Source organism: Pseudomonas sp. NPDC087336, assembly GCF_044744285.1.
GTDB lineage: Bacteria > Pseudomonadota > Gammaproteobacteria > Pseudomonadales > Pseudomonadaceae > Aquipseudomonas.
In genome coordinates, this window is sequence record NZ_JBIUYA010000002.1 from 1 (window position 1) to 57,671 (window position 57,671).

Consider the following 57,671-nt stretch of genomic DNA (forward strand, 5'->3'; position numbering starts at 1 on the left):
GATGCGGTGTATTTAAACCCGGAGCGTCCTGAAATTAAGGGCGCAACGGGCTAACAACTGTAGGACCAAGGCGACAGGTACCTTGACACGTACCGAACGCCCCAAAAGGAACCAAAAGGTCTTGCCCCACCATTCGGCCCCTCGCCAAGGCTCGGGGTGCCCTCACTCCGGCATTGCTCCGTGGGCCCGCCGCCCTCGGCCATCCATGGCCGAGGGCGGCTAACCCGGCATCCATGCCGGGTTGCCCACTGCACAACGCCTGCGTTCGGCCTCTGGAAACGGGGCGGGCAGAGCAAGATCAAAAGCCAAAGCAACAGCGAGGCAGCCTACCGGCCGGCCTGATCGGGTGATTGTCCGCATTCCCCTGTAGGAGCGAGCTTGCCCGCGAAGGACGTCAACGATAACGCGGGAAACCTGTCTCACCCCGCTGCAGCCCGATCACCTGCACTCCGACAACACCACCTGGCAGGTACCGGGCGTACCACCCGAGCGGCCGGCATAACGGATGCAGTTATTCAGCGATTTCTGCCGCGCGATGCTCAAGGTGGAACCAAAGGCGAGGCCGCCCTCGCCGGCAGTGGGCAGCGCTTTGGCATAACAGCTTGAGCCCATGTTCGAGGCGGAGTAGCGAGCCGTGGCGTTCTTTCCTGCACATCCCGCTGTCAGCACCAGGTTGAGGGCTAGAAAGGAGGGCAGGACCCATGACGAGCATTGGCGCACGGTTATTGCGGTCATCCCGTTTCCCCTGGTTCAAGCGGCTGGCAACCGGTGGTGTGCCTGTTCAGTCTAGACGGCCCGGGGCCCGGGTGAGCGTGCTGCCGATCAACAGTCATGGCACCCTTGTCGCATAAATTTGAAATGCACGGCGTTACTCGACAGAATCGCCCCCCGACTGGGCCAAAGGTGTCGCAGATTCGGGGTGAAGAGGGGTTGCAGTTGAACGAACAGACATTGTCCATGCGCCTGGAGCGCGTGGCGGCGCATGTGCCAGCCGGGGCGCGCCTGGCCGATATCGGCTCCGATCACGGCTATCTGCCGGTGGCGTTGATGCGCCGTGGCGCGATCTGCGCGGCAGTGGCCGGCGAGGTGGCGTTGACGCCGTTTCGCGCGGCTGAACGCACCGTACGCGAGAGCGGCCAAGACATGCGGATCAAGGTACGCCTGGCCAATGGCCTGGCGGCGATCGAGCCGCAAGACCGGATCACGGCGATCAGCCTCTGCGGCATGGGCGGCGAGACCATTCGCGACATCCTCGACAGCGGCAAGACACGCCTGAGCGGCCAGGAGCGCCTGATACTGCAGCCCAACGGCGGCGAACAGCCACTGCGGCAATGGCTGATGGAAAATGGTTACCGCATCCTGGTTGAGGAAGTGCTGCGGGAAAATCGCTTCTTTTACGAAATCATCGTCGCCGAGCGCGCCGAGCCTGCGCAGTATTGCGCCCAGGAGCTGTACTTCGGCCCACTGCAGATGCAGGCCCGCAGCCCGGCGTTCCTGGCCAAGTGGCAGCGAATGCTGCGCCTCAAGCACAAGACCCTGAACCAGTTCGCCCGGGCGCGGCAGGCCGTTCCCGAAGATAAGGTCCAGGAGATCGCCCGCCAAGCCCGATGGATCACCGAGTTACTGGCTTAACCCCGGCCACCACGCAACTGTGCCGGACTCACGCCAAGACGTTGCCGGAAGGTAGTCGTCATGTGCGCCTGGGAGTTGAAACCGCAGGCGTGGGCGATGTCCGCCAGCCGCGCTGTCGAATCGCGCATCAGGGTACGGGCCTTGGCAAGGCGCCGGTCGATCAGGTAACTGTGCGGGCTTTGCCCGGTCGCGTGCTTGAATGCACGCAGGAAATAGCCTTCGGACAACCCGAGCAACTGCGCCATCGCCTGCACACCCAGCGGGCTGCCGAGGCCGGCGTCGATGAACTCATCAAGCAAGCGCATCCGGCTGGCGGTTATCGAGCCTTGCAGCGGTGCTGACACCCCTTCGTTCCCTTGGGTCCGTTCGGCCAATGCGAGTGCCCAGGCCTCCCAATCATCCGTCACGCCGGCCTGCAACAGCGCGCCGCGCATTCGCAGGGCGAGGGCGGTCGCCTGGCGATCGATCCGGTTGTTGAAGGCCCGATCCCCGGTCAGTAACTTACCGTCAGTGCGCATCAGTCGCAGGTATTCACCGCCCTTGGGCGATTCGGACAATACATCACACCCAGCAGGCACGAACGCCAGGCCGTTGGGCACGGCAATGAAGGGTTGCACCCGATCGCTGCCAATGGCGTGCACGCCGCGCTGGCTATCGAAGGCAAAGCCAATCGCCGCCTGGCTCGCGACATATCGGGTCGCGTAGGCGCTGCCGGGGAGCAGTTCGATCGCCCATGGCCCGGCTTCGATGCGGCGCACCGGTTCAGGCGGGAATGGCGGTTGCAGGCGGTGGGGATGGTTCATGAACAGCATAGTAGTCAAGAAGGGGCGCAAAAGTCAGGTCGGTTTTTTGAAAGCCGGCTAATGGCGAGCGTGTCTAGACTAGGCCAAACCCCTGGGAGCCTCCTCATGTACACACTGACTCGCGACGAGATCGAACAAGCTGCTCGCCTGGTTTACCAAGTGATGCCTGCCACCGCGCAGTACCCTTGGCCCTTGCTGGCCGAGCGCCTGGGTTGCACGGTGTGGGTCAAGCACGAAAACCACACGCCAACAGGCGCATTCAAGGTGCGTGGTGGCATTACCTTCATGCACTGGCTCAAACGCATGCATCCAGGCGCGCGGGGCATTGTCACCGCCACCCGCGGCAACCACGGTCAGAGCCTGGCGCTGGCGGCAAGCGCGCAGGGTTTGAAGGCGCTGATTGTCGTGCCGCAAGGAAATTCGCTGGAAAAGAACAATGCCATGCGCGGCTTTGGCGGCGAAGTGGTCGAGCATGGCTGCGATTTCGATGAAGCTCGTGAGGAGGCCGCACGCCTGGCGCAGGCCCATGACCTCTACCTGGTTGCGCCGTTCCACACCGAACTGGTCAAGGGCGTGGCCACCTATGCCCTCGAACTGTTCAAGGCGGCGCCGGACCTCGACACCGTCTACGTGCCGATTGGTTGTGGTTCGGGCATCTGCGCAGTGATCGCCGCCCGCGACGCGCTGGGCCTGAAAACCCAAGTGGTGGGCGTGGTGTCCACTGAGGCGGCGGCCGCGAAATTATCCTTTGAAGCAGGTGCAATCCACGAGACCGCCTCTGCCAACACCTTTGCCGACGGCCTGGCCGTGCGCAAGCCCATCGCCGAAGCCTTTGCCGTCTATGCGGCGGGTGCGCAGCGGATCGTGTCGGTCAGCGAGGCGCAAATCGCCGAGGCCATGTGCGTGTATTACACCGATACCCACAACCTCGCTGAAGGGGCAGGTGCGGCAGCCCTGGCGGCGCTGATTCAGGAGCGCGAAGTAATGCGGGGCAAAAAAGTGGGGGTGATTCTGTCCGGTGGCAATGTCGACAGATCGGTGTATGCACGCGTGATTGGGTGACGGGTTTGATCTCAGTGAGAAATCCGTGCGCTCGACTATCATCAAATCAACCCCAATGGGCAGTGGGCGTGGTTGGCCAGCATGGCCGGCGCGCCTATACCCGCGCCATTGTCGATGAACTTCAAGGCATTGGCCGCCCATGAACCTCAAAGAGTTGATCTGGCCCCGGTTGCAAACGCTCAACCAGCAAGCGCTCACACAGCAAGAGGCCGGGCATCAGCAAGACAACACCAGTATCATGGAGGCCAACTGGGACGTTGACACCGACGCGGCGCTGGAAGAAGCGCGACGCCTCGATGATGCCGACTCGGATCGCCGAAAAACCGCAGACGGCAAGGCCAGCCTCTATCTGGTAGCCGTCACGGCGCTTGCACCGGTTTTAGCCTCTTTACTTGCGGGCATCTGGAGCGACCCATCAACGGTCGGCTACAGCACTGTCGCCCTGGCCATCTTCTTTCTGGGCACCTTGTATCTGTTCCGGGCGGGCCTCTGGGCCTTCGAAACGCTCAAGGCGTCAACCTCAAGCCGGGTCGACGCCAGCGACCTGGCGAGCATCTGGTGCAAGACCGATCCCAAGCCCGAGCTGGTGGAGAAGCTGCTGCTTGCCGTGAGGTACAACCACACCGTGACCCAGCGCAAGATGTCCTGCATAAAGATGACCCACGCCTTTCTGCTCAGGGCATTCCTGTCCTTTATCCTGTTGCTGATCGTCCAGGTCGCCTGGTACCTGTTTGTCAGTTGATTGCGCTGGGGATCAGCACGATCCGTTGTAGCTGGTAGTTGGATAAGCGGCTGTTCTACCGATCGCTCATCATTCCATTGGAACTCCCCATCACGCTGCCCCGTCATCTGAAATAAGGGGGGCTGCGGGTATTTCGTGGCGAACCCTGATAACGCTTTTCTTCACTCAGAAGGCGAGGGACGACATGAATACTACAGACAGCACGACCGGTAACCCGTCAGACAGGCCCAATGCCGCAGGGCCAGGCCAGGACTTTCAACACCTCAAGGAAAGCGTCACAGAGACGCTTGGCGATGCAAGACAACAGGTGGATGAGCAGTTTGGCCAATACCGTGACACGGCAGCCGATCAGATCGAGGCACTGGCCCAAGGGGCAAAATCTTTCGTTTCGCAACTGGAGGACAAGGACAAGCTCGGCATGTCCGACTACCTCGCGGACATGGCGGAGTCCATGAGCGGGCTGGCGGGGAATTTGCGCGGCAAAAGCGCGGAGCAGCTGCTTCACGACGCCGCCGAACTGGCGCGCAATAATCCGGGATTGTTCATTGCCGGCAGCATTGCGCTGGGCTTCGGCCTGTCGCGCTTTCTCAAGGCTGGTGCCGCACCGGCGGCGACATTCGCCGATGCCGACGATCCGGCAGCAGGGCATTCAAGGCCGCCGTCTGGGGGCTTTGGTGCTCAACGACCCTTTGATACCGGCGTGCCAACGCGCACCGATCAAGGCCCTGGACTGGCCACCGGCATCACGCCGGCGGCGCCCAATGACCAGGATCATCCATCAGACTTTTCGGCGAATTCGACATCCGGGTCCACACCCTACAAAGGAGCGCTGTGATGAACAGAGAAGATCAAGATCTGCCGGGCGTAAGACCGATGCCAACACCTGAGCCTGACGCTTCGGTGGTCGGGTTGTTGCGCCAGTTGACGCGCGAGGTGCCCTCGCTGTTCACCAAGGAACTGGCATTGGCCAAGGCTGAGCTGCAGGCCAGCCTCACGACGCTCAAGGCAGGCATTGCCGGCGTCGCCGGTGGAGCGATTGTGCTGCTGGCGGGGTTCATCATCCTGTTGATGTCCGTGGTCTACGGTTTGAGCATGGTCATGGCGCCGTGGCTGGCCGCGTTGATTGTCGGTGTCGTGGTGATGATCGTCGGGTTCGCGATGCTGCAGTCCGGAAAAAAACAGTTCGAGCCGTCGCACTTCAAGCCTGATCGCACCTTGGACGCCTTGAACAAAGACCAGCAAGCGCTGCGCAGGAGAGTGTCATGAACAGTGAATTCGAAATCGAGTCGCAGAAAAGCCCCGAGACCATCGAGCGTGAAATCGATGCGCAGCGTGCAAGCATCGGAAACATCGTCGACGCGCTGGAAAGCAAATTCACTCCGGGACAGGTATTCGACCAGGCGTTGTCGCTCATGCAGAGCAACGGCACCACGTTCCTGAGCAACCTTGGAACCAGCGTTCGCAATAATCCCGTTCCCGCAGTGGTGACCTCGGTGGGCCTGTTGTGGCTGATGATGAGCCCGAACCGTCCGCCGATTCCTCGTCCCGTTTATCGGGCGGACCCGCAGCAGAACAAGGTAGGGGAGTGGACCGATGGCCTGGCGGATGGCCTCGACAGTGCGCGCGAGCATTTGCACCAGACTGCCGACACCCTGAAGGAGGGTTACCAGACGGTCAAAGGCAAGGCGGCGCACCTGGGCGACAACCTGGGCGCGACCAGTGAAAACATCAGCCATGCCATGCATGACGCCAGCGACCGCCTGGTGCGCAGTACCCAGCAGATGAGTCATCAAGTCAATCATTTGCTCAAGGAACAGCCGCTGATCGTTGCCGCCGCGGGCATCGCCCTGGGCGCCATGCTGGGGGCGGCATTACCCACGACAACGACCGAACAGCGCTACATGGGCAAGACCAGCGCAGGGCTGGCGGACAAGGTCAAACAGCAGGCACGGGAGGGCTTCGAAGCGGTGCGCGACACGGTGACCAAAACCACCGAGCATTCGGACGTGGAAAAGCCAGATGGGGACCGTCCCCCTGCAGCCGGTCAACCGGCGGATCTGTCTCGCGGACTGGGAACGTCGTAGGGCGTCGTACGAAAAACGGGAGGTCAAAGGCTGGCCTCCCAACGGCACTGGGCAAGCCAAGAGCACATCAATGAACAGTCACCTGAAGTTCGGCATTGAAGAGGAATACTTCATCACCGAGCTGGACACACGGCGGATGGCCGCACAGCCACCCGACGCTTCGATCGAGGCGTGCAAGGCGTTGATGGGCGCTTGTTTCGCCTATGAGATGTTCCAGTGCCAGATCGAAGTAGCTTCCCCCATCTTCACCGGCATGGCAGAAGCAGAGGACTACTTCGTGGCTGCTCGCGAAAACTTGCGGCGTACGCTCGAGCCCTTTGGCCTGGGACTGCTCTGCACGGGGAGCCATCCGCTGGCCGATTGGCGGATCCAGCAGCCCAACAGGCAAGATCATTTTCTCCAGCTGTTTGAAGACTATCAATGCGTCGCTCGGCGTAGCGTGCTATCCGGGCTGCATGTCCATGTTGAAGTACCCGGTCATCTCGACCGTGTCCAGGTGATGAACGAGGTCTTGCCCTGGACGCCGCTGTTGTTGGCATTGAGCTGCTCCTCGCCGTTTTGGGACGGTGCCGACAGCGGCTTCATGAGCTACCGGCAAACGGTCTGTGACGAATGGCCGAGGATGGGCATTCCCGAGTATTTCGAGGATGAGCCCGACTATGAGGCCTACCTCGCATTGCTGATGCGAACCGGCGCCCTCAGGCAGGCCAGCGAATGCTGGTGGGGAGTTCGCCCGGCGGCCCGGTATCCGACCCTGGAATTACGCATGACGGATGCCTGCCCGCGCCTGGAGGATGCCTTGTGCATTGCATCCTTGTTTCGCCTGCTGGTGGCCTGCGCCATTGACCAAGCCGGACCAGGATTGGCCTATTCGCCAGCGTCTCGCCGCATCCTCAACGAGAATCGTTGGCGAGCGGAACGCTATGGAATACACGCCTCATTCATCGTTGAAGGGTACGACCGACCCTTCTCGGCTGAGCAGTGGCTTTTCCTGGCACAACAGATCCTTGGCGATACGGCGAGCAAGCTGCGAGTGGACAGCGTTTTTCTCCGGGCTCGCAAGATTTTGCGCGACGGCGCCAGTGCAGACCGTCAGCGCAACCTCTACCGACAAGCCTTGCGCCGCTCTGAGGATGTTCATGCCGCCCTGACTCAAGTGGTGGATCAGTTGCTGATGGAAACCACGCAAGCGCCCTGTAAAAGTGAGGACCTGCAACGCTCGGTATGTCAATCGTGAGCAAAACCTGGGAGGCGCCATGCCTATTGCCGACGACACTGTGCACTATCTGCGCGAGCACACATTGCTGCTCACCACGGCGGAGTCGTGCACAGCCGGAAAAATCATCACCCTGCTTTCCGAGGTCGAAGGCAGCGGCGAGCTGATCGAGAGCGGTTACGTCGTGTATTCGCCGCAGGCGAAGCAGCGATTGTTGAGCGTCAGTCCCGACACCATCGCCACCTACAACCTGACCAGTTGTGAAGTCGCACGGGAAATGGCGTTGGGGGCGTTGCACGACAGCACCGCCAATGTTGCCGTGGCAACCACGGGCATCCTTGGCCCGGAGGACGTCGACGGAATCCCCGCCGGCACCGTTTGTTTTGCCTGGGCTTACCAGACCGGGCAGGGGCTGAGTGTGTTCTGCCGACAGCATCGATTCATCGGTTCGCGTTGTCAGGTGCAACAGTTGGCGGCAGACCATTCATTGAAGCTGCTGCCGCATTTTCACCAACGCGCGTTGGCTGGTGAGCGAGGATGAACACGTCCATGGCCAAGAAAACCCTGGAGATCAGCGGAATTTGCATTTGCCGGTCGACGCATGCGGGGTGAGCAGGTCAACACCCGATTTGCTTGTAGCCTGCCCCCGATTTTTTCGCTGCCCAAGGCGTCAGCGCAATAAAAGGCCCGCAGCCCTGGCGCGCAAAGCCATCACCAGATTGGCTGGCATTTTTTTGATTTCTTCAGGCCAGAGCGCCAGGTGCCCGCGAAATTCTCTCGACTCGTCGTCGTATCTTGAAATATCAGCGAGCACGAAGCTGTACCGGCTGAGGTACGCCGCAGACAAATCATCGGCCAACGCCCGCGCAGGCTCACCGGCTAACGCCAGGCACCATTGGGCGATTTCAACGATTCGTTCACTTGGCGTTCGCGGGGCCACACCGTGGAGGAAATTCAGGATGTATTGGTTATAGAGCAGAGCGCCTTGCTCGGGCTCTTCCGTGGGGTTTCCCGGGCAATGTCGTCGTTCCCAGGGAAGCATGTAGACCATTTTGTCCAGCGCAGTCTGAAGAACATAATCCGACGGTTTCACCAATCGATGCATCATCTTCTCCCGATAAAAAAACGGTTTAGCTATGGTAGCTCATTCTTGGAAGTCAATAGATTTCATGAAGAAAAAACCACAAGGGGATGTGTTTCTGAATCGACGAATCCCGGACTGCGTCCGTCAGGGCGTTGCCATATTTCGGATGGTCCCCAAGGGTGGTGAGAGGGCAGCATGGGGTTGTATTCAAGAGCTGGATTGGGGGGATATCCATTGCGCTCTATACCGAACCATCCCGCCGCTCGGCCACCAACAGCAACGACTGCGGCACAGGGCTTTGCGGGTGCTGCGGCTCCTGCAGGCCAACCAGCCGATAACCGGCCATGTCCAGCGCATTGAACCAACTGGACAAGGTTCGCAAGTACCACGGCATGGGTTGCCACTGCCCCACGAAACCGGCGAAGGTCTCTTCCCGCCAGCCGTCCTGATAATCACCCGCGGCCGCGGTCCACGGATGCAGGGTCTGGATCACCAGCGCGCCGCCGGGGGCGAGCAGGGCGTTCATGGCCGCGAGCAACGGGATGATGTCCTGGTGCAGCAAGGCGAAGTTGGCGCAGATCAGGTTGTAGTCATTGCCGATCTGCACTTTGGCCTCTGCCAACTCTTGATAGCTGGCCAGGTACACCGATGAGGCGCCCGCCGCCCGCGCCGCCTCGACCAGCGTCGCGTCGCCATCCACGCCTGCGGCCTCGATGCCACGATCCGTCAGTGCCCGCAACAGCCAGCCCTCGCCACAGCCGAGGTCGAGCACGCGTTCCGGCTGGCGGCCCAGTACCGCCAGCAGGATGGCCTGGTCGGTGACCTTGAGGCGGCTTTCGATGGCGCCGCTGCGCACGGCCTCGATCCAGGACTGGGCATTGTGGTGCCAGCTTTGCAGGAGAGTGAATTCGTCGGCGGGCATGGCGATGTCCGAAGTGATGGGCTGGGTAAAAGCATAGGACATGCAGACCATTAGCCTTGCTGCGCCGGATTGGGACATTGCGCCCCGTGTGTTGTCGAATGGAGTGACAAGCAATGGTGCATGCGCGGGTCGTTGTCGCACCCGCGTTTTTCAATCCTGTTCAGATTGAGAGGTGAACTGATGAACAGCATTATCTACATCGTCGGGCTGGTGGTGGTTATCGCGGTCGTCCTGTCGTTCCTTGGATTTGCGTAGCCTCCTGCCGGGCACAAGCGACGGTCTGAGCCAGCCCGTCGCTTGTGCCTGGGGTTATCGATTAAAACGCTCGGCCAGGCTGTGCAGATACTCGGCCATGACTTCAAGGTCCTGGCTGATCGCCGCGCCTTGCTTGGCCTGCCCGGCACTGTGATCGCACAGCTGGGCAATCCGCGTGATCTGTTGATTGATATCTTCAGCCACGTGGCTTTGCTCTTCTGACGCCGACGCCATCTGCTGGCTCATATCGGTGATCCGGCTGACGGCCTGGCTGATTCCGACCAGGGCAGCCTGCACCGCCTCGACACGCTGCATGCTGTCACGGGAAATCTGCTCACCCCGGGTCGCCGTTGCCACTGCGCGATCGGCACCGACGTGCAGGGAAGCGATGATGCCGTGGATCTGCTCGGTAGAGGTACGGGTGCGTTGGGCCAGGGATCGCACCTCGTCGGCTACCACGGCAAAACCACGACCTTGCTCACCGGCCCTGGCCGCTTCGATCGCCGCATTGAGCGCCAGCAGGTTGGTTTGTTCGGCAATTGAAGTGATCACATCCACGACACTGCCGATCGATTGCATCTCGCTCGCCAACGCGTTGACCGCCTGGCCGATTTCGTTGACGGCCGCGTTCATGGCTTCCATGGCGCGCAGACTTTGCCGGGCCAACTCACTGCCGTCCCGCGTCAACTGGTCAGCCTCAGAGGCTGCGTGCGCTGTAGTGATGACGTTTTGAGTCACTTGCTGGTTGGTTGCCGCCATCTGCGAAATGGCGGCGGCGGACTGATCCGTTTCGCTGCGCTGGCGATCCAGCGACTGCGCTTGGGAACCGGACAGTTCGGAAGACTGTGCCGCCTTGGCCTTTACACTGACTCCTGCATCCACGAGCCGGCTCAAGGCTGTCTGCAAGCGGGCTTCCTCACTGAGCATGGCCATATCCAGTTGCCCCTGGGGACCATGGTTGTCGCTGTAGGTGAGGGCTACCAAGCGGTCGGCAAAGGCTTTCGGATGTTCGGCCAGGGTGCGCTGGATGGCGCTGCGTTGATGGGACACGATCAGGAACCAGGCAACCCCCAGGCTCACCACCAGCACTCCCTGGGCCGCCGTTTTGGTCAGCCACTGATCCGCCAGCAGTGAAACCGTGGTTGCGATCAGTAAGGGCCAGCCCTGTTGCAGCGGCCGGAAAATCCGCGCACTCAGCGCGACGATCGGCTTGCCGGCGCGCATCCTTGCATACAGCGCGCTTGCCCTGCGGACCTGGTCGCGAGTGGGCACCGAGCGAACCGACTCGTAACCGCTCAGGCGGCCGTTTTCATAGATGGGCGTGACGTAGGCGCTGACCCAATAGAAATCCCCATTCTTCGCGCGATTTTTCACAATGCCCATCCAGGGCTTGCCTTGCTTGATGGTGTGCCACATATGAATGAACACCCCTGGCGGCATATCGGGGTGTCGGACCAGGTTATGGGTCTGGCCGACCAATTCGTCGTAGGTGAAACCGCTGATGTCGACAAACGCGTCGTTGCAGTAGGTAATGCGACTATCTAGATCGGTTGTGGAGATCAGGCGTTGTTCGGCGGGAAACAATCTTTCGTGGTCGGTTACGGGCAAATTCACACGCATAAAATGCGATCCCTATACGGATTATTATTATGGTCTGGGGCATGTAAATCAGAACAATGCGCGAGGTGTTCTACGCGCTTTCAGGGCTTGCCGACCGCGCATTCGACGACATCTTGTTTTCATTTCATGACAACCAACATGCGGCCAGGATGGTTAGCGTGCTCACGAGCTGGCCTGGTATTTGCTATCGAAATGCCATCCGAATGTCGCAGCGAGTAAAATGGATGTCGCTATCAAGTAATTTCATGCCGTTGTCCACCAGCGAAAAACGTTGGCTACCCTGGTTCGGCAAGACTGGAAAAATCATGATGGGTTGGTCGTGCTGGCTCAACCAATCGGCTTATCCGGTGATCGAACAAACCTTCGAAGCCATCGCTGAAACCCGGGCGCAGTTGCTGCAGAACTGGACGCGCGAGCAGTGGGAGCACCTGGCGGAACTGGCGGAAAACCTCGGTCGCGATTTCGCCAGCCTCGACAGCACTTCGTTGCTGGACAAGCTCAACCAGGCAGAAGATTTTTCGGAGTTGTTTGTCGTTGACCCCAGCGGCAGCGTCATCGTGTCGACCTGGAGTCGACGCGGCAAAACCCGGCTCGAGCAAACCCGGGCTTTGGCAGAAGGATTGAAGGCGCCGTTTCTCCATGGCCCTTACAGCGATCCACTGACCTTGCAGATCGGTCCCTCGTCTTCGCGCTTCTTTGATGAAGTCACGCTGATGTTCTATCAGCCCCTGAGCGTCGATGGAAAAGTCCTGGGATGCCTCTGCGGTCGCGTGCCCAACGATGTGTTGGGCGATCTCATCCAGCGTGAAGCCGGGCACATTTTTGCCGAGTCGGGCGATAACTATCTGTTCATGGCGCAATCACGTTTCGATCCGGCCATCGAGCCCGGTACCGCATTGTCGCGTTCACGTTTCGAAGACGGCACCTTCACCCACGGTGAGAATCTCAAAAGCGGTGTACACACACCCTGGAAGACCGTGCAGATCCAGCGACACACCGAGCTGGAGCTGCGCTTCACCGACCCGGCGACGCAACAACTGCACCCCGGGGTACGCGAGACGATCCGAAAGGGCTCCAACTTGTTCGTGACCTATCCCGGTTACTCGGACTACCGGCACATTCCAGTGGTCGGCAAGGGCGTTACCTTTCAGTTGCCAGGGTCACCTGACCGCTGGGGCATGATGTGTGAGGCTGATCTGGAGGAGGTCTACCGCCGGCGCTCGCTCAGCCATGGCTTGATGAAACCTTACATCGCGACCATGACCGGTCTCTTTGCCTGCAACTACATGGTCCAGCATTACAGCGGCCTGGCCCAGGGCGTGATTGATAGCGTCGAGGTTGTGAGCATGTTGTGTGCCGCATTCCTGTTCAGCCGGCTCGGGCCCAAGCGTCTTGCGGCAAGGTTGAACGAGATGACGAGTGTGATCAGGACCATCGCCGAAGGTGAGGGCAACCTGCGTCAGCGCCTGGACATCAAGCGCATGGCCAACGATGAGACCGGCGACATGGGGCGCTGGATCAACAGTTTCATCGACAACCTGGACTCGGTTGTCGGGCAAGTGGTGAAGGCCAGCAGCAACGTTGGCACCACCAACCAGATGATGCTGGGGCGCAGCCAGCAAGCCAGTATCACCTCCCACGAGGTGGCCGAAGCGGTGCATCGCATGATGATTATCGTCGAGGACCAACTGGGTGAGATCCAGCAGGCTTCTGCCAGTGCCGAACAAATGAAGCAGGCGATGGATGAAGTGGTCACCCGCGCCCGCGAGCAATTTCTCGCTGTGCAGCAAGGCACGCAATCGATTCGGGACGTGGTCGAGCGTTCGTCTTCGAGCGTGCAGTTGCTCGACAGCAGGATGACGCAGATCGGCAAGATCACCGGCCTGATCAGCGACATCACCAACCAGACCAACCTGCTGGCGCTCAATGCGGCCATCGAGGCTGCGCGCGCAGGTGAACATGGTCGAGGTTTTGCGGTGGTCGCCGACGAGGTACGCAGCCTCGCCTCACGCACATCACGCGCGGCCGACGACATTCGGCAGATGGTCGAAGGCCTGCAGAACGAAACGCAAAAAGCCGTCAGCTTCATGGAGGAGGGCGTCAAGGACGTCGATAACAGCCTGCGCCTGGCCGAAGACGCCTCCTCGGAAAACGTGCAGTTGCATCAAGCGGTAGAAAGCATGTTTGCGATCATCCAGCAGCTCAACACCCGTAGCCTCGACTATGGCAAGACGATCAACAAGGTCGATCACTGCTCCACGCAAATGCGTCAGACCGTGGCGGTGCTGCAAAACAGTGCCGAAACGGTCAGGCTCAATGCCAATAAACTGCAGAAGCTGGTGGGGCAGTTCGAGGTGAGCAGCACCCTCGAGCGAGTGGCGGTCGCTTGAGTCCGTTCCAAACCGCACCCGAGCGCTAAGCCTTAACGGATGGGGCAGGGGCGAATAGCGAAAGCATCCATGCCATCCGCTCCCATTGTGCCTGCCGTGTTTACTGGCTGGAGCGAACGGCCCCTCCGTCAATCAACAGGTTCTGCCCGGTCAGGTAGCCCGCATGACTGCTGCAGACGAAGGCGCAAAGTGCACCGAACTCCTCGGGTGAGCCGAAGCGTTTGGCAGGAATTTCGCTGCGGCATTCGCCGAGGAATGCCTCGCTGTCTTGCCCCAACTCTTCGGCTGCGGCGACCAGGTTGTCACGCAGTCGATCGGTGTCGAATGAGCCCGGTTGCAGGTTGTTGATCGTCACATTGCGACTGGCAATGTTTTCTTGCCGGGCAAGCCCTGCGATAAACCCCGTCAGGCCACTGCGGGCGCCGTTGGACAGGCCCAGGCTTTCGATAGGCGACTTCACGGCACTCGAGGTGATGTTGATGATTCGGCCAAATCCGTGTGTCGCCATGGCGTCGACCGTTGCCTTGATCAACTCGATCGGGGTGAGCATGTTGGCATCCAGCGCCTTGAGCCAGGCGTCGCGGTTCCATTCGCGGAAATCCCCGGGAGGAGGGCCGCCAGCGTTGTTGATCAGGATATCGAAATGCTCATGGGCCGCGAGGGCTGCTGCACGACCCTCAGGCGTTGAAATGTCTCCGGCGACGGCGATGACAGTCACTTCAGGATTCATCGCCCTGAGCTGACGTGTTGTTTCAATGAGCACCTGTTCGCCGCGGGCGGTGATCACCACGTTCACGCCTTCGCTGACGAGCGCCTGGGCGCAGGCTTTACCCAGGCCTTTGCTGGCAGCGCACACCAGCGCCCAGCGTCCTGCTATTCCAAGGTTCATGGGTGTTTTCCTGACAGTAAGAAGCTCAAGGCAAATGGTTGGCTGTTCACGCGTGATCCACCGTTGTAGACAGGTTTGGCGATCGGGCAGCGATCCCCATAAAGCGCCGCACTCTCTCTCCTTCGGCATCGCACAGGATGGTGTCAGGTGCGGCATCGAGTTGAATATTGCCGTTCTCCATGAAGATCACCCGATCGGAGATCGACATGGCGAAGTCCATTTCGTGGGTCACGATCAGCATGGTCATGCCTTCCCTGGCCAGGTCGCGGATCACGTTGAGTACGTCGTTGACCAGTTCCGGGTCGAGGGCCGAGGTCGGTTCGTCGAACAGCATGATCTGCGGCTCCATGGCCAGCGCCCGAGCGATCGCCACGCGCTGTTGCTGCCCACCGGAGAGCTGGTGCGGGTACTTGTGGGCGTGGGCCAGCAGGCCGACCTTGTCCAGCAGCGCATACGCACGATGTTCACTGAGCTCGCCCGGCTGGCCGTGGTAACGCGGTGCCAGGGTGACGTTGTCGAGGATGGTGCGGTGCGGGAACAGGTTAAAGTTCTGGAACACCATGCCGATGTGCCGCACGCCTTTGCGCAGGCGGGCGCTGTTGGGTTTGTCCGAGGCTTCGATGAATTTTTCGCCGAACAACGAAATGTCGCCGGTATCGATGCTTTCAAGGCCATTGACCGTGCGGATCAGCGACGTCTTGCCGGAACCCGATGGCCCGATGATCGAGACCACCTGGCCGTAGTCGACATTCAGGTCGATGCCCAGCAGCACTTTGTGCGTGCCGTAGCTTTTCTGGATGTTCTTCAATTGCAGGATGGGCGTCGTATTGTTGCCGGCCGCTTTGCGCGCACTGTCGGGCAAGGCTTCGGCGCAGGCCCTGAACCTGGCCACGGCGGCGTCATCGAGGGTGTGCGGCTTGCGGAAGTTCAGGTCCAGGTAGCGCTCCAGGCGCTGCAGGAAAAAGCCGAACACGGTGACGATCAACACGTAGTAGACGCCAACCGCCGCCAGGGTTTCCATGACCAGGAAGTTGGTGGCGTAGAGGCGTTGCCCGACCGTGAGGATTTCGGTCAGGGAGATGACCGAGACCAGCGACGTCAGCTTGACCACCGTGATGTATTCATTGATCAGGGTCGGCAGCGAGATACGGAACGCCTGGGGGATCACGATCAGGCGCTGCATGCCGAACAGGCCGACACCCAGGGCGCGTCCGGCCTCCTTTTGCCCCTTGGCCACGGAGATCAGGCCACCACGGTGGATTTCCGCCATGTACGCCGCTTCCGTGACCACCAGGGCCAGCAAGCCCGAGTAGAAGGGGTTGGACAGGATCGGCCCGCTACCGGGAAACAGCTGCGGCAAGTTGTAGACGAAGACCACCAGCACCAGCAGCGGGATGCTGCGGAAGAACCAGATATAGACCGCTGCAGGAATGCGCAGCAAAGGCGAGTGGGACAGCTTGGCGGTGGCCAGGACAAAGCCCAGCAGCATGCCGATGAACCAGGCCAGGGCACTGAGCTGGACCACCGTGACGCAGGCCTTCCAGAAGTCCGGCAGGGAAAACAGGGATAAGAAATACGACCAATCGAATTGCATGGGGCACCTCGATCTGCCGCCCCCGTGCAGGGGAGGCAGATGACCAGACTACAAGGACAGGTTCTTAGTTTGCGGTCGGTTCTTCCAGGCCATATTTGCTGAGGATGGCTGCGTACTCACCGCTCTTCTTGATTTCCTCGAAGGCCTTTTGCACGGCCTGGAACGTCTCGTCGTTGCCTTTCTTGACGAAGATGCCCAGGGTTTGTTGGTAAATCGGGTGCTCGGTGGTGATCACTACCCGGCCATTGGTCTTTTCCGCGATCATTTTTGCGGCACCGGCGATTTCAACCTGGGCCTGGATGTTTTTGGACAACAGGGCCTGGGTCACTTCGGGCGCCGAGGGGTATTCGCTGACGGTGATGGCGCCCTTGTTGTTGGGCACGCAGTATTCATCGGACAGCTTCCTGAATTCCTTGACCCAGGTAGTGCCCTGTTCCAGGCCCAGCTTCAAGCCGCACAGGTCTTCAGGCTTTTTCGCGTTGATCTCGCTGCCCTTGGGCACCATGACCGCGGCACCGGTGTTGGCATAGGCGATGGTCTGGGCCTGGGTCTGGCGCTCCGGCGTGATGTACATGCCGGAAATGATTGCGTCGTACTTGCCGGAGTTCAGGCCGAGAATCAGGCTCGGGAACTTGGTGTCGATGAACTCCACCTTGGCGCTCATGTGCTTGGCCAGCGCCGTTGCCACTTCAGGGTCCGAACCCACCACGTTCTTGTCCTTGTCATAGGACTCGAAAGGCGGGTAGGTGATTTCCATGCCGACCTTGAAGGTATCTGACGCGGCCATGCTCACTGAGGCAGCGAGCATACCGGCGGCCAATACAGCCAGGCCCAACAGGTTTTTCTTATTGTTTTTCATTTTTTACTGACTCCGGCGTAGGTAGGGGTGTAGCTGAAAACTTCAATCAGGACGCTTGCGCCTGATTTTTCAGGTGTCCGAAACTGGCGGGCTTGCGTGCCTTGCCTGGCAGTTGAACGTCCCCGTTGGCCACTCGCTGGCGCAGATATTGATAGGTCTGCAGGGCCTGGCCATACATGTGTTCGCCGATCGTGATCTCTTCGTAGTCATTGCCTGCCTGGGCGAATCCGGGCAGCGGCTTGATCTGGGTGTGATAGTCGCAGGCATAAAACAGCGGGAAGGAGTAACGCTCCTCCTTCACGCTGCGCACCCGGTGCGCGGTGGCAACGAAGGCGCCTGCGGTCATCACTTCCAGCATGTCGCCGATGTTGACCACGAAGGCATCGGCGATCGGTGGTGCATCGATCCACTGTCCGAGGTTGTTCATCACCTCAAGGCCCGGTTTGTCGGCCAGGAGGATGGTGAAGCACTCGTAATCAGTATGGGCGCCAAGTCCCGGTGCGTCATGGGCGGCACCGTCGAAGGGGTAGTGGATCAGGCGCAGTTTTGACGGCGGACGGGTGACCAGGCTGTCGAAGTAGTTTTCTTCCAGGCCCAGGGTCAGGGCAAAGCCTGCGAACAGGCGCCGACCCAAGGCGAAGATCGCTTCATAGTAGGCCGAAACCGCAGCCTTGAAACCTGCCAGCGGCGGCCAGTCGTTGGGCCCCAGCAGCGGGGTGTTGGCCAACACCAGCGGGTCATCGGCCGGGACTTCGAAGCCGACGTCGAAGGCCTCCTTGTGGTCCGGCTTGCCCTTGGAATACACCTCTTCGCCTTCGGGTACAAAGCCCTTATGGGATTGTGAGGTGCCGATGTAGTGCCGCATCTTGGCGTCCAGGGGCTGGTCGAAATAGTCCTTGGCTGCCTTGCGAAGATTGGCGATCAACTGCGGATCGATACCGTGATCGGTGATATAGAGGAACCCGACCTCACTGGCGGCACGCCCCAATTGTTCGGCCACGGCCAGGCGGTGTTCCAATTCAAAACTGAACAGGCCGGCGATGTTGACCACCGGGATGCTGTTGAAGTTGGCTTTGTGTGTGTCAGTGCTGATGCTTTTATTTTTATTGTCAGGCATGACGCGTGGGCTCCCTAAGGATGGTTTGAGAGGTGGAAACGCTCGAAGTGTTCGCGCTCGGTCTGGCCCATCCACACGTTCAATGACCACAGGTCGGCCACCGGGACATTGGTGAAGGGCAGATGATGCAGGTAGCCGTCGGCGCCGAATTCCGGGGTCAGGGTGCTGACCTGGTAACCGCGGGCTTGCTGCGAGCGCCAGATGCTTTCCCAGTGCTGCTGATGGAAAGCCAGTTCCTTGGCATATTCGGGGGCCGCCGGGTGCGGAACCTGTGGGCCCTGGTCATAGCCGACCCGCGCCTGGATATGGTGGACCCGCTCGACGAAGGCGCTGAGGTCATCGGCCGGGTCATTCAACAGGCGCTCGCAGGTCACGACCCAATGGCTGATGTCGCTGGTGAATAAAAGATCGGGCAGTTGCCGGATCAACTCCAGGGTCACCCAGGGGTTGAACAGCGAGCGCGAGCGGTGGGTTTCAAAACTGCAGACCTGGCCGTGCTTGCGCGCCAGTTCCAGTGCCTGGCCGAAGAACTCCACTTGTTGCGCCAAGGTCCAGCGATCATTGCCCGCCAGCACGTTGACAAACCGTGGGCCGAGTTCGGCGGCCCAGGCCAGTTTCCGGTCGAGGTCATGCAGATGAACGGCAGGGGACGCCGACTGGTCCGGCAGTACGTCGTAGGCGGTGAAGACCGTGCTGATATAGCTCAGGCGATTGGCCTGGAGAAACGCGCCAAACTCGGCTCGTTCACCGGCATCCAGTGGCAGGCGCGCTTCCATGCCATCAAAGCCCGCCCGCAGCAACTCATCAAGCGCCTGGGCCTTGCTGGCGGTGTAGCCCCACAGCGTGCGGAAAATTCCCAGCTTCATCGGTGATCCTCGGCTCGTTCGCTCTGGAGCCGATGTTAGGCATAGGCGACGGCGTCAAAGAATCGGAAAAATCAAATCGATACTTCATACTTTCATCAACAAATAGCTGGCTACTTATCCCGCTTTCCAGGCGGGATTCAAGAGGCGAATAGGCGTCTACGTTGAGGATTAGCGAGAGATGCCACTGTTACGGCATCATTTTGAAGAGTCCCAAGCTACACGGGGTGCTGATGGCCTGGTGTTCACGACTCCTCATCCCCGAGCAGCGATGTGGCTCGGCTGTTCAGCAGTGAGCCCGCCTGGAAGTAACCCATCACGGTGGTCACGCTGCGGTGTTCGGTCATGGCCATGACTTCGCCGAGCGGTACCCCCTGGCGACCGGCCTCGGTGACAAACCCCGAGCGCAGGCTGTGCGCCGCCCAATCACCCTCAAGACCCGCCAACTTGGCCCGGCGCTGGACAATGCGGGCCACCTGGTCAGCCGACAAGCCTGCGGTCCCGACCTTGCCGCCTTTATACATCCGCCGAAACAGCGGGCCCTCCTGCGCCGGCGCCGCCTTCAGCCAGGCCGCCAGCGCCTGCGCCGCAGGTCCGCGCAGTGGCTTGTCACGGCGTACGCCGCCGGTGTCGGTCTTGGTCGCGCCCAGGGCGTACAGCCAGGTGTCGGCATCCAGTTGGCGCACATCACCCACTTGCAGGCCCACCACTTCCGAGCGGCGCCGCCCGCCGCCGCTCCAGGCCAGCAGGAGCAGGGCGCGGTCGCGAATGCCGCGCACGCCATCGGTGCAGGTGGCGAGCAGGGCCTGCAACGGTTCCAGCACGATCGCGTTTTTCTTGCGCACCGAGATGCCCTGGCGTGACTGGGCCTTGCGTGCTTCGCGCAACAGGGTCTTCAACGCCGCTGCTTCGGTGGGGCTGTCCCAGCCATTGATCCGGTGCCATTTGCCCAGCACGGCCAGGCGGTGACTGACCGTGTTGTACGCCAGGGCGCCGGGTTTGCTTTTGACGCGTGCCTTGACCAGCGCCGCGTCGATGCCGGGCGGTAACAGGTGAGTCCAGCCGCCGTCGACCAGGGGGCGGGCCAAATGATCAACGACAAACTGCACCGCCACTGTGGTCGGCAGCGGCGCGTCACCCAATGCCTGGCCGTAACGCAATTGCAGCCACGCCGACCAGTAGGTCAAGGCGCTGCGGTAGCTGCGCACGGTATTGGCCGCGGTGCCGGCAGCGAGAAAGGCCGCCGCCGCTTCCTGGGCGTTGATCGCCAGGGAATGCGGGTTTAGCGGGGTTTCGTCTACCAACGGCAATTGATCTGTAATATTTAATACGTTCAACGTATGATAATTCCATTATTAAAAAAATAACGTCGGATAATCTATCATTATCAGACCTAATATAACCGGAGGTGGGCCATGGCAGTAGGGGTACCGGAAAACGACGTGTTTGCGGCGGCGGATGCGGTGCTGGCCCGCGGCGAACGCCCGACCGTCGAGCGCGTACGCCTGGAACTGGGGCGCGGCAGCCCGGCGCGGGTCGGTGGTTTGCTCGATCAATGGTGGGCGCGCCTGGCCGAGCGACTGAGCGGCGAGACCCGCCTGCCGGCGCTGCCCGGCGAGGTCTCACAAGCGTTTGTCGCGGTGTGGCAGCAGGCGATTCACCTGGCGCAGGGCGTCGCCGAACAGGGGTTGGTGGAACAACGCAAAATATTGATCGCAGAACGCGAGCGGGTCGCCGAAATCGAGGATCAGGCGCGCCAGGACGCGGCACAGTTTCGCCAGCAGGCGGCGGAGGCGTTGGCCGGGCGCCAGGCAGCGGAGTTGCGTCTGGCAGATCTGGAGCTGCTGTTGTCCCAGCGCCAAACGCAGATCGAGGATCTGCAACAGCAGCGTGAAGGTTTGCTGCACGAGCGCCGTGAAACTCAGCAGCACAACCAGGCATTACAGCAGGATCTACAAGCGCTGCGGGTAAAGGCCGAGCAGGAGCGCGTCGCACAAGAGCGCTACGTGCGCGGGGTCGAGGATCGTGCACACCGCGAGGTCGACCGTGCGCGGGAGGAGGGCAAGGCGATGGCGATCCAACTCAAGGCCGCCGGCCGGCAAGTCGAGCAGTTGCAACGCAGAATCGAGTCGGTCCAGACCGAGTCCAGTCAAATCCAGCAACGCGCCGCAGCGCAGCAGGCCCGTGCCGATACCCTGGAGCAGCAACTGATCCAGATGCGCGAAGCACCACCCGCCAAGCGAAAGGCGCGTGTACGCAAAACGCCGGCGGCGCAGGGCTCAGGCTGAGCCCTGCGCTGTCGTTTGCACCCTTGTTGTAGGACCGAGCATGCTCGCGAAAAACGCCCGGACACGCCGGGATTCAGACAGCCCGCGTCATCGTTGGCGATCATCGCGAGCAGGCTCGCTCCACAAGGCAAAAGGGGCAAGCCATACAAACCGGTTAGCGCGGCTAGCGCTCAAACGGCCAGGGCGGGCACTTCGACGAGATGAATTGACCTTGATCTGTAGCCACTCGATGACCGCTTGTACCGCTATGATCATTCTCTGCCGGTCATATCCCCGAATAGTGCTGGTGAAGTCCGATGCAAATGATTGGTCAAGCCGAATGCAAATGGGTGGGCAAGGCCGTGTAATTACCCATCTGAGCGATTTGCGGCATTACCTCACAGATTTCTACAGCCCAGTTAGGCATTTTTCGAATCTTCCTGAACTGATGATCCGTATGCTAATCATGGGCTGTGGCTACCGTATTAGATCCGAGCGGCGGCGGTACAAGGAGGCGCATTTGAACCTGGCGTATCGCTGGTACTGCCGGTTGAATCTTGAAGATGAAAGCCCTAATCACTCGACTTTTTTCATGAGTCGACACGGCCGTTTCCGGGACAGCGATCTGTTTCGCTGGTTGTTCAATGAAGTGCTGCGTCGCTGTATGGACGCAGGCCTAGTCAAAGGTGAAGGATTTAGTGATCGTTCGGGCCATACACGACACTTTACATCTTGAAAGATCCCACTCTGTGGCGCAGCAACTGACGTTGCTCATTGAGGAGTCGTGCGCCATTAGTCAGGTCATTGACATAAAGGGAGATGCCATCACTCAGGCGGTGAATGGTGATGATGTTTTCGTTTACCGTTTCTGCGACAGTGCTTTGCTCTTGAGCTGCCATAGCAATTTTATGGTTCATATCATTGATGCCCTGGATGCTTTGGCTGATTTGCGTCAGGAACTCGCCGACTTGACGCGAAGCACCCACCGCATCTTGCAGTGCATTCTGACAACTATCCATGGCATCTCGCGCCTCACGCGCTGTGCTCTGTAACTGGGTGACGATATTTTCAATGACTTCGGTCGAATGACGAGTCTTCAGCGCCAACGCCCGGACTTCGTCAGCGACCACGGCAAACCCTCGTCCTTGCTCGCCGGCTCGTGCGGCTTCGATGGCAGCGTTCAGGGCCAGGAGGTTGGTCTGCTCGGCGATCCCACGAATACTGACAACCATCGTACCGATCCCCTCGCTGTCTCGCATCAACTCACCCAGTTTCAGAGCTGTATGGGCGATCTGCGTCTCCAAGCGTCCGACCATTTGCTGGTTGGAGTCCATCAGAAAGTTTCCTTCGCAGACATGGGCGGCCGACTCACCTGTTTGTGCACTAGTGCTCGAGGCGTGTTTGGCAACTTGGCTGGCGGCTCGAGCGAGTTGCAGTACGGAAGCGGCTACGGATTCGACCTGTTGAACCTGCTGGGCTGTAGCGTGCGAGGTCTGAGCAGTGGTTTTGTCCATTTCGCTGACATGTCGATCGAGCGCCGTGGAGACGCGACCGACATCGGCGATCAGGTTCGCCAGCGGTTCAAGCACCCGGTTGAAGTTGCCAGCCAACTCACCAATTTCATCATGGCGACTGGCATCCAGGCGTTTGCTGAGGTCAGCTTCACCGCGTGCGATCTGCGCCAGACTCTGGCTGACCTCTTTGACCGGTCGCAGAATGTGATGCCGCGTCAGTAGCCATACCGTCACTAACGTAGCGAATAACAATATTCCGGTGACTACCAGGTTTTGCAGCAATACTGTTTTCAAGGTTGCTTTGAGTGCCTGGTTGTTGAATTCGACCTCCAAAGTAGCTAGAGAATGCCCTTGATGCATTACCTGTGTGTTGAGCGTTAATACGATATTTGCTGAGTGTTCTTGGTGGGCAGAGGTTGAAAGTTGCGTACGGGAATCACGTACCGTCAGTCGAGTAACGTCGGGTGCTCGTAACAGTTCATTGAGCAGATTATCTATCTGAGCCTGATTTCCCGTCGCGAGTGGCTCGCTGAGTGACTGGGCCGCGAGCTCAAGTAATGCAGTGGTTTGCTTCAGCTGTTGCCTGCTCAACTCACCAGAGGTGAATTGATAATTGAGCGTTGCAACAACGAATGAAATGCAAAGCATGACCAATGTGAGCGTCACCATCATTTTGCCTACGAGCGAATTCTTCATCGTTATTCTCTTTTTATTGAAGGGGCATTTTCATCAGAAACAAAATTATGTTGTGTCAATCTCATCCTGATGGAACTCCCGGTATTGCGGAGTCGGTGAGAAAACTGGCGAGACGTGCCCTGGGCCTTTCTGAGTATGAGAAATTGCCGCGCACCTGTTCTGCCGTGATGTGTAAACTGCTTCGTGCTGAAAACGATCAGCCGATCACTTGCTACCCGGGTAGCTTTGATTCACTTGTCGAAGTTTGCGAAGGCTTCGAGAGCGCTCCAAAACCCAAGCTTGAACGTCGCAACCTCATTATTACGGCGAACCATGAAAAGTTTTTCTTCCACGTCTTCCCGAAGATTTGCACTGGTTCGGCCATCAGTTACTGCGCGCCATGTCATTTGCCCACCACACTCGACACCATTCAGGTTGGCCGTCCTGCCCCGGCCGCTGTCCAGCGTTTGTCTACATTTTTGGCATGAGGAAGTTAATTCTTACAATCCGACTGAAGCCTATATCGAGGGCATATGAATATGACCAGTGAAGAGAAAGACGAAGTGCCCAAGGGCATTCAGGAGCTGGACGAGCAATTTCCGGGGCACTACATCGAAACGTACAAGAATAATGTTGGTTGCCCTTTCCAGGCGGCGTTGGGAGATGATGTTACTCCCCCCCAAATACTGTCGATAAACAAAGCATCATGTCTATAGAGGCTCAGGTAGCTGCCTTGGGCGGAGATGACGAACAATGCCAACTCGGCTTGTCGGCTTACATAACAATCAGCCCTGCAGGGGCTGATCGCGTTGTGCATTAAAAAGGGTATCGTTGACCACCTGGCTGCCAGGTAACCCAATGCGCTCGTGTAAATTCATCAACGGCATAGTGACCATTAAAACGTCCTAGCCCGGAGTTCTTTTCGCCTCCGAAGGGCGCGTTTGGCTGGTCATCGACGGTGATATCGTTGATGTGAGTCATACCGGCGACGATGCCACGAGCGAACTGTAACCCGCGTGCCATGTCCTTGGTGAAAACCGCACTGGACAACCCATACTCGCTGGCATTCGCAAGTATCAAGGCGTGCGCCTCATCGTCGGCTACGAGCATTGGTAACAGCGGGCCAAATGTTTCGTCTACTGCCAAGGCGTCATAGGCTTTGACGTTCCCAAAAACATGCGGGGGGAGTAACAGGCCGTTGGCTGAAGCGCCGTACAGTTGAGTCAGACCTGCACTGTGCGCCTGATCAATCTTGCGTAATAGGCCATTCAGCTGCGACTGATTGACTACAGGCCCAATCACGGTATCCGGATCGTTGGGATTACCCACCTTCAGTTTGCTGACCCTCTCCACCACAAGTTCTGCAAAGGCTGGGTACAGTGAGCGATCAACAATCACCCGGTTGACACTCATGCATATCTGTCCTTGGTGCAAGAAACGGCCGACCACGGCTGCGTGGGCCGCCACTTCAAAGTCGGCATCATTCAACACCACCAGTGGGGCGTTGCCACCGAGTTCAAGGGCAACGCGTTTGATGTACTTGCCGCCCGTGGCGATTCGCCCGACGTTACGCCCCACATCCGTAGAACCGGTGAACGAGATCAACCTCGGCACTCGATGCTCCACGAAGGCGTCACCAATCTCCGATCCGGCGCCCACTACAACGTTAATGGTACCCGCGGGGAAACCCGCCGCCTCGAGTAGGTAGGCGATCAACAATCCGCCGCTGACAGCGGTATCACTCGCAGGTTTTAGCACTACGGTGTTGCCTAATGCCAAGGCCGGAACAATAGAGCGCATGCTCAGGTAAAGCGGAAAATTCCATGGGCTGATCACCCCCACTACGCCAAGTGGGTCACGGAACACAAAGCTTTGTTCGCCTGGCTTGTAGCTAGTCAAGATTCGACCCTCTACTTGCATTGGCATGCTCGCGCATTCTCGGACCAGATTCAGCGTGCTTTGCCACTCGATACCAGCCTTGATTCGAGTACTACCTGACTCCTTGATGAGCCAGTCGATGATTTCTTCACTGCGCTGCGCAACGATAACTGCAAGCTTTTCCAGCAACAAAACCCTCTGGCCTGCGTGTAGAGCAGCCCACTCAAGCTGCGCCTTTTCGGCCGCCAGGTAGGCTTCATCCAGATCGCCGACTGAGGCGAGCGGCATTTCCAACAGGAGTTCGTCGTTAAAGGGATTACGATTGTCCAAGCGTTTCATTGAACGCCCTGGTTGCCAGCGGCCGTTAATGTATTGGTGGCCTTGAATGGCAAATGGGGCGGGTGCGGTCTGGTTATTCATTTAGGCAACTCGATAAATTGAATGGTGGTGAATGCAGTGCAATGTCAGGTTCGCATCCAGGCGCGGCCCCAGGAGTTCAGTGTATGTTCACTTTGCGGCCATTCGCCGGCTTCTCGATCTGCCGGCGCCAGTTCAAGTTCGGCCGAGAATTCCAGTCGGTTTCGATCGGCATCGACCACCATGAAAAACAGATTGTTACCCGGGCCATGGCGGCCGGGGCCGAAGAAAATGCTGATGCGTTCCTTGGCAAACCGGTCGCCCCAATCACGAATGTCATTCCACTCATTGGTTTCGTAGCAATGATGGTCCCATTCATTCTTCGAGCCGCGGAAAAAGGCGAGGGAGTGATGCTCGTCGTCGGAGCGTAAGAAGCACACCATGAGCTGACCGGTCTCTTGGTCGACCACGTTGTCGGAAATGGTGAAACCAACGGTGTTGACGTAAAAGTCGACGATCGCCTCAAGCTCGGTTGTCTGGAATACAACGTGCTGCAATCTCGACGGCATGCCCTGCGGTTCAGCACGTTTATCGGGAAGTGCTACGCCAAATATTGTCTGGCGACCCTGTGGATCCCGAATGGCAAACGCGCCCGACTCAAGCAACGGTGAGGTCACGGGGTCGACCTGACAGCCACGCTCAGCGAGGCTCTGACGCAGCGTGTCCAGTTTGGCGCTGGAGTGAAGATTGTAGGCAGCGGCCAGCAAGCCGCTGTGATCGGCTGGAGAAATGATTACCGCGCGTTTAGGTCCGCGCATCACCTGGCTGCCGTCTGCCTGTGGCAAGGCGCTCATGTCCATCATTCGCGTATAGAAATCTACCTGGCGTTGAGGTTCTTTACTTGCCAGATGCAGATAGCAAAGTTGGGCAGGGGTCGAAGTCTGAAGGGTCATCATGGAGAACTCCGCGATCAAAGAGTAACTAGGGAATGAGGGGTATTGGCAGCAGCGACGGCGACCGTTGCAGTCTCTGCAATGCCCAACACGGACTGAAGGGCCTGAGCTGTTTCTGATTCCTGAGCCTGGTTGAATATGGCGGCAACATATCGGTCGGGACGTAGCAGCAGAAAGGTGCTGGCCTCTGCAAACACTGCACTTAACTCACCGTTGCGATCGTGCACGATCGTTAACCCCGGCAAGGGCGGCGGCATCACAGAATGCTTGGGAATGATCACGATGCGCTTGACATCCAGATGGTCCCAGAGCGGGTGCTGCAATTGATCCATGCGTTGGCTGTGAAGGTCGCCAAATTGAATCAAGGCAAAACCCGGGCCGACGTACTCATCCAGCAGTTGTCCGCCGCCTTGTGAGTCGAAGAGTGTCGGCTGCGGCAACATTATGCCGGCGCGCAGGTTGCCGGCCTTACCTTCGGATAACACCAAACCCTGGGTAAAACGAGGCTTGGGTTTAAACTTCATCTGCAAAAAGTAATCGCGCAGTGGCGGGATCAACCCGATCACGCGGAAAGTGCTGGTAATGAGTTTGGCACGCAAGGTCGAAGCAGGCGCCATGACGAACCCTAGATTCAATGCCAGCTTGATCAGTGCCCAGGCATGGTCGCGGCGCTCGCTTTCATAGCTGTCGAGGGCACTTGGCGCCATTTGCCCGCGCAGCACCGCCACGAGCTTCCATGCGATGTTATGCGCATCGCGCACGCCGCTGTTCATGCCTTGACCCGCATAGGGTGGGGTCAGGTGTGCAGCGTCACCGGCGAGAAATACGCGACCGGCCTGCCAGCGTGAGGCGACCCTGGCATGAAAGGTGTAGACCACTTTCCGTACCAGCGAATAAGCTTTTTCACCCCGGAACGGCCGCAACAAGTTGCTGAGGCTGGCGTCGCTGAGCATGTGCTCATCAGTCTCGTCATTCTTGAGCATGAATTCGAAGCGACGTGTCTGATGAGGGCCGGGCACTTCGACGACGGGGCGTTGAGCATCGCAATACACACGAGTCTGCCAGAACGGGTCATCGTCCTGATCCAGATCCACGACCAGCCAGCGGGACTTGAAGCTGGAGCCCACCATATCGATACCCAGTTGTTTGCGAACCGGGCTTCTGCCGCCATCACAGGCAACCATGTACTGGGCGTGCACCTCAACCGTTTCACCGGCCTTGTTTTGTACTCGAGCGAGAACGCCCGAGGCGTCTTGGGTAAAGTCGATCAGTTCATGGCAGAAAAGCTGAGTCAGGCTTGGGAAGCGCTCCATCCCATGCATCAGGGTACGTTCAAACAGTGGTTGGCGGAACGCGTTGCGTTTGGGATAGCCGTACTGCTTGCCGACGGGCTCGACCTTGCCAAAGCATCGTCCACCGGGTTTGTCGAAATAGTGGACGCCATAGCCTTTGACAACATCCGCTAATACAGCTTCATCCAGTCCCGCTGCCTGCATGGTTCGTAGTGACTCATCGTCGATCGAGACGGCGCGCGGTTCAGTCACAGTGCCGGCTTTGCGATCAATGATGGTGGTGTGCACGCCAGCCTGCCCGAGGAGGTTGGCCAACGTGAGCCCTGTCGGGCCGGCACCGATAATCAGTACGTCAGTATTCACTGTAAGGGTTGTCATTTTTGTTCCCTCGTTGACCGCAACGCGGATCAGTCCAGTAGTTCTGGCCTATGCGCCAGCGCAGTCATGAGTTGTGAAAGGTTATCGGCAAGGGTGAGAATCTGCTGGCCCTGCGCTTCATCCTGTTCGCTTTCGCGTTGTGAAATGGGGCGCACGCAGCTAATGCTTCCCACCACTTTGCCGTCGCCATCGAATATGGGGGCCGCTAAGCCGAAGACGTCAGCATCCACTTCGCTCGAGCTCAGTACATATCCCTGGCGGCGTAAGCGCTGGAGCGAGCGTCGGAACTGCTCCCAAGTCTTTCCAAGGTTGCTGGACTCGACGTCACTCGGGTTTTCCAGAAACAGTTGGCTCTGGTGTCGCGAGCCCATATTGGCCAGGATCGCTTTTGAGGTGGCCCCCATGAATAACGGTCTTGGGGAGCCTCGCGAATAGCTCACCTGATTGGACAGATTGCCGGTTTGATGGACGCAGACCACTTGATCCTTGAACAGCCGACAAACCAACCAGGCTTGCTCGGCACTCCATTGCGGAAAGGTCGACTCAAGTGAGTGTGCGGCACGAACCAGCGGATCACTGACGCGCAGTTGGCGATCCCAGGTGATGATTCTGGCGCCAAGTGCATAGCGTCCGGCCTCTACCTGAAACAGCAAGTTGGCCTCGGCCAGTTCGCGTACATAACGGTAGGCAGTGGAGCGTGTGAACCCCAGCGCATTTCCCATCCCATCGACCGTCCAGATGGGATGGTGCTCGGTGAACAGGTCGAGGATTCGCAGCATCCGCTCCAGACTGGAACTTTTGCTGTCCGTCAATTGGTCGGAGGTGTCTTCGGAATCAAACGGTCTTTGCATGTCAGCGCTCGTCTACAATACTGTTGCGCAGGATGCCGATGCGCTCGATTTCGATTTCGACGATATCGCCCGGCTTCATCCAGACCGGTGGCTCACGGAATGCGCCAACACCTCCTGTAGTGCCGCTGACGATGACGTCTCCAGGGGCCAGCTCAGTGAACGCGGAGCAGTACTCGATCAACTTGCGCACATCGAAAATCATGTCGCTGGTGCGCGTGTGTTGCATCACTTCGCCGTTCAATCGAGTAGTCAGCTCCAGGTCCTGCGGATCGACGATTTCATCGCTCGTGACCATCCATGGGCCGAACCCCCCGGTGGCCGGGAAGTTCTTCCCTGGAACAAACTGGATGGTGTGCTTCTGCCAATCACGTACGCTGCCGTCGTTGTAGCAGGCGTAGCCGGCAACATAGTCGAGGGCATCTTCCGGTTTGACGTGGCGAGCGGTCTTGCCAATCACCACGGCCAGCTCACCTTCGAAGTCGAGCTTGTGGGAAACGGTTGGGCGAACGATGGGCTGCAGATGTGCGGTCTGGCTGTCGGCAAAGCGGGTGAAAATCATCGGGTAGGTAGGCATGTCCCGGCCAGTCTCGCGCACGTGGGTGGCATAGTTGATCCCGATGCAGAGCACTTTGCCAGGGTTGGCAATAACCGGCAGAAAGGTGATTTCACTCAATGCCAGTCGGGGCAGGTATTTCAGCGCATCAGCATCCAGCTCGCTCAGTCGATTGCGCGCGATAGCTTCTTTGAGGTCTGCGCCCAGGTGAGACTTCAGCGATTCCAAGTCAATGACGTAGTCACCTTCAACAACGCCGTACGTGTAACGATTCTGGTAAACGAAGCTTGCGATTTTCATGGGTATGCCTTTTGTTGCATCAATGATGAGGAACAGACTGTGATGTCGTAGGTTGTTGCTTGCTTGCGTGGTCAAGTCGTAACAAGGTAATCGCCGCCAGCGCGATGAGTCCCGGGATCAACGCTGCGCTGAGGATTTCGGTTAAAACCCAGCCGGCTGCCAGCATCATGCCGCCGCAGACGGGGCCTGTAATTGAACCCACTCGCCCGACGCCTAGTGCCCAACCAATGCCGGTGGAGCGTATTTCCTGCGGGTACAACTCGGCGGCCAAAGCGTTGAGACCTGCCTGTGCACCCTGCACCAAAATGCCCAGTACCAACATTGCGGGGAAAAGCGAATAAAGCGAAACAGGTAATTGGCTGAGCGCCAGCACGATCGCCAGGTAGCCCATAAACTCGATGGTCAGCACGTTGATCGAACCCCAACGGTTCATCAGCCAGCCTTGTATGACAGAGCCGATCACACCTCCCAGGCTGAACAGAACGATGGCGCGAATTCCCATGCTTAGCGGTGCCTGGGCAGCCACCAGCAGCGTCGGGATCCAGCTCATGATGAAGTACAAAATCAGCAAGTTCATGGCATACGGCAGCCAAAGCAGCAGCGTACGGCGCCACATGCCGGCTGTGAAAAGACGGCTCAGGGAAGTAGAGGCGGTTGCCTGTTGGCGTAGGTGGCCAACGTTGGCGGGCAGTTCTGCGAGGTCGGGTGCGAGCCGCTTGATGATAGCGCTCAGGGCAGGGCGACTACCGGGCTTGCGACTGAGAAACTCAACCGACTCTGGAAGGCGCCATACCACGACGCCGGCGACCAACAAGGGGAGTGCGCCACCGATCAGGAATAGGTTTTCCCATCCCCAGGTGGCGAGGAATTGGTCAGCCGTCAAGCCTGCCAGCATCGCACCCAGTGGCATGCCACAGAACAACAGGGTGACTGCACTGCGCGAATAACGCCGAGGGCTGTATTCAGAGATCAGCGCCACCAGGTTTGGGATCGCTCCGCCGAGACCTATACCGGTCAGGAAGCGCACGACGAGCAATTGCGAAACGCTGTTAACAAAAGCGGTCAGTAAAGCGAATGTGCCGAACAGCAAGATCGACAACACCAGGATTTTCTTACGCCCCAATCGGTCCGCCATAGGGGCCAGCAGTAGCGCGCCGAGCATCAAACCAAATAGACCTGCCGCAAACACCGGGGCCAAGGCTTGTGGCGCCACGTTCAAGGTTGACGACATGGCAGTCACCAGAAACCCGACGATCTGGGTGTCGAATCCGTCAAGCACTGCAACCAATGTGCAGAGGGCGAGCACCTCCCATTGCAACCGACTGACAGGGCGGGTGTCCACGATGTCGCAGAGGATATTGCTAGGTGTAGGCGTGTGCATGAACGTACCTCTTATTGTTTTTATTGTCTGGGCACGCACGTGCCCTTGACTGAGGCCAAATCTATTATGGATAAAAAATCCTGTAAAGAGAAAAATAACCAAAATCCCAAAATGCAGGAAATATGCTATTTTGCATTTGTCTGACTCATCTGGTCCTAGGTGTCATAGGTGAGATATCAGGGGAGTCACCCTGTAAAACCGTGAGCAGGCAGATGCGATTTTCGGGATGTAGAGCAGGGCGGCGACTGCTCTAGAGCGTTTTCCCTCAGCAGACTGCGGATGCCAGCTCATCAAATGAATAAGTGGATCACTGAATGATGCGGTCGGTGACTCGCCGCTACGGGTTGGTGCTGCGGGCGATCCCTGAGCGATCGTCGAGCTATTTGGGGTGGGAAGATTGTGGGAACTAGTCCTGGTTATCGCTCCTTTTGTTTAGATCGGAGCATTGCTGAAGCTTTGCCTCGTTCGAATGCGCGGCCGGTTGCCCAGCTCCTAGCCAACCTCCGTACCGTCCAGCATCCACCCTTGGACTGCACCACCCTTTGGCGAGACTCGCGACTTCCAGACTGGCAGGCGAGACGAAAACTGGCGCTGACCTACTTTGAATCAACCGGAGAATACGTATGTTTGACCGCCCATTACCGTGGCAAAATTTTACTGGCCAATACATCGCCGGCGCCTGGCGTGACGGAAGTACACGTAAGGTCCTTGAGAACCGCAACCCGTATGACAACGCGTTGCTCACCGAGGTATCGCTGGGTAATGCCGGCGACCTCGACGACGCCTACCAAGCGGCAGCGACCGCGCAGAAAGGATGGGCACAGACGTTACCGAATGAGCGTGCTGCGTTGTTCATGCGAGCCGTTAACGTGCTGGAAGCCAGGCACGAAGAAATTGTCGACTGGTTGATTCGTGAGTCAGGCAGTACCCGTACTAAAGCCGAGATTGAGTGGTCGGCGGTACGTTCGACCATGATCACTGCTGCGTCCATGCCTTCGAGAGTTGTTGGCCGCATTCTGCCGATTGACACCCCTGATAAAGAAAGCCGCGTTTACCGCAAACCCCTGGGTGTGGTTGGGGTTATCAGCCCCTGGAACTGGCCGATGCATCTTTCAAATCGGTCTATCGCACCAGCACTTGCACTTGGTAACGCCGTCGTCGTGAAGCCTGCTGACGATACGCCGGTGACCGGCGGCTTGCTGTTGGCGAAAATATACGAGGAGGCCGGCTTTCCGCCGGGAGTTTTGAATGTTGTCGTGGGCGATGTGTCCGATTTGGGAGATGCCTTTACCCTGCATCCGATTCCCAAATTCATCTCGTTCACGGGATCGACTCGGGTCGGGCGGCACATTGGCGCGTTGGCAGTGACGGGGCCGACACTCAAGCGAGTCGGATTGGAGTTGGGTGGAAATGCTCCCTGCGTAGTGCTCGATGACGCGGATCTGGATCTGGCGGTGCACGCTGCTGTAGTGGGGCGCTTCCTGCACCAAGGGCAAATCTGCATGAGCAGTAACCGAATTATCGTCGACGCCTCACTGCAAAAAGACTTTGTCGAAGCATTTGTTGAACGCGTCCGTCAGCTGAAAGTCGGCGACCCTGACCTTGCGGATACAGTCATTGGTCCGTTGATCAACCGTCGCCAGTTGGAGGGCGCAGTTGCACGGATCGAAGCGGCTAAAGCTGAGGGCATCGAGATGCTGTTGGGTGGCGCGGCAAACGGACAGGTGTTGCCACCGCACGTCTTCGTAAACGTGGACAACATGAGCGATCTGGCTCAAGCCGAGCAGTTTTGCCCGGTGGCACCGATCATCACTGCCCGCGACGAAGCTCACGCACTGGAGTTGGCGAACCAGACTGAGTTTGGGCTCTCGTCTGCGGTATTCACCCAAGATGAAGGTCGAGGCTTACGCTTTGCTCAGCAAATCGAGGCCGGCATGACGCACATCAATGACATCTCGGTGAACGATGACCCGAACAATATGTTTGGCGGCGAGAAGAACAGTGGTATCGGACGATTCAACAGTGATTGGATCATTGCTGAGTTGACCAGTGATCACTGGGTTTCGACGCAGCACAAGCGTCGAACTTATCCGTTCTAACTTCGGCAGCAGAATCCTTTTGTGATAAATGCCCTGAGTTTTCGGGGAATTTTTTGATTAACCAATGATGGCGGGAAGACGCTCCTGGACCTTATGAGAGGAATGCTGGCGAGCACATAGTGCAGGCAGCGACCATGGACTGATGTTTAACGATCAGCCGCCTGATTCAATACCTATGCCAGGCCTACAAAAAGAACTGGCGTAGGTCTTGAATTGATATCAACGTCATAGCTTGGTCATCCCACATCAGTCCCAGCTCCATGTCGGATAAGACAGTCACTCCAAAATCGTAAGCGACCAATCCGCGAAGCGCTCCATTTGCCTTATCCGGAACGCTATCTCGGGTGAGATCCCGACCAGTTTCCAATAGTGCGTTGTCAATGCTAAACCTTCGTCCGCCATCGGCATTAGGCAGAGAGGTTTCACGCCATTTTTCAGGCCCAGTCAGTTCGATCTCTGCTCCGCACCACAGCTTTAAAGTGGTCAGTGAAACGTCTGTAGTGATAGTTCCGCAAAGTTGTCGCTTTCAGGCAAGGTTGTCTCGCTGGTGAAAGATCCGTACCAACCAAATGCATACAGTTGAATGGCATCGGAGCTGCCCGCTCCATCGCTCATAATTCAAACAATAGAGCTCATCATGAAAACACCCTTTGCAACCAAGTGCATTGCGCTAGCGCTACTCGCCGCTTCAACCCCGTCGGTTTTCGCTGTGACGCCGTCAGTCAACGAGCCAGCAGGTATCAACCTGGGTGGAACCAGCTTTTACGATGGCTTTGCCGGCCCACCTGGTTTAAGCCATCTGGTATATCTGAAGTACGATTCCGCCCAGTCATTCATCGGGGCCAACGGCAATCAAAACCCTGCCCTTGACGATCCGAAACTGACGGTTACTACTCTGCTAAACCAGCTCAGCTATTACTCACCGAACACTATCGGAATGGGCGCTCATCTGGGCTGGAGTCTGATTGTCCCCATTGTTTCGCTTGATGCTGACCTGGGGCCGGCAGGTGCGCAGCTCAAGGATAATAGTTCCGGGGTGGGGGATGTCGTTGCCGGGCCTCAGGTTCAATTTGACCCGATAGTCGATCAGCACGGCCGCCCGGTGTATGTCCAAAGATTTGCCATGGACATGATCTTGCCTACCGGGAAATACGACGAACATAAAGATTTCAACCCGGGCTCCAATTTTTACTCCATCAATCCCTACTGGGCTGCCACGTTAATGCCCGCACCCCGTTGGGAGGTGAGCTGGCGCCTTCACTATCTCTACAACTTCCGAAACGACAAGCCTGCCAGCAGTGCACCTCTCGATTACCTAGGGCAGTCAGTAGATGACACCCAAGCGGGGCAAGCGGCGTGGGCGAATTTTACCGCATCCTACGAAGTATTCCCCAAAGTCTCTGTGGGACTTAATGGCTATTACTTCAAACAAATCTCTGATGACCGTGTGAATGGTCACCGCCTGGAAGACTCGCGTGAACGGGTTCTTGGCCTCGGCCCAGGCGTATTCTGGAAGATCAGCGAAGGGCAGGGTTTTTGGTTCAACATTTATCACGAATCCGATGTTGAAAATCGAGCCAAGAACGAGTTCTCCGTGCAAGCACGTTTTGCTCACGCCCTTTGAAGTGTCTGAGGTATCGCGACCATGCAAGCAATCGAACAAGTGGACAGCAAGGGCACATTATTCTCGCTGTGTCTGATTATGGTGGTTTCACTGGGTACATTGCAGGTTCAGCCGATGCTTGGGGGGGCCTTTGTTGATCAACTCGGCCTCTCTTTGAATGAAATCGGGCCTGTCTTTGCCGCCGAGTTAATCGCTATGGCATTCGCCTGTGGCGCAAGCGCTATGCTGATGCCCCGCATCAATCGACAGCGTTACGCCCTCATAGCACTTGCGCTTCTAATCATTAGTAATATCGCGAGTTGCTATGCCAACCGCTTTGCTGAACTGGTGGCGCTGCGCCTTTGCGCGGGCCTCGGCGGAGGTGCGGCGATGGCTGTGGTATATGCCAGTGCGGCACTCAGGTCATCTAAGGATGCAACCTTCGCGGTCATTAATATCGGTAATCTGATTTGGGGTGTGATGCTGGTGTCCAGCATGCCGCTAGTCTTGGGGCATGGCGGGGTTTCTTCATGCTTTCTGTTGTTGGGTGTCGCAAGTGTCATTGCTGCTTTTGGTATTCGTCGAATCCCTGCGAGGTTCGTCGGGTCAGTGGAATGTAACCAGCAGCAGGTAGCCCGCTTAGGGCTGACTTCCATACTGCTTATCAGCCTGTTCGCGCTGCTGTTCTTTGGTCACTCTGCGCTGTGGGTCTATCAGGAACGCATTGGGAAAAGTATCGGGCTGGTACAGGAACAAATCGGCGCAATTTTGGGTGCCAGCGTGCTGGCAGGCGCCGTGGGCGCCGGGTTGGCGGGGCTGATCAAGCGGCGACTAGGCCTGTTGTTTCCTCAGCTGTTTGGATTTGGTACTGCACTCATCGCGACGCTGATGATGGTCTACGGTACGAGCGCCTTGTCTTTCGCCTTGACTGCAGGGCTGATCCACCTGGTCTGGTTCTTTTGCCTGCCTTATCTGTTGTCGATGGCCGCCGAACTAGACCCGAGTGGCCGATTGGCCGGCCTAGGCAATGCTGCAATTTTCGTCGGACAGGGATTGGGGCCGTTCGCTGCGGCTTTGGTGGTGGGCACTGGGGATTTTCGTGCTGTGGGGTGGCTGGCGGCGGGAGCGTATGTAGTTGCGCTGATCACGGCAATCACTGTGGTGGCGTCCTTCAATCGAGGACAAAGGCACCTGACACCCGCGGTGCCGGAAGGTGACTGCGCGTAGCAATCACCCGTGTGGCTGCACTTGAGCACTTTCAAGTGGACGCCTTACGTCAAAAACCGAATCGAAAAGCAAATTCATTTTTTATCTGGTTCAGCCTGCACGCTTTATCTGGACCGCGAAGTACATAATTAGAGGTATGTGATGACCACTCAATTTCCGCAAACTCCTGAATTCTCTGGTTCGCTTTATTACCCGAGTCGCGTCGAAGTAGACATTTTCGATCTGGAAATCGAGGGCACGCTGCCCGCGGTCATTAATGGGGCGTTTTATCAAGTTTCCCCGGACCCGCAATATCCACCAATGCTTGGTGAGGATATTTTTTTCAATGGCGATGGCGTGGTCAGTGCGTTCTTCTTTGAAAACGGACGTGTTTCGCTGCGCCGCCGATATGTAAAAACCGACCGTTTAATGGCGCAGCGGCGCGAAGGGCGTTCGCTCAACGGTATCTATCGCAACGTGCACACCAATGATCCTAAAGCGGCGAAGAACAACACTACAGCCAATACCACTGTGCTCATGTACAACGGCGTGCTTTTGGCCATGAAGGAGGACGCGCTTCCCTACGCCATGGACCCGACAACACTGGAGACTCTCGGTGTTCATGACTTTGATGGACAAATCAAAGCGCAGACATTCACGGCACACCCTAAGTTAGACCCGGTGACTGGCAACCTGTTGGCATTCAGCTATGAAGCCAAGGGCGATGGCTCGCCCGATCTGGCTTACTTTGAACTCGCCCCAGACGGCACGTTGCTACACGAAATATGGTTCCAGGCACCTTACGCCGCCATGGTTCATGACTTTGCCGTGACCGAGCACTATGTGGTGTTTCCCCTTATCCCGCTGACAGTTGACGTTGAGCGGATGAAGCGCGGTGGGCAGCACTTTGAATGGCAACCCGATCTTCCTCAACTTTTCGCGATCGTTCCGCGCGGGGGGGCCAGCAGTGAGGTTCGCTGGTTCAAGGGGCCGGCCAATGGTTTCCAGGGCCATACCCTCAATGCCTTTGAAGAGAACGGGTTGATTCAAGTCGATATGCCGGTTACCAGCGGCAATATCTTCTATTTTTTCCCCCAAGCAGACGGGTTCGTTCCGTCACCGGAAACACTGAACTCGCAGATGATGCGGTGGAGCTTCGACCTGAGCTCGCGCTCTGAAGAGGTAGAGCCCTATGCGCTGAGTGAATTTCGATGCGAATTCCCCCGTTGCGATGACCGTTATGTCGGTCGTCCCTATGAGCATGGCTTTGTGATTGCCTTCGATCCGCAAAGGCCTTACAACGAAGCAAGTGGCCCGATGCCCTTTCAGTTCTTTAACCTGCTGACTCATATCAACGTCCGTACCGGAGAGAGCGAGAGCTGGTTTGCTGGAGACAGCGAGTGCTTCCAAGAGCCCATTTTCGTGCCACGTTCTACCGATGCGCCCGAAGGCGATGGCTATGTTATGGCGTTGTTAAACCACATTGCGGAGCAGTCTACGGAGCTGGTAGTACTCGACAGCTTGAACATTGCAGATGGGCCCGTCGCACGGATCAAGCTCCCGCTGCGCATGCGCATGTCCTTGCATGGCTGCTGGTCCGCGACACGGTAGTAAGGCCAATCAACTACCGCTGCACAGGTACTGTGGATAGGGTGGGCAGTTCGTTTTGGAGTCCTACATTTCACTGAGGTTAAGATGAGGGAATAACCAATTTTTTCCGGTATAAACGGCCACCCATACATTAATGACAAGTGGCAGACGGGGCGGTCCAGTCTCCGACTGGACAACCGCGATCCATTCAGCGGGCTTCCACTACTTGAGTGACGCCAGTTTTGACGACAGCCCAACGCGCAGGGCGAAAAAACTCGACTCAGGGTCTTTCTCTATGGCCATTACGCCATGGGCTAGTACAGACACGTGCAATGTGTAACGTAGAGGATGGGAGGGCAGCAATACCCGTTGTAACAGTGGTAGGCTTGGGGGTAGGAAGCCCTCGGCTTCCCTACAAGAAGAGAAGGTCGCGTGATGAGTGCATTGTCCTGTGTAAGTACCGATCAGTTTGGAAGATCAGATCGACTGACGAAGTGGCAGGAGTTCATGAGTGTTCATGTAGGACGAACGCCGGAGTCCGTACGCCGCCTTGAGTCAACCAGCTTTCAGCCCTTGGATGGTGCTCCCTTTGCCGGACGTTTGGAGTACGGCGATCTGGGCGATTTGCACTTCTGCCGAATGGTGAGTACACCTCATCGATTTTCCCGTCGCCTCAACGCAGCAGTAACACCCAGTGAAGCTCCCTGGCTACTCATACTTCAGACACGAGGCATCAGCCATTTCAGCCAGGGAACTCGCTCCCATAGTGTGTCTGCAGACGAGCTCATGCTGATTGACAGCGGCAAGCCGTTTGAGGTGACAAGTCCCAATGGCTGTGAATACCTAATGCTGTTGTGTAATGGCCTAGTAGGGAATATTGCGATGCCGTCTGATCTTCACCTGAACAATCGGGCAGGTCTTGGAAAAATGTTGCATCATCTGATCACGGATGCTTATAACCATTACGCATTACTCAACGCCCGTTCATCCCATTCTATAGGGCAAAGTATTACGGCACTGGTCGAAAATCTGATAGAAAAAAGCGTCGCGGCCCCGAAGCTCGAACATGACTTCCGATACTTCAAGAAGCATCGGATCAAAAGCTTCATCGAAGACCGTTTGGCTGAGCCGGAATTGACTCTCGAGCAAATAGCCGCATCTGAAGGATGCTCGACGCGCACGCTCCATCGCCTTTTTGAAGATGAGCTGGGTTGCAGTCTGAGCGAATACATCTGGCAACGAAGGCTCACGCGCTGCGCGGAGGATCTTCGCAATCCTGACCGGTCTGATCAGTCGATTACTGATGTGGCATTGTCATGGGGATTTGTCAGCAGCTCTCATTTCAGTCGAGCGTTCAAGGCCTCGTTTGGAATGACTCCACGGTTGTTCCGTGAAACCAGTTGAACAGCGCTATCCAATACGCCCGACGAAAAGCTATTACTGCAGCATTCGACGCGTTCGCGATTGTTTCGCCATTCGTCTTTGGCTTGATCAATTGTAAGCGCTCCATGAACCCCGCACTCAAAGTTACCACCTGATCCCAGACGCGGTGCCCCGCATTTCTTTACCTGTGGTACATAAATAGCGCACCTACCATTTTGCTGGCATAAGAATGCCAATATCTGGCTATTTTAGGGGCACAAAAATGCCAAAGTTTGGCTTTTCAGTGGCACAAAAATGCCAAGGCCAAATATTTCAGGTGGCACAAAAGATGGGCCCTATTTCTATGGTATTTAAATGCCATTCAAATGCCACGAAAATGGAGAAGTACGCCTTATCTGTGCTCATGTGAGCCATTTTGGACCTGTACCGGGGGTAGGACTATTTTTGTACCGGGGGTTGTTGCCGCTGACCGAAAACTGACCCAGTAAAGGCTGTTGAGTCAGTTTTCAATCAGCGCCGACAGCTGAGCATTCTTCACGCTGATGATGTCGTCTACTTGCGCCAGCTCGAGTCATCGCCTGCCCATAGCTAAGCTGCGGTATGAAGTGGCGTGAACCGGTTCAATGATCGCTATGGTTCCAACCAGTCAGTATGAAGCTGCGGAAAACTCTCTTGCAGCCACTCAATAAAAACTTGAACTTGTGGCGCCAGATGCGTCCGGCTGGGGTACAGCAACGACACAGGGCGAGGGGCTGGCCGATAGGGTTTTAGAATTTCAACCAAACCGCGACTGTCTAAATGCTCGGCCACGGTAATCCCTGGCGCCTGGATTATTCCGAAGCCCGACACGCCGCACTGAACGTATGCATTCGATTCGGTGACGGTGATGCCGGCGTTACTCACAAACGCTCGATCCTGACCTTTTACCGAGAAATGCCAAGGCAATGTTCTGTTGCTCTGGCCGGACAAGAAGTTGACGCCTCGATGGGAGGCCAAGTCGTCGAGTGTCTCGGGTTCGCCATGCTTGTGCAGATACTCGGGCGCTGCACACGTCACCATGATTGCCATCGCGATAGGACGAGCGATCAAGGTCGAATCCGGTAGATCGCCGATACGCAACGCGCAATCGATGCCTTCACCAATCAGATCTACGGCCCGGTCAGTCACGCCCAGCGTCATGTTGATACCAGGGTAGGAGGTGGTGAATTCCTTAAGGCTTTTGATGAATTCCATTTGCGCGAAAGCGGTCGGGATATCGACGCGAAGTCGGCCTGTGAGCGTTGCTCCGGATCGGTCGAACATCGAGGTAGCAGCAGAAATATCCGCCAGGATTTCCTGTACTCGTTGATAGAACCTCTCGCCCTCGGCGGTGAGTGCCACCTTTCTCGTGGTGCGCTGGAACAGGCGCACGCCCAATGACGCCTCCAACTCCTGGATATACCGAGTGACCTGAGGTCGCCCGATGTCCAGCGATTCGGCGGCTTTGGTAAAGCTGCCGAGTTCGGCAAGCCTGGCGAACAGTCGCATTGATTGAAGCAATTCCATGACGCTTTCCTATGAACCCCGCCTGACTCACGAAGTTGAGCATGATTGTTGTCTGAGGATAGAACAATCATGTCTTTTTCCACGCATTTATTGCACACCATCAAAAGTGAAAAATGCACCCAAGGCAGAACCGGCTCTGGTTCGAGGCCATTGACGTGTATTTGGAGATTCGTAATGAAAGCCTGGTTATTGAAAGATTTTGGACTCGACAACCTGCAATTGGGAGAGATAGCGACCCCGCAACCCAAGGCTGGCGAGTTGCTGGTCAAGGTCGGTGCGGTCTCGCTCAACTTTCGCGACAAGGCCATCGTCGACGGCATCTACGAGCCGCACATGGTGCCCAAGCCACTGATCCCGGTAAGCGATGCCGCCGGCACAGTGGTCGCGGTCGGTGACAACGTCACGCGTTTCAAAGTGGGTGATCGCGTCAACTCGCATCTTTACTCACGTTGGCTGGATGGCGAGCCAGGGCCGAACGAACCCGATTACTGCTTCGGTTCGCCGTTGCCCGGCGGTTTGGCCGAATACATGATCATCCATGAAGACAGCGCCGTCGGTGCACCCGACAACATGAGCGACGAAGAGGCGGCAACACTCCCTATTGCTGCGCTCACGGCTTGGTATTCGCTGGTGGACTTTGGACAGATCCAGCCGGGACAGACCGTATTGGTTCAAGGCACCGGAGGTGTGTCGATATTTGCCGTGCAGATCGCGACTGCGCTTGGCGCGAAGGTAATCGCAACGTCGAGTAGCGACCAGAATCTGCAAACCGTGAAGGGGCTGGGGGCCGTGGCGGGCATCAACTACAGGACGACCCCGAACTGGGCAGATGAGGTGTTGAGGCTGACCGAAGGCAAAGGCGTGGATCTGCTGCTCGACGTAGCCGGTGGCAACGGAGTCAATCAATCGGTCGCAGCGACCAAGGCATCCGGGCGTATAGCGCAGATCGGCTTTTTGACGGGGCAAACCGTTGAACTCAACTTGATGCCACTCATTTTTCGCCAGACCACCATTCGCGGTATCGCCGTGGCGCCGCGCTCCTCGTTCGACCGGATGAATGCGTTCCTCAACCAACACAAGATCCGCCCTGTGGTCGATCAGGTGTTCCCGTTCGAAAAGCTCGAGAAGCTTATGAGCATCTTGCGAAAGGTGCGTTTGGAAAGGTTGTAATCAAAATCGCCTGAAACAGTTAAGGCGCCAATGTGGCGCCTTTTTTCCTGTCTCGGCAACGCCTCTACAGATCCCTAGCCCAAGTCTGGCTGACGAGGTCTTTTCCGAAACTGTGCACCTGTTCCTCTTCGACCAACTGAAAACCTGCCTTCTGATAAAGCTTTCGGGCTTCAGAAAGGACGCTGGTTGTCCAAAGGATCATGCTCTTGTATCCAGCGTGTCCTGCAAATCGGAGGCTCTCTTCGAGCAACCGATTACCGATGCCCATGCCCCGGGCACTTGCATCTACGTAGAGCATCCGCAATTTGGCGGTTGTCTCGTCATGCCTGACGACAAAGACCGAACCGATGACCTTGGCATCTTTTTCCGCGATCCAGCATCGCTCGCACGACTGATCGAATTCACGAAGGTATTTGGCGACTATTTCTGCCACCAGCGCTTCGAACTCCGAATTCCAGCCGTATTCGCGGGCATAGAGTTGAGCTTGCTGCTGAACGACAATCCCCATATCACCCGCTTTGGGATCGCGCAGGAGGTAGGAGGGATCTCTGTCGCCCAGTAGCGCCTGTATCCGCTTCATGGCGTGCGTCAGTTGCTTTTGCTGCGGCTCGGGCAGGACTTCAAGCATAGCCACGACTTCCTCACGAGCGGCTTGCTCAAGCGACGCCAGCACGTTACGACCAGGTTCGGTGAGCTGAATTTGAGAGGCGCGGGCATCGTTTGCCGCGTCGTGCGACAATCGGCGCCCAATTCCTAAAGCACGGCTCCGCGACCGTTGAGTCCTGGCTGACCAAGTGATTTTGGTTTGAGTACAAAAGGGCCCATTGAGGGCTCTTTTTTATAGGAAAAGATGGACTTAGGCTGTTAACACCTAAAGTTGTGTTTTTATGCGTAGACCTGCTGAAGTTCCATCGGCAGGCACGCCCACTTAAAGTCGGTTTGAGTTATTACTGAAATGCGAGGTTGAGGCGTGTTCGCGTCAGAGCTTGATCCACGTTGCTTTGATCTCGGTGTACTTGTCGAAGGCGTGGAGCGACTTGTCGCGACCGTTGCCTGACTGCTTGAAGCCCCCAAAAGGTGCGGTCATGTCGCCGCCGTCGTACTGGTTTATCCATACACTGCCCGAACGCAAAGCCTTAGCGACCCGGTGGGCCCTTGACAAGTTGCTAGTCCAAACCGCAGCTGCAAGTCCGTAGACAGTGTCGTTGGCGATGTGCACGGCCTCTTCGACGTCGTCGAAGGCGATGACCGAAAGCACCGGGCCGAAGATCTCTTCCCGCGCGATCTTCATCGTATTGTTAACTCCGTCGAAGATGGTCGGCTCGACATAAACGCCGCCCGTCTCTTCCAGAATGCGCTTGCCGCCTGCCACTAATTTGGCACCCTCGGATTGGCCAGCATGTATGTAGTCCAACACGGAGTTCAGATGCGAGGTATCCACCAAGGCGCCGACGTTGGTTGCAGGATCCAGAGGATTGCCCGGTTTCCATGCCTTGATCGCCTCGACCACCATGGGTACGAACTTATCCTTGATCGAACGCTCCACGAGCAGGCGAGAACCGGCGGTGCAGACCTCGCCCTGGTTGAAGGCAATGGCGCTGGCTGCAGCCTCGGCGGCAGCCAGCAGGTCAGGCGAGTCGGCGAAGACGATGTTCGGGCTCTTGCCACCGGCCTCCAGCCAGACGCGTTTCATATTCGATTCGCCGGCGTAGATCATCAGCTGCTTGGCGATCCGGGTGGAGCCAGTAAATACCAAAGTGTCGACGTCCATGTGCAGGGCCAAGGCCTTGCCGACGGTATGACCGAAGCCCGGCAGCACATTGAACACGCCGGCCGGAATGCCGGCCTCGATAGCCAATTGAGCCAGACGCAGTGCAGTCAGTGGCGACTTTTCAGACGGCTTGAGGATCACCGAGTTACCGGTGGCCAGCGCCGGGCCCAGCTTCCAACAGGACATCAGCAGCGGGAAGTTCCACGGCACGATGGCCGCGACCACGCCGATCGGTTCGCGGGTAATCAAGCCCAATTGGTCGTGGCTGGTGGCGGCCACTTCGTCGTAAATCTTGTCGATGGCTTCCCCGTTCCAACGGATCGCCCGCGAAGCGCCCGGAACATCGACGCTCAGCGAGTCGCCGATGGGCTTGCCCATGTCCAGAGTTTCCAGCAAGGCGAGTTCTTCACTGTGGGCTTCGATCAGGTCAGCGAAACGGATCATCACTTCCTTACGCTTGACCGGCGCCAAGCGCGACCACACGCCGGATTCGAAGGTGGCGCGAGCATTCTTCACTGCCAATTCGGCGTCGGCCAAGTCACAACTGGCCACCTTGCCCAGAAGGCGGCCATCGATCGGGCTGATGCAATCGAAGTTTTCACCGGACACAGCAGCGGTGTACTGACCGTTGATGAAGGCACGGGTTTCGATCTGCATGGTCTTGGCGCGTTGTTCCCAAACGGCAAGGGAAAGGGTCATGTTGCGTACTCCTGAAAATGGGCTGGATTGGCTTTAACGCTGCGCGGCGCGCTGGCGGCAGGCGGCGCCGAAGGCCTGGAAGATCGCCAGGTAGTTGGGGTGGCTGCGCACCTGCCATTCGGGATGAAATTGCACGCCGAGGGCAAAGGCTTGGGCATCGATCACCGACACTGCCTCGATCAGTCCGTCCGGCGCCAAGGCCTCGACGCGCAGTCGCTTGGCCAAGCGGTCGATGCCCTGGCCGTGGATCGAGTTGACCTGTATCCGGGCCGCCAGGCCCATGGCTTCAAGTAGCCCGCCGGGCTGTACCCGCAGCGCCTGACGCGCGGCGTATTGCACCTCCACCGGTTGGTCGGTGGGCTCGCGATGATCGACGTAGCGGCCGTCTTCGTGTACGCACTGATGCAGGGTGCCGCCCAGTGCTACATTGAGTTCCTGAAAACCACGACAGATCGCCAACAGCGGTACGCCGGCATGCAGTGCCGCGTGGATCAGCGGCAAGTTGCTGGCATCACGGGCCGGGTCGTGCAGGGTGCCAGTCGCACTGGGCTGGCCTTGGTAATGCTGTGGTTCGACGTTAGACGGAGAACCTGTGAGCAGGAGGCCGTCGATGCTCGCGAGTAGCGTCGGAATGTCGATTAGCTCGGCCAGAGCCGGTATTACCAACGGCAGGGCGCCTGCGCCCTGGACTACCGCCCTGACATACTTGTCGCCGACGATATGGAAGGAGTGCAGACCCAATTGTTTAGTGCATGCGCTGACAGCGACCAGGGGAATGCGGGACATCGTTGACCTCTTGAATCGGATGGCGGAACCGTACCAGGCCATTTGAGGCCGGCGGGTCGCACGGAGCAGGGGGCTTCAGCGGAGTTTTTCCAGCATCTGGTAGTACCACATGCCTGCCGCCAGCATCGGGTTGCCGAAGATGTCGCCGAGCGGCACCTTGATGTGTTTGCAGCTGGCGAAGGTATCGAAGCGACCAAGGCTACCGGTGATCGCTTCGGCCATGATCTCGCCCATGATATGGCTGGTGGCAATGCCGTGCCCCGAATAGCCCTGGCAGTACCAGACGTTGTCTGACAGCTTGCCGAGCTGGGGGATGCGATTGACCACGATGCCCATGGCGCAGCTCCACTGGTACTCGATTTCCACGCCCTTGAGCTGTGGGAAAGTACGTTCGATACAGGGGCGCAGTTCGCCGGCAATGTCTCGTGAGTCGCGTCCGGAGTAGTTGGCGCCGCCACCGAACAGCAGGCGGCCGTCGGCGGTCATTCGGTAGTAATCGAGGACAAAGCGACAGTCGTAGACTGCCAAATCTTGAGGGTTAAGTTGTCGGGCCAAGTCTCCCAAAGGCGCGGTGGTCACGATGCCGCCCATCGCCGGGAAGATCTTGCCCTTGAGCTGTTTGGGTTCCAGCGTGTGGTAGACATCACCGGCCAGCATCACCTGTTTGGCATTGACTCGACCCTGTGCTGTGATGACGGCTGGGCGGTCACCGTGGACAATCTCCAGCACTTCGGAGTGCTCAAAGATCTGCACACCGAGGCTCTCTGCGGCTCGTGCCTCGCCGATACATAGGTTGAGCGGGTGCAGGTGCAGGTTGCGATTGTTCTTTAGCGCGCCCAGATACTGATCGCTGGCTAGGTGGTTGCGCACTCCGGAGCGGTCTAGCAGGGTCACGCTGTCGCCCAGGCCGCGGCGTTGGGCCTCGTCATGGAAGCTACGTAGCTCGTCCATGTGGGCGGGTTTCATTGCCGCGTGCAGATGGCCGTGCTTGAGGTCGCAGTCGATGCCGTACTTGGCGACCCTGGACTCGATAATTTCCTGGCCGCGCCAGCGCAGACGCCAGATAAAATTGTCCACTTCCGTGCCGAGCGACTTGCGCATCTGCTTGCGCATCGCCTCGTCGCCGGACAGGCTGCTGGTGACTTGACCGCCATTGCGGCCGCTGGCCCCCCAACCGATCTTGTGGGTCTCGATTAGGGCAACTTTGAGGCCACGCTCGGCCAGTTCAATCGCACTGGCGACGCCTGTAAAACCGCCGCCGATGATGACAATGTCAACACTTACTTCACCCTGCAATGTGGGGTAATTGGTCTCATGCTTGAGGGTCGCGCTGTAGTACGTCTGCGTCCGCTCAGCGGCAGGGATGACGGCATTATTTCTGGCGGTCATGGCTTCGCTCCTATGTTGCGCCGCGACATGAGCCGCGGCGCTTTATCTGTGTGAACGGTCAATACAGGCTCAGACTTGGGCTAGGTACCAGCGCCAGTCTTGCTCGCCGACCTCAGCCATGAATTGACGGTATTCCGCCTGCTTGACCGCCAGGTACACCTTGAGGAAATCCTGACCCAAGGCATCGTGCGCCCAGCTGGAGCGTTCGAGGGCGCTGAGCGAGCTGAGCCAGTCGGTGGGCAGCAGAGTGGTGGCCTGGGCGTAGCCATTGCCTTCTACCGGTGCGCCGGGGTCGAGGCGTTGCTGGATACCGCGATGGCAGCCGGCAAGGATGGCCGCCGCCGCCAGATATGGGTTGGCATCGGCGCCACAGATGCGGTGTTCCACATGGCGGGTGTATGCCGGGCCACCTGGCACGCGCAGCGAGACGGTGCGGTTGTCTACACCCCAGGTAGGCGCCAGCGGTGCGTAGCTATTAGCCTGGAAGCGGCGATAGGAGTTGGCATTGGGGCAAAACAGTAAGAGCGAATCGAGCAGTGATTCGAGCATGCCACCCACCGCTTGGCGCAGAAGGGGCGTGCCGGCCTTGTCTTCGCTGGCGAACAAGTTGTTGCCTGCGGCATCGGCCAGGCTGACATGCATGTGCATTCCGGTTCCGGCAAGGTCATCAAAGGGCTTGGCCATAAAGCAGGCGCGCATACCATGGGCATGGGCAATGCCCTTGACCAGACGCTTATACCGCACAGCCTGATCCATGGCTTCCAGAGCAGGGCCGTGCTCCAGGGTGATCTCCACTTGGCCGGGGGCATATTCGGAAATCGCCGTGCGCACCGGAATACCCTGGGCCTTGCAGGCCGTATAGAGATCACCGAGGAACGGTTCGATTTGTTCCAGTTCGCGCAGTCCATAGACCTGCGTTTGCCGAGGTCGACCACCATCGGCGTCCAGGGCAGGTTGCGGGCGACCGTTGGTGTCGTTGCGGGCGTCGAGCAGGTAGAACTCCAGTTCGCACGCCATTACCGGGTGCAAACCGTCAGCCTCCAGTGCATCGATAATTCGCATCAGCAAATGCCGAGGATCCGCTACCGTGGCCGGCAGGCCTTCTTGCGGGTGCATGCTGACCTGCACGGCGGCGGTTGGCACCTTGCGCCACGGCAAGCGCACCAGGCTGCCAATCAGCGGGTAAGCGCGGCAGTCGATATCGCCCACATCCCAGACCAATCCGCTGTTCTCTACATCGTCGCCGCCCAAGGTCAGACCCAGGATGGTGCTGGGCAGCGGTCGACCGCTGCGGTACACGGCCAGCAGTTCTTCGCGATGCAACAGCTTTCCGCGAGGTACGCCATTGGCATCGAGGATGAACAGTTCGAAAAGCTCGATATCGGGGTTGTTTGCCAGAAATGCCTGGGCTTCAGTTTCGTGGGCGAATTGCATGGTGAGCCTCATTGGTGCTTTTTAACGCGCAGTGTATCCTGCGTGGTAATGCTTGATTGTTGTTTGCGTAAAAACTACCGGGTATTTATTGCGCAATCAACAAAATAATGCACTACAATTTGCTCATGCTGTGATCTGTTGCTTGTTTTTGTGCGCGCTATTGATTTTGTACGAGTGTGGTTCGCGCAAGAATCCCCTGGGATTCGCGGCCGGCCCCTAATAACCCGCACCTTAATCTGCTAGCCTTTGAGCCGTTTTCAACCTGGGGGATGTTCGTCGTGTTCAGAGCCGCGCACCCCTGCGTCAACCGATGGAAGCCTTGAACATGTCTATATCGACTCTCGATCCGCTGGACTTCGGAATCGTCCGTGAGCTTCAAGAAGATGGCCGTCGCGCCTACCGCGAAGTCGCGCGTAACCTCTCGGTGCCCGAAGCCACCATCCGTGTGCGGGTCAAGCGCTTGCAAGACCAGGGTATCCTGCAGATCCTGGCGTTCACCGACCCTTCCAAGCTGGGGCATGCCAAGCTGGCGTTGCTTTTCGTCAACGTGGAGCCGCAGGATCATGAGCGGGCGGTTGATACCTTGGGCCGCTGGCCGCAAGTCAGCTATCTGTCGACTACCATGGGTACCGCGGATATCTGTGTGCAGGTGCTCTGCAGTGACGACGATAGCCTGTGGGCGCTGCAGCAGCGCGTGCGCAGTCTCCCTGGTATTCGAGACGTACGTACCCTGCAGGAGGTGAAGGTGCACAAGATTCGGTTCACCCTGCCAGAGACTGAAAGAGATAGCTGATCGTTACCTCCCTGCGCCAGAGTCTTCCCCCTCCGTATCTCCCCCAAAACTCACCGACCAGACCGGTGAGTTAGCCTTAATGCGCAAAACACGGATTTTTTACGTTTTTTCTGCGCACCCCCCCCCTCAAATCTAGGCGCGCACAAGCGCCTTCTGCCGCTCGCCTTTCTCAAACATTCCTAGCGCCGCTCTAAACCGACGTTTTGACGGGAAGAGTCGCTTTTCATCAGATTTATGCTTTATGCGCAACGCGCGAAAAAAATAGATTTATGTTGCGCAATGCGCGGTTTGATGATTATTTATGTCTCACATGCGCACTGAAATGGCTTCGTGATCAGTATGCGCTGTGCTGAGCATCTATAAAAAAACAAGAGGTGACACGCCATGCAGCAATCCAATTCCGGCGCTAGGCTAGACGCGGTACTCGGTAGTACCGCAAAGGTGGCCCCCGTGTCTGACCAGAACCATGAGCTCAAGCGCAGCCTGACCTGGAAAGATGCGTTCTGGGTCACCAGCGGGGTTCCGGTGAGTGTGCTTTTCACTATCGGTGGGGTTGCCGCCTTTATCGGTCAGCCAGCCTGGTTTATATGGGTCATCGCGATGCTGATCGGCTTCGCGCAGTGCTTCACCTACGCGGAAATTTCCGGTCTCTACCCACACAAATCCGGCGGGGCCTCGGTCTACGGCGCGCTGGGCTGGGTGCGTTACAGCAAGTTTGTCGCGCCTGTTTCCGTGTGGTGCAACTGGCTCGCCTGGTCGCCGATGCTGGCGCTGGGCACCAGCCTGGCGGCGGGCTATATGCTCAGTTGCTTGTTCCCCGCCGACTCCGTGATCAATACCTGGCAGGTCACCTTGTTAGACCTTGGCTTTATCACTGCGGGCCTGACGCTACGGATCAACGCCACCTTTATCCTGGCGACGCTATTCCTGCTGATCACCTTCAAGATGCAACACAGTGGCGCTGCGGCTGCCGCGAAAATGCAGCGCATCCTCGGTATCGCCTCGCTCGCACCCTTGCTGGTGGTGTCGCTGGTGCCGATGATTACCGGCGATATGCCGTCGAGCAACTTCCTGCCATTACTGCCACTGAGCCACGATGCGTCCGGTGCTGCAGTCATGGGCAGTTGGAACGCGGCGGGCATCAGCTTGGCGATGGGTGCGATGTTCCTCGCTTGCTGGTCGACCTTCGCCTTCGAAACCGCCGTCTGCTACACCCGCGAGTTCAAGGATCCGCAGAAGGACACGTTCAAGGCAATTTTCGCTTCCGGTCTGTTGTGCCTGTTCATGTTTATTGCTGTGCCATTGGCCTTCCAAGGTGAGCTGGGTCTGTCCGGCATGCTCGCGCCGAGCATTGTCGATGGCTCCGGCGTAGGCGCGGCGATGGCCAAGTTTGTCGGTGGCGGCGCGGTGGTGTTCAACGTGATCATCGTGATGATGATGCTCTCGATCCTTCTGTTGGTGATGACCTCGATGATGGGTTCCTCGCGCACCCTTTATCAGGCTTCTGTGGACGGCTGGTTGCCCAAGTACCTGTCCCATGTCAACGAGCACGGTGCGCCGACGCGCGCAATGTGGACGGACTTGGTGTTCAACCTGGTGCTGCTGTTGATGTCGAACTACATGTCGGTGCTGGCGATCTCCAACGTCTGCTACATGATCTTCGTGTTTCTCAACCTGCAATCCGGCTGGATTCACCGGCTCGATCGCGCCGACTGGCCGCGCGCTTACAAGTGCTCCAGCTGGTTGCTGGGATTAGGTGCGCTGTGCGGTTTTGTCGACCTTGTATTCGTCGGTGCTGGTGCGAACTTCCTCGGCGAGAACACGTTGCGCAATGGCCTGATTGCTACGCTGCTGATCATCCCGGTGTTCATCTATCGCCACTACATTCAGGACAAGGGCCAGTTTCCTGAATCCATGCGTCGCGATATCGAACTCCCTCATGCCAGGGCCGGCATCCTGCCTTACCTGGCGCTAATCGCGGCGGTCGCGGTGGTGTGGATCTCCGCCAAGCTGACCGTTATCTAACACGCAAAAAACATTATCGGAGTTGTCGAGCTCTGGCTGTGCTACCCGCACAGTTCAAAGCCCACGGGCATCTGTGCGCCTGCGATAAGCAACAAGACGACTGATTTTAACCTTACTGCGAGTCAAATCGATGAACAGCCAAAACCCACTCAAGCTGCGGTGGCCAGCGACCAAATCCACCGGGGTTTCCCTGACGTTCGACGTCGATGCGGAGGCCGGTTTTCTCGGCGAAAGCCCGGCGTTTTCACGTCGTCTGACCAGTCTGTCCGAAGGGCGATTTGGGGTGACCCGTGGCGTACCGCGGATTCTTGAGCTGCTGCGCAGACACAAAATCCCTGCGACCTTCTTCGTGCCTGGCTACACCGCCGAACAGCATCCGCATCTGGTGGAAATGCTGCTCAGGGAAGGCCACGAGATTGGTCACCATGGCCATATGCACTTGCGCAGCGACAAGATCAGCGCCGAACAACAGGCCGAGGAAATTTACCAGGGCCTGGAAGCGCTAGCCCGGGCCGGCGCGCCAAAACCGGTCGGTTATCGCTCATCGTCCTGGGAGCTGACTCCGGAGACTTTCGAGCTGGTGCTGGCCAATGGGTTCATCTACGACTCCAGCTGCATGGGCGACGACCGTCCCTACTACGAAACCTGGAACGGCGCATCAATCCTCGAACTGCCGGTGCACTGGTCGCTGGATGACTACCCGATGTTTGGCTGGGGTATCGATAACGGCGGCAACTTCACCGCGCCACGCGCGCTGTTTGACAGCTGGCTGGCGGAGTACGAATCGGCCCGCCGCGATGGCCGCCATACCAGCTTCACCATGCATCCGGAAGTGATTGGCCGTGCCGCACGCTTCGAGCAACTGGAGCGTTTTGTCGAACGTATGGTCGACGACGGTGACGTCTGGTTCGCCCGTCTGGATGACGTCGCCCGTCAAGTGGCACCGCAACTGGAGTTGTTGAAATGACCTACGTTTTTCGCTCTATGCATACAGAGCCGACGGCCCGCGGCCGTGAGTTCGGCCAGCAACATGCACAGAAGATTCACGCATGCGTTGAGACCTATCAGGTCTTGTTCGACCGCGTCGCAACCCGCTCATTCGACTTGCGCGATCTCGGGGCTCGAGCCTTGGCGCAGATTGAGGCCTTCGCGCCGCCGCTGTACCAGGAGCTGCTCGGTATGGCCGAGGGCTCAGGCGTTGAAGTGGTCTATCTTGGCGCCATCAATGCACGCACCGAAATTCTCGCCTACCTGGGCGCGCAATTGCGTGGCGAGTGTTCCACCGTAGTCCGCATCGAACCGTTCAGCGGCAAACCAGTAGCGGTACAGACGTGGGATTGGTACGCCGAATTCGCCGACCTGTGGCTGACCTGGGAAATTCCGCATGCCGACGGGAGCCTGACCACCACGGTCACCGAGTTCGGCATTGTCGGCAAGGCCGGCGTCAACAGCCGTGGCCTGGGTGTGCACTTCAACATCTTGCACCACGAGCGCGACGGTAAAGAGATTGGCGTGCCGGTGCATGTGGCCTCGCGCTGGATGCTGGACAGCTGTAACGACATCAACCAGGCCCTGCAACTGCTGGGTTCGGCCAAGGTATCAGCTTCAAGCTCGCTCACCCTGATCGCTGTAGTGGACAACTCCAGCGCGGCAGTTTCAGTTGAGTTGCACCCCGGCGGCCCCGGACTGGTGTTCCCAGATGCCAACGGCCTGCTGGTGCATACCAACCACTTTCTCTCAAGCCCCGCCCGTGAAGGCGACACCGAGCCCCGCGGGTTCCCCGACACCCTGGTGCGCTACGACCTGCTGACCCGCCGCCTGGTTAACCGTCAGGGCTTGACCGCGCAACACGTGCTCGCGGCAATGAACAGCCATCTGGGCAGCATCAGTGCGGTTTGCTGCCATCCGATTCCTGGCCAGCCAATCGCCGGCCAGTACGCCACCTTGGTCAGCCTCGTTATCGACGTTGCCAGCGGCACCCTGACAGCTCTGCCGGGCGGCCCTTGTGGTCATCCCCAGTGGCTGGCTCACGACTGAACACCTTCTACCCCTAGAACAACAAAAGGAGACACCCCATGCTCAAGCTCAAACGCCTCGACAATATGGACATTCTCACCAACGACGTGCAGCGCTTGGTGGACTTCTACCACGGTACCCTCGGCCTTGGCTTCTTCCTGCCTTACGTGGCCGAAGAGCGTTGGGCCGCCATCGAAATGGGCAACGTCACCCTGTACCTCTTCCACACCACCGACTCGACGCCGGTTGAGCGCCGCACGGCTGTAAACCTGGAAGACAAGCAGGGCTTCGATTCCTTCGCCTTCGAGGTGGAGAACCTGGACGACGCCATCGCTTACCTCGACGGCAAAGTCCAGTGGGTGACGGCCAAGCCCATTGAGTGGCAGCACCCCAACGGCACCCACTACCGCTACCGCCCAATGTTCGACCCGGACGGCAACATGTTCTACATCACCCAGCCACACAAGACCGTCTGAGTCAGGAGCCCACCCATGTCCAATTCCCAGAAGAGCCTGGCTTGCCAGGCGCCCGACTCGGTTCTGAGTCTCTCGCCCGATGCGCAGAAATTGAGTGGCCGGGTCGCTCTGATCACCGGCGCAGGTCGTGGTGCCGGCCGTGCCCATGCGCGCCTGCTGGCGGCCCGTGGCGCAGCGGTGGCGATCATCGATATCGATGGCGACGTTGCTCGTGCTACGGCGGCGGATATTGTCGAGGAGGGTGGCCGAGCCATCGCCTTGGCAGCCGACATCACTGATCGTGTCCTGGCTGAGCGCTGCGTGGCGCAGGTCGCCGAACAACTGGGTGGCCTCGATATTCTGGTGCACAACGCCGGGCTGATCTATTCGATGACTGGTCTTGAGCAGACCGACGACGCCAACTTCGACCGTCTTCTGGCGATCAACGTGCACGCGCCGCTGTACCTGACCCGCGCGGCTCTGCCATACCTGCGTAAGAGCCACGCCCCACGAGTGATCTTCATCAACTCGCAGTGGGGTCAAGTTCCAGACGGCCATTCCTACGGCTACATGGTCAGCAAGGCCGCCCAGCTCGGTCTGATGAAAACCCTGTCCAAGGAGTTCGTCAGCGAAGGCATCCTGGTCAATGCCATTACCCCTGGCGCCATCCTTACCCGCATGTTGCCGGATGAGTACATCGAACCGGAGAAAGCCAACATCCCTCTGGGGCGCCTGGTGCATCCGGAAGAAATCGCCGCCGCCGTTGCGTTCCTGGCCTCCGACGAGGCTGCGTTTATTGCCGGCCAAGTGCTGCCGGTGAACGGTGGCGCGCTGTTGGTTGGCATTTAAACAATAAGAAATCCTGTGAGGAAAAATCCATGACTATCCAAATTACTCAACGTCAGCGCGCGGAACATGCCATGCGCCACCAATGGTTCCCGGTCGCCCGTTCGATGGATCTTGAAAAGCCGCAGTCGGCCACCCTGCTGGGCGAGAAGCTGGTGGTGTACCGCACTGAGTCCGGCCAGGCAGTTGTTCAAGCCGCACGTTGCCCGCACCGGGGCGCTGACCTTTCCTTGGGGGAAGTGCATGGCGAGAGCATTGCCTGCCCCTACCATGGCTGGCAGTACTCCGGGCAATCCGGAAAGTGCAGTCACATTCCATCACTGGAGGATCAGTGCAAGATCCCCAACGGGGCGTCCGTCCACACCTACGCTTGCCAGGAACGTTACGGGCATGTCTGGACGTCCCTGGAACAGCCGCTGTTCGATCTTTATGACCTGCCTGAATGGCGGGAGATGAACCTGGAATGGTTAGCCGCCGAACCGCTCGATTCTCCGACAGGCGTCGCGGTGGCTATCGAAAACTTTGGTGACGTGGCGCATTTCGCCTACATCCATCGCGGGATGATGGGCCATGTAAACCCTATCGTTGAACCGCTCAAAGTGCGCCGCGAAGGCTTGGACGTCTGGATGGATCGGCCTCTGCAGTCCTGCGAAGGCGAGTGGGCCAATGATGGTGATTGCATGATGGGCTACCACATCGTTGCACCGGGGCTGGTTGCAATCAACTACGACTATGAGCGACTAGGCAAGCGCGTGGTTGCCGGTTTCCCGTGCCCTGAAACCTATGAGCACGTGAAGATTTTCTGGGGGGTTGCCAACGACCGAGATTACAAGGGGGGCGACTTGCAGGAATGCTTGCGTGTCGAAGAGTTGCTCTATCTGGAGGATCTGCCGGTGGCGGCAACCATCACTCCGCGTGAAATCGACTGGGACGCGACGGTCGTCGAGCATTCGGTGCCTTCAGACCTGTACACCCTGAACTACCGCCGAGCCTTCCGCGAATTCATCGAGCGCGCTCACCAGATGCCGGTACGTCTGGTAGACGAGCAACGGGTGTCGTCGTGAGTGCCCAGGGAGCGCAGTTCGAGGTACAGATCACCTGCATGCGGCTGGAAGCCGAAGGTGTGATGTCTCTTGAACTGCAGGCTACCGATGGCGCGCCGTTGCCGGAATGGACACCGGGCGCGCATATCGACCTGTTGCTGCCCTCCGGCCTGGTGCGTCAGTACTCGCTGTGCGGCGATCCTCTGGATCGCCAGCGCCTGCGTATTGGCGTGCTGCTGGAAAGCAAAGGGCGCGGCGGCTCGCAGGAAGTCCACGGCCGACTGCAGGTTGGCCAGAAGCTGGCCATCCGTGGCCCGCGCAATGCCTTTGCCTTGCAGCCCGACCAGTCGTACCTGTTCGTTGCCGGTGGGATCGGCATTACGCCGATCCTGTCCATGGCTCGGGCGGCGCAACGCGCTGGCGCGCAATGGCAACTGCTTTACGGCGGTCGCACACGGCGCTCCATGGCCTTTGTCCAGGAGCTGCAAGCGCTAGGGCAGGGCAGGGTGGAGATCCTGCCGACCGACGAGGTCGGTCTGCTCGACCTGGACGCCATTGTCGCCGCTGCCGCTGCTGGCCAGCATATCTACAGCTGCGGCCCGGCAGTGCTGCTCGATGCCTTGAGCGCGCGCCTTGCCGAAGCCGGTCTGAGCGAGCGCTTGCACCTAGAGCGTTTCGCGCCGGTGGCACCGGCGCCGGGAGCGGCCACGGGGGAAACCCTGAAGGTGATCCTGGCACGCAGTGGCGCCGAGGTCGACGTACCGTCTGGCTGCTCGATCATGGGCGCTCTACGGGCCGCCGGGCATCAGATCGCCTCTTCCTGTGAGCAGGGGATCTGCGGCATGTGCGAGACCCGGGTGCTGGACGGCACACCGGATCACCGTGACTCGCTACTGACCGAGGGTGAACGTGCACGCGGCAACGTGATGATGCTCTGCGTTTCGCGTGCACTGACCCCCACCCTGACCCTCGACCTGTAACCGGCCGCGGCCGTGTGCACAACCCGCAATAGGAGCAAGTAAAAATGGCCACTGAACAAAGGGCCTTGCAGGTGACGATCGTGGCCACCGTGCTGCTGGCCAGCACGGGGATCGCCTTCGGCCTTTATGCAGGCTCGCAGTCGATTGTCTTCGACGGTTTGTTCAACGCCATCGACTCAGCAATGGCTGGGCTTTCCTTGTTGGTTTCCCGCTTGTTGCTTAAACAGCCCGGGCGGCACTTCCAACGGGGCTACTGGCATATCGAGCCAATGGTGCTGGCGCTCTATGGCAGCGTGCTGGTGATCCTCTGTGTTTATGCCCTGATCAACTCGATTGACGGTTTGATGCGTGGTGGGCAGGAGCTGGCCTTTGACGAAGTAATTGTCTATGCGTTGGTGACGGCGCTGGGCTCCGGGCTGATGTACGGCTACTTGCGCCGTTGCAATCGCCGGCTGCGTTCCGAATTGATCCAGATCGATCTGCACAGCTGGTTGATGTCGACCGCTATCAGTCTGGCGCTGCTGCTCGCATTCAGCACCGGTTATTTGCTGCAGGGCAGCCAATATGAGGCACTGACGCCTTATATCGACCCGCTAATTCTGGCGTTTCTGACCCTGGGATTGATTCCGGCACCGTGCCACACAGTGTGGAAAGCGACCAAGCAAATCCTGCGCATCACTCCGACCAAACTGGACGGCGAGATCGCCGGACTGATGGCACGGATGAGCCAGCGCTACGGCTTCGAGAGTTTTTCCCACTGTGTCAGCCAGATCGGCCGGGGACTGTTTGTCGAGATCCATATCCTACTGCCAGCGGCGATGAACCACTGGCCGGTTAGCGATCTTGACGACGTACGCGCAGAAATCGCCGCCGCCATCGGAAGCGAAGGCCCTAACCGCTGGCTGGCGATCGGCTTTACCCGTGACAAGCGCTGGCTATGAAAAGTAACGGCGCTCACTCGCAAGCGCCGCCTTGAGTACCGTCGGCTCAGCCGCCCAGTTTCAGTCCGCATAGTTCGACTTGACCGGCATTGCGGGTAGTTGCTCGCGGCTGCGTGTTTGCCGGCAGCCAACCTTCTTCGGAAGGAGAAAAACAGGCGCGTCGCAGGGGGATACAGTGCCGCGCCGGACACATGCCATTTACAACAAAAATAACAACGGAGACACCGATGAAACGCATGATGACACTCGGCGTGGTCAGCATCGTCCTGGCGCCTTGGACGGCGACCCAGGCCATTACCCTTAATGATGATTTCAGTCTGGCGCTGGAGGCCGGCCTGTTTAGCGACTACCGTTCGCGCGGCATTT

49 protein-coding genes and 6 pseudogenes (1 of these 55 running past the window's edge) are annotated in these 57,671 nt (G+C 58.2%); 29 read left to right on the forward strand and 26 right to left on the reverse strand.

The features are described 5' to 3' along the window. Window positions 1-438: 438 nt before the first annotated feature. Complete coding sequence (locus ACIO0C_RS02485) at window positions 439-735, reverse strand: hypothetical protein (RefSeq protein ID WP_401307358.1); 297 nt, start codon at window positions 733-735, stop codon at window positions 439-441. Between the two features lie 201 nt (window positions 736-936). Here ACIO0C_RS02485 and ACIO0C_RS02490 point away from each other — a divergent pair, with 201 nt between their 5' ends. Continuing rightward, a complete protein-coding gene (locus tag ACIO0C_RS02490) occupies window positions 937-1,632 on the forward strand; it encodes a tRNA (adenine(22)-N(1))-methyltransferase (protein ID WP_401307361.1) in 696 nt (231 codons plus the stop codon). On the opposite strand, the gene ACIO0C_RS02495 is transcribed toward ACIO0C_RS02490, so the two are convergent. Then, window positions 1,629-2,444: a helix-turn-helix transcriptional regulator gene (locus ACIO0C_RS02495; RefSeq protein ID WP_401308035.1), complete on the reverse strand. Its 816-nt coding sequence runs from the start codon at window positions 2,442-2,444 to the stop codon at window positions 1,629-1,631. The two genes, ACIO0C_RS02490 and ACIO0C_RS02495, sit on opposite strands and share 4 nt — an antisense overlap. A gap of 96 nt (window positions 2,445-2,540) precedes the next feature. Here ACIO0C_RS02495 and ACIO0C_RS02500 point away from each other — a divergent pair, with 96 nt between their 5' ends. From ACIO0C_RS02500 to ACIO0C_RS02530, 7 genes are all read left to right on the forward strand, one after another. Then, window positions 2,541-3,497, forward strand: a complete 957-nt coding sequence (locus ACIO0C_RS02500; RefSeq protein WP_401307364.1) for a threonine dehydratase — start codon at window positions 2,541-2,543, stop codon at window positions 3,495-3,497. A 139-nt stretch (window positions 3,498-3,636) separates the two neighbouring features. Then, window positions 3,637-4,239 carry a hypothetical protein gene (locus tag ACIO0C_RS02505; RefSeq protein ID WP_401307366.1) on the forward strand — a complete coding sequence of 201 codons (603 nt, stop codon included), beginning with the start codon at window positions 3,637-3,639 and terminating at the stop codon, window positions 4,237-4,239. A 184-nt stretch (window positions 4,240-4,423) separates the two neighbouring features. Further along, window positions 4,424-5,074, forward strand: coding sequence for a hypothetical protein (locus ACIO0C_RS02510; RefSeq protein WP_401307369.1), 651 nt, complete (start codon window positions 4,424-4,426; stop codon window positions 5,072-5,074). After that, the gene (locus tag ACIO0C_RS02515) at window positions 5,074-5,505 is read left to right on the forward strand and encodes a phage holin family protein (RefSeq protein WP_401307372.1); all 432 of its coding nucleotides are present in this window, start codon (window positions 5,074-5,076) and stop codon (window positions 5,503-5,505) included. Before ACIO0C_RS02510 ends, ACIO0C_RS02515 begins: the two co-directional genes overlap by 1 nt. Continuing rightward, entirely contained in the window at window positions 5,502-6,323 is an 822-nt protein-coding gene (locus ACIO0C_RS02520) for a DUF3618 domain-containing protein (protein WP_401307374.1), read from the forward strand. The genes ACIO0C_RS02515 and ACIO0C_RS02520 overlap by 4 nt, the downstream gene beginning before the upstream one ends. Window positions 6,324-6,393: 70 nt before the next feature. Beyond that, window positions 6,394-7,560, forward strand: a complete 1,167-nt coding sequence (locus tag ACIO0C_RS02525) for a carboxylate-amine ligase (protein WP_401307377.1) — start codon at window positions 6,394-6,396, stop codon at window positions 7,558-7,560. Between the two features lie 19 nt (window positions 7,561-7,579). After that, window positions 7,580-8,080 (forward strand): CinA family protein, encoded by a 501-nt coding sequence (locus ACIO0C_RS02530; RefSeq protein ID WP_401307380.1) that lies wholly within the window; start codon window positions 7,580-7,582, stop codon window positions 8,078-8,080. Between the two features lie 129 nt (window positions 8,081-8,209). On the opposite strand, the gene ACIO0C_RS02535 is transcribed toward ACIO0C_RS02530, so the two are convergent. The 4 genes and pseudogenes from ACIO0C_RS02535 to ACIO0C_RS02550 form a co-directional block, all read right to left on the reverse strand. Continuing rightward, window positions 8,210-8,644: a hypothetical protein gene (locus ACIO0C_RS02535; protein ID WP_401307383.1), complete on the reverse strand. Its 435-nt coding sequence runs from the start codon at window positions 8,642-8,644 to the stop codon at window positions 8,210-8,212. 220 nt (window positions 8,645-8,864) lie between these two features. Continuing rightward, a complete protein-coding gene (locus tag ACIO0C_RS02540; protein WP_401308038.1) occupies window positions 8,865-9,545 on the reverse strand; it encodes a class I SAM-dependent methyltransferase in 681 nt (226 codons plus the stop codon). A 309-nt stretch (window positions 9,546-9,854) separates the two neighbouring features. Beyond that, window positions 9,855-10,829: pseudogene (locus ACIO0C_RS02545) on the reverse strand (methyl-accepting chemotaxis protein); the annotation flags it as partial. A gap of 309 nt (window positions 10,830-11,138) precedes the next feature. Continuing rightward, a pseudogene (locus ACIO0C_RS02550) lies at window positions 11,139-11,420 on the reverse strand (PAS domain-containing protein); the annotation flags it as partial. A 1,739-nt stretch (window positions 11,421-13,159) separates the two neighbouring features. Between ACIO0C_RS02550 and ACIO0C_RS02555 the strand changes: the two are divergent. Next, window positions 13,160-13,810: a methyl-accepting chemotaxis protein gene (locus ACIO0C_RS02555; protein ID WP_401308040.1), complete on the forward strand. Its 651-nt coding sequence runs from the start codon at window positions 13,160-13,162 to the stop codon at window positions 13,808-13,810. A 100-nt stretch (window positions 13,811-13,910) separates the two neighbouring features. On the opposite strand, the gene ACIO0C_RS02560 is transcribed toward ACIO0C_RS02555, so the two are convergent. From ACIO0C_RS02560 to ACIO0C_RS02585, 6 genes are all read right to left on the reverse strand, one after another. Then, on the reverse strand, window positions 13,911-14,699 hold the full coding sequence (locus ACIO0C_RS02560) for an SDR family oxidoreductase (RefSeq protein ID WP_401307385.1): 789 nt from the start codon (window positions 14,697-14,699) through the stop codon (window positions 13,911-13,913). A gap of 46 nt (window positions 14,700-14,745) precedes the next feature. Further along, complete coding sequence (locus ACIO0C_RS02565; RefSeq protein ID WP_401307388.1) at window positions 14,746-16,293, reverse strand: amino acid ABC transporter permease/ATP-binding protein; 1,548 nt, start codon at window positions 16,291-16,293, stop codon at window positions 14,746-14,748. A gap of 64 nt (window positions 16,294-16,357) precedes the next feature. Beyond that, window positions 16,358-17,152: an ABC transporter substrate-binding protein gene (locus ACIO0C_RS02570; protein WP_401307391.1), complete on the reverse strand. Its 795-nt coding sequence runs from the start codon at window positions 17,150-17,152 to the stop codon at window positions 16,358-16,360. 46 nt (window positions 17,153-17,198) lie between these two features. Next, on the reverse strand, window positions 17,199-18,269 hold the full coding sequence (locus tag ACIO0C_RS02575) for an isopenicillin N synthase family dioxygenase (RefSeq protein WP_401307393.1): 1,071 nt from the start codon (window positions 18,267-18,269) through the stop codon (window positions 17,199-17,201). Window positions 18,270-18,283: 14 nt separating this feature from the next. Continuing rightward, window positions 18,284-19,135 (reverse strand): sugar phosphate isomerase/epimerase family protein, encoded by an 852-nt coding sequence (locus ACIO0C_RS02580; protein WP_401307396.1) that lies wholly within the window; start codon window positions 19,133-19,135, stop codon window positions 18,284-18,286. 242 nt (window positions 19,136-19,377) lie between these two features. Then, window positions 19,378-20,469, reverse strand: coding sequence for a site-specific integrase (locus ACIO0C_RS02585; protein ID WP_401307399.1), 1,092 nt, complete (start codon window positions 20,467-20,469; stop codon window positions 19,378-19,380). A 78-nt stretch (window positions 20,470-20,547) separates the two neighbouring features. On the opposite strand from ACIO0C_RS02585, the gene ACIO0C_RS02590 reads away from it, so the two are divergent. Together ACIO0C_RS02590 and ACIO0C_RS02595 are read left to right on the forward strand one after the other, a co-directional pair. Continuing rightward, a complete protein-coding gene (locus ACIO0C_RS02590) occupies window positions 20,548-21,420 on the forward strand; it encodes a DNA-binding protein (protein ID WP_401307401.1) in 873 nt (290 codons plus the stop codon). Between the two features lie 355 nt (window positions 21,421-21,775). Further along, a pseudogene (locus ACIO0C_RS02595) lies at window positions 21,776-22,099 on the forward strand (transposase); the annotation flags it as partial. 25 nt (window positions 22,100-22,124) lie between these two features. Here the strand turns inward: ACIO0C_RS02595 and ACIO0C_RS02600 are convergent. Further along, window positions 22,125-22,658, reverse strand: a complete 534-nt coding sequence (locus tag ACIO0C_RS02600) for a methyl-accepting chemotaxis protein (RefSeq protein WP_401308043.1) — start codon at window positions 22,656-22,658, stop codon at window positions 22,125-22,127. 336 nt (window positions 22,659-22,994) lie between these two features. Next, window positions 22,995-23,609: pseudogene (locus tag ACIO0C_RS02605) on the reverse strand (HAMP domain-containing protein); the annotation flags it as partial. Window positions 23,610-23,656: 47 nt separating this feature from the next. Here ACIO0C_RS02605 and ACIO0C_RS02610 point away from each other — a divergent pair. After that, entirely contained in the window at window positions 23,657-24,076 is a 420-nt protein-coding gene (locus ACIO0C_RS02610; protein ID WP_401307404.1) for a hypothetical protein, read from the forward strand. A gap of 45 nt (window positions 24,077-24,121) precedes the next feature. Beyond that, the gene (locus tag ACIO0C_RS02615; RefSeq protein WP_401307407.1) at window positions 24,122-24,304 is read left to right on the forward strand and encodes a hypothetical protein; all 183 of its coding nucleotides are present in this window, start codon (window positions 24,122-24,124) and stop codon (window positions 24,302-24,304) included. A gap of 100 nt (window positions 24,305-24,404) precedes the next feature. On the opposite strand, the gene ACIO0C_RS02620 is transcribed toward ACIO0C_RS02615, so the two are convergent. Genes ACIO0C_RS02620 through ACIO0C_RS02645 form a run of 6 tightly spaced genes read right to left on the reverse strand, consistent with a single transcriptional unit; the run spans window position 24,405 to window position 31,531 of the window. After that, window positions 24,405-25,886: an aldehyde dehydrogenase family protein gene (locus ACIO0C_RS02620; protein ID WP_401307410.1), complete on the reverse strand. Its 1,482-nt coding sequence runs from the start codon at window positions 25,884-25,886 to the stop codon at window positions 24,405-24,407. 44 nt (window positions 25,887-25,930) lie between these two features. Continuing rightward, window positions 25,931-26,779, reverse strand: a complete 849-nt coding sequence (locus ACIO0C_RS02625) for a VOC family protein (protein ID WP_401307413.1) — start codon at window positions 26,777-26,779, stop codon at window positions 25,931-25,933. Between the two features lie 14 nt (window positions 26,780-26,793). After that, complete coding sequence (locus tag ACIO0C_RS02630; RefSeq protein ID WP_401307415.1) at window positions 26,794-28,446, reverse strand: bifunctional 3-(3-hydroxy-phenyl)propionate/3-hydroxycinnamic acid hydroxylase; 1,653 nt, start codon at window positions 28,444-28,446, stop codon at window positions 26,794-26,796. Window positions 28,447-28,475: 29 nt separating this feature from the next. Then, complete coding sequence (locus tag ACIO0C_RS02635; RefSeq protein ID WP_401307418.1) at window positions 28,476-29,297, reverse strand: IclR family transcriptional regulator; 822 nt, start codon at window positions 29,295-29,297, stop codon at window positions 28,476-28,478. 1 nt (window position 29,298) lies between these two features. After that, the gene (locus ACIO0C_RS02640; RefSeq protein WP_401307421.1) at window positions 29,299-30,150 is read right to left on the reverse strand and encodes a fumarylacetoacetate hydrolase family protein; all 852 of its coding nucleotides are present in this window, start codon (window positions 30,148-30,150) and stop codon (window positions 29,299-29,301) included. 19 nt (window positions 30,151-30,169) lie between these two features. After that, window positions 30,170-31,531 carry an MFS transporter gene (locus tag ACIO0C_RS02645; protein ID WP_401307424.1) on the reverse strand — a complete coding sequence of 454 codons (1,362 nt, stop codon included), beginning with the start codon at window positions 31,529-31,531 and terminating at the stop codon, window positions 30,170-30,172. Between the two features lie 623 nt (window positions 31,532-32,154). Here ACIO0C_RS02645 and ACIO0C_RS02650 point away from each other — a divergent pair. The 5 genes from ACIO0C_RS02650 to ACIO0C_RS02670 all read left to right on the forward strand — a co-directional run bounded on the left by ACIO0C_RS02650 (window position 32,155) and on the right by ACIO0C_RS02670 (window position 39,433). Further along, entirely contained in the window at window positions 32,155-33,630 is a 1,476-nt protein-coding gene (locus ACIO0C_RS02650) for an aldehyde dehydrogenase family protein (RefSeq protein ID WP_401307427.1), read from the forward strand. Window positions 33,631-34,267: 637 nt separating this feature from the next. After that, window positions 34,268-35,254 carry a transporter gene (locus ACIO0C_RS02655; protein WP_401307429.1) on the forward strand — a complete coding sequence of 329 codons (987 nt, stop codon included), beginning with the start codon at window positions 34,268-34,270 and terminating at the stop codon, window positions 35,252-35,254. Window positions 35,255-35,275: 21 nt separating this feature from the next. Then, window positions 35,276-36,460, forward strand: coding sequence for an MFS transporter (locus ACIO0C_RS02660; protein ID WP_401307432.1), 1,185 nt, complete (start codon window positions 35,276-35,278; stop codon window positions 36,458-36,460). Window positions 36,461-36,601: 141 nt separating this feature from the next. Next, the gene (locus tag ACIO0C_RS02665; RefSeq protein ID WP_401307435.1) at window positions 36,602-38,050 is read left to right on the forward strand and encodes a carotenoid oxygenase family protein; all 1,449 of its coding nucleotides are present in this window, start codon (window positions 36,602-36,604) and stop codon (window positions 38,048-38,050) included. 414 nt (window positions 38,051-38,464) lie between these two features. Continuing rightward, window positions 38,465-39,433: a helix-turn-helix domain-containing protein gene (locus ACIO0C_RS02670; RefSeq protein WP_401307438.1), complete on the forward strand. Its 969-nt coding sequence runs from the start codon at window positions 38,465-38,467 to the stop codon at window positions 39,431-39,433. A 609-nt stretch (window positions 39,434-40,042) separates the two neighbouring features. On the opposite strand, the gene ACIO0C_RS02675 is transcribed toward ACIO0C_RS02670, so the two are convergent. Then, entirely contained in the window at window positions 40,043-40,957 is a 915-nt protein-coding gene (locus tag ACIO0C_RS02675) for a LysR family transcriptional regulator (protein WP_401307441.1), read from the reverse strand. Between the two features lie 174 nt (window positions 40,958-41,131). Here ACIO0C_RS02675 and ACIO0C_RS02680 point away from each other — a divergent pair. After that, window positions 41,132-42,141 (forward strand): annotated as a pseudogene (locus ACIO0C_RS02680) (NAD(P)-dependent alcohol dehydrogenase). A gap of 50 nt (window positions 42,142-42,191) precedes the next feature. On the opposite strand, the pseudogene ACIO0C_RS02685 reads toward ACIO0C_RS02680, so the two are convergent. From ACIO0C_RS02685 to ACIO0C_RS02705, 5 genes and pseudogenes are all read right to left on the reverse strand, one after another. Further along, window positions 42,192-42,851 (reverse strand): annotated as a pseudogene (locus ACIO0C_RS02685) (GNAT family N-acetyltransferase); the annotation flags it as partial. A gap of 255 nt (window positions 42,852-43,106) precedes the next feature. Further along, complete coding sequence (locus ACIO0C_RS02690) at window positions 43,107-44,597, reverse strand: aldehyde dehydrogenase (protein WP_401307444.1); 1,491 nt, start codon at window positions 44,595-44,597, stop codon at window positions 43,107-43,109. A gap of 33 nt (window positions 44,598-44,630) precedes the next feature. Next, the gene (locus ACIO0C_RS02695; RefSeq protein WP_401307447.1) at window positions 44,631-45,383 is read right to left on the reverse strand and encodes a gamma-glutamyl-gamma-aminobutyrate hydrolase family protein; all 753 of its coding nucleotides are present in this window, start codon (window positions 45,381-45,383) and stop codon (window positions 44,631-44,633) included. Window positions 45,384-45,458: 75 nt separating this feature from the next. Continuing rightward, entirely contained in the window at window positions 45,459-46,772 is a 1,314-nt protein-coding gene (locus ACIO0C_RS02700) for an NAD(P)/FAD-dependent oxidoreductase (RefSeq protein WP_401307450.1), read from the reverse strand. 69 nt (window positions 46,773-46,841) lie between these two features. After that, window positions 46,842-48,206, reverse strand: a complete 1,365-nt coding sequence (locus ACIO0C_RS02705; RefSeq protein ID WP_401307452.1) for a glutamine synthetase family protein — start codon at window positions 48,204-48,206, stop codon at window positions 46,842-46,844. Between the two features lie 325 nt (window positions 48,207-48,531). On the opposite strand from ACIO0C_RS02705, the gene ACIO0C_RS02710 reads away from it, so the two are divergent. The 10 genes from ACIO0C_RS02710 to ACIO0C_RS02755 form a co-directional block, all read left to right on the forward strand. Continuing rightward, window positions 48,532-48,999, forward strand: coding sequence for an Lrp/AsnC family transcriptional regulator (locus tag ACIO0C_RS02710; RefSeq protein WP_401307455.1), 468 nt, complete (start codon window positions 48,532-48,534; stop codon window positions 48,997-48,999). Window positions 49,000-49,449: 450 nt separating this feature from the next. Next, entirely contained in the window at window positions 49,450-51,024 is a 1,575-nt protein-coding gene (locus ACIO0C_RS02715; RefSeq protein ID WP_401307457.1) for an APC family permease, read from the forward strand. 130 nt (window positions 51,025-51,154) lie between these two features. Next, window positions 51,155-51,991: a polysaccharide deacetylase gene (locus ACIO0C_RS02720; RefSeq protein ID WP_401307459.1), complete on the forward strand. Its 837-nt coding sequence runs from the start codon at window positions 51,155-51,157 to the stop codon at window positions 51,989-51,991. Next, complete coding sequence (locus ACIO0C_RS02725; RefSeq protein WP_401307462.1) at window positions 51,988-53,061, forward strand: C45 family autoproteolytic acyltransferase/hydolase; 1,074 nt, start codon at window positions 51,988-51,990, stop codon at window positions 53,059-53,061. Before ACIO0C_RS02720 ends, ACIO0C_RS02725 begins: the two co-directional genes overlap by 4 nt. Window positions 53,062-53,099: 38 nt before the next feature. Beyond that, the gene (locus ACIO0C_RS02730) at window positions 53,100-53,516 is read left to right on the forward strand and encodes a VOC family protein (protein WP_202970122.1); all 417 of its coding nucleotides are present in this window, start codon (window positions 53,100-53,102) and stop codon (window positions 53,514-53,516) included. Window positions 53,517-53,531: 15 nt separating this feature from the next. Beyond that, a complete protein-coding gene (locus tag ACIO0C_RS02735; RefSeq protein WP_401307465.1) occupies window positions 53,532-54,344 on the forward strand; it encodes an SDR family NAD(P)-dependent oxidoreductase in 813 nt (270 codons plus the stop codon). A 29-nt stretch (window positions 54,345-54,373) separates the two neighbouring features. Next, window positions 54,374-55,405, forward strand: coding sequence for a Rieske 2Fe-2S domain-containing protein (locus ACIO0C_RS02740; RefSeq protein ID WP_401307468.1), 1,032 nt, complete (start codon window positions 54,374-54,376; stop codon window positions 55,403-55,405). Continuing rightward, the gene (locus tag ACIO0C_RS02745; protein ID WP_401307471.1) at window positions 55,402-56,364 is read left to right on the forward strand and encodes a PDR/VanB family oxidoreductase; all 963 of its coding nucleotides are present in this window, start codon (window positions 55,402-55,404) and stop codon (window positions 56,362-56,364) included. The genes ACIO0C_RS02740 and ACIO0C_RS02745 overlap by 4 nt, the downstream gene beginning before the upstream one ends. Window positions 56,365-56,408: 44 nt before the next feature. Then, window positions 56,409-57,305, forward strand: coding sequence for a cation diffusion facilitator family transporter (locus ACIO0C_RS02750; protein WP_401307474.1), 897 nt, complete (start codon window positions 56,409-56,411; stop codon window positions 57,303-57,305). 227 nt (window positions 57,306-57,532) lie between these two features. After that, window positions 57,533-57,671, forward strand: partial view of a TorF family putative porin gene (locus tag ACIO0C_RS02755; RefSeq protein WP_401307477.1) — the start only. The gene runs 593 nt beyond the window's last position; only the first 139 of its 732 coding nucleotides appear in the window; its start codon is at window positions 57,533-57,535; its stop codon lies off the right edge, out of view.

Coding starts and splice junctions, on each gene's coding strand:
- ACIO0C_RS02485 (WP_401307358.1), bottom strand. CDS start 735: ATGACCGCAATAACCGTGCGCCAATGCTCGTCATGGGTCCTGCCCTCC.
- ACIO0C_RS02495 (WP_401308035.1), bottom strand. CDS start 2,444: ATGCTGTTCATGAACCATCCCCACCGCCTGCAACCGCCATTCCCGCCT.
- ACIO0C_RS02500 (WP_401307364.1), top strand. CDS start 2,541: ATGTACACACTGACTCGCGACGAGATCGAACAAGCTGCTCGCCTGGTT.
- ACIO0C_RS02505 (WP_401307366.1), top strand. CDS start 3,637: ATGAACCTCAAAGAGTTGATCTGGCCCCGGTTGCAAACGCTCAACCAG.
- ACIO0C_RS02510 (WP_401307369.1), top strand. CDS start 4,424: ATGAATACTACAGACAGCACGACCGGTAACCCGTCAGACAGGCCCAAT.
- ACIO0C_RS02515 (WP_401307372.1), top strand. CDS start 5,074: ATGAACAGAGAAGATCAAGATCTGCCGGGCGTAAGACCGATGCCAACA.
- ACIO0C_RS02520 (WP_401307374.1), top strand. CDS start 5,502: ATGAACAGTGAATTCGAAATCGAGTCGCAGAAAAGCCCCGAGACCATC.
- ACIO0C_RS02525 (WP_401307377.1), top strand. CDS start 6,394: ATGAACAGTCACCTGAAGTTCGGCATTGAAGAGGAATACTTCATCACC.
- ACIO0C_RS02530 (WP_401307380.1), top strand. CDS start 7,580: ATGCCTATTGCCGACGACACTGTGCACTATCTGCGCGAGCACACATTG.
- ACIO0C_RS02535 (WP_401307383.1), bottom strand. CDS start 8,644: ATGCATCGATTGGTGAAACCGTCGGATTATGTTCTTCAGACTGCGCTG.
- ACIO0C_RS02540 (WP_401308038.1), bottom strand. CDS start 9,545: ATGCCCGCCGACGAATTCACTCTCCTGCAAAGCTGGCACCACAATGCC.
- ACIO0C_RS02555 (WP_401308040.1), top strand. CDS start 13,160: ATGGATGAAGTGGTCACCCGCGCCCGCGAGCAATTTCTCGCTGTGCAG.
- ACIO0C_RS02560 (WP_401307385.1), bottom strand. CDS start 14,699: ATGAACCTTGGAATAGCAGGACGCTGGGCGCTGGTGTGCGCTGCCAGC.
- ACIO0C_RS02565 (WP_401307388.1), bottom strand. CDS start 16,293: ATGCAATTCGATTGGTCGTATTTCTTATCCCTGTTTTCCCTGCCGGAC.
- ACIO0C_RS02570 (WP_401307391.1), bottom strand. CDS start 17,152: ATGAAAAACAATAAGAAAAACCTGTTGGGCCTGGCTGTATTGGCCGCC.
- ACIO0C_RS02575 (WP_401307393.1), bottom strand. CDS start 18,269: ATGCCTGACAATAAAAATAAAAGCATCAGCACTGACACACACAAAGCC.
- ACIO0C_RS02580 (WP_401307396.1), bottom strand. CDS start 19,135: ATGAAGCTGGGAATTTTCCGCACGCTGTGGGGCTACACCGCCAGCAAG.
- ACIO0C_RS02590 (WP_401307401.1), top strand. CDS start 20,548: ATGGCAGTAGGGGTACCGGAAAACGACGTGTTTGCGGCGGCGGATGCG.
- ACIO0C_RS02600 (WP_401308043.1), bottom strand. CDS start 22,658: ATGCGAGACAGCGAGGGGATCGGTACGATGGTTGTCAGTATTCGTGGG.
- ACIO0C_RS02610 (WP_401307404.1), top strand. CDS start 23,657: ATGTTGTGTCAATCTCATCCTGATGGAACTCCCGGTATTGCGGAGTCG.
- ACIO0C_RS02615 (WP_401307407.1), top strand. CDS start 24,122: ATGAATATGACCAGTGAAGAGAAAGACGAAGTGCCCAAGGGCATTCAG.
- ACIO0C_RS02620 (WP_401307410.1), bottom strand. CDS start 25,886: ATGAATAACCAGACCGCACCCGCCCCATTTGCCATTCAAGGCCACCAA.
- ACIO0C_RS02625 (WP_401307413.1), bottom strand. CDS start 26,779: ATGATGACCCTTCAGACTTCGACCCCTGCCCAACTTTGCTATCTGCAT.
- ACIO0C_RS02630 (WP_401307415.1), bottom strand. CDS start 28,446: ATGACAACCCTTACAGTGAATACTGACGTACTGATTATCGGTGCCGGC.
- ACIO0C_RS02635 (WP_401307418.1), bottom strand. CDS start 29,297: ATGCAAAGACCGTTTGATTCCGAAGACACCTCCGACCAATTGACGGAC.
- ACIO0C_RS02640 (WP_401307421.1), bottom strand. CDS start 30,150: ATGAAAATCGCAAGCTTCGTTTACCAGAATCGTTACACGTACGGCGTT.
- ACIO0C_RS02645 (WP_401307424.1), bottom strand. CDS start 31,531: ATGCACACGCCTACACCTAGCAATATCCTCTGCGACATCGTGGACACC.
- ACIO0C_RS02650 (WP_401307427.1), top strand. CDS start 32,155: ATGTTTGACCGCCCATTACCGTGGCAAAATTTTACTGGCCAATACATC.
- ACIO0C_RS02655 (WP_401307429.1), top strand. CDS start 34,268: ATGAAAACACCCTTTGCAACCAAGTGCATTGCGCTAGCGCTACTCGCC.
- ACIO0C_RS02660 (WP_401307432.1), top strand. CDS start 35,276: ATGCAAGCAATCGAACAAGTGGACAGCAAGGGCACATTATTCTCGCTG.
- ACIO0C_RS02665 (WP_401307435.1), top strand. CDS start 36,602: ATGACCACTCAATTTCCGCAAACTCCTGAATTCTCTGGTTCGCTTTAT.
- ACIO0C_RS02670 (WP_401307438.1), top strand. CDS start 38,465: ATGAGTGCATTGTCCTGTGTAAGTACCGATCAGTTTGGAAGATCAGAT.
- ACIO0C_RS02675 (WP_401307441.1), bottom strand. CDS start 40,957: ATGGAATTGCTTCAATCAATGCGACTGTTCGCCAGGCTTGCCGAACTC.
- ACIO0C_RS02690 (WP_401307444.1), bottom strand. CDS start 44,597: ATGACCCTTTCCCTTGCCGTTTGGGAACAACGCGCCAAGACCATGCAG.
- ACIO0C_RS02695 (WP_401307447.1), bottom strand. CDS start 45,383: ATGTCCCGCATTCCCCTGGTCGCTGTCAGCGCATGCACTAAACAATTG.
- ACIO0C_RS02700 (WP_401307450.1), bottom strand. CDS start 46,772: ATGACCGCCAGAAATAATGCCGTCATCCCTGCCGCTGAGCGGACGCAG.
- ACIO0C_RS02705 (WP_401307452.1), bottom strand. CDS start 48,206: ATGCAATTCGCCCACGAAACTGAAGCCCAGGCATTTCTGGCAAACAAC.
- ACIO0C_RS02710 (WP_401307455.1), top strand. CDS start 48,532: ATGTCTATATCGACTCTCGATCCGCTGGACTTCGGAATCGTCCGTGAG.
- ACIO0C_RS02720 (WP_401307459.1), top strand. CDS start 51,155: ATGAACAGCCAAAACCCACTCAAGCTGCGGTGGCCAGCGACCAAATCC.
- ACIO0C_RS02725 (WP_401307462.1), top strand. CDS start 51,988: ATGACCTACGTTTTTCGCTCTATGCATACAGAGCCGACGGCCCGCGGC.
- ACIO0C_RS02730 (WP_202970122.1), top strand. CDS start 53,100: ATGCTCAAGCTCAAACGCCTCGACAATATGGACATTCTCACCAACGAC.
- ACIO0C_RS02735 (WP_401307465.1), top strand. CDS start 53,532: ATGTCCAATTCCCAGAAGAGCCTGGCTTGCCAGGCGCCCGACTCGGTT.
- ACIO0C_RS02740 (WP_401307468.1), top strand. CDS start 54,374: ATGACTATCCAAATTACTCAACGTCAGCGCGCGGAACATGCCATGCGC.
- ACIO0C_RS02750 (WP_401307474.1), top strand. CDS start 56,409: ATGGCCACTGAACAAAGGGCCTTGCAGGTGACGATCGTGGCCACCGTG.